This window comes from Lysinibacillus mangiferihumi (assembly GCF_003049665.1).
Classification (GTDB): Bacteria; Bacillota; Bacilli; order Bacillales_A; family Planococcaceae; genus Lysinibacillus; species Lysinibacillus mangiferihumi.
This window is the reverse complement of sequence record NZ_PYWM01000021.1, coordinates 1-57239: the sequence shown is the minus strand read 5'-3', so window position 1 is coordinate 57239 and position 57239 is coordinate 1. Positions and strand designations below refer to the sequence as shown.

At 33.6% G+C, this 57239-nt stretch carries 75 protein-coding genes and 5 pseudogenes (1 of these 80 running past the window's edge); 13 read left to right on the top strand and 67 right to left on the bottom strand.

The features are described 5' to 3' along the window. The 13 genes from C9J37_RS18385 to C9J37_RS18340 form a co-directional block, all read right to left on the bottom strand. Positions 1–696, bottom strand: the 5' portion of a protein-coding gene (locus tag C9J37_RS18385) for a VirD4-like conjugal transfer protein, CD1115 family (protein WP_107896517.1). It extends 1515 nt beyond the left edge of the window; 696 of the gene's 2211 nt are visible here — the first part of the coding sequence; its start codon is at positions 694–696; the stop codon falls past the left edge of the window. A 55-nt stretch (positions 697–751) separates the two neighbouring features. Further along, positions 752–877: a hypothetical protein gene (locus C9J37_RS29450; RefSeq protein ID WP_268808030.1), complete on the bottom strand. Its 126-nt coding sequence runs from the start codon at positions 875–877 to the stop codon at positions 752–754. Positions 878–1014: 137 nt separating this feature from the next. After that, positions 1015–1353, bottom strand: coding sequence for a hypothetical protein (locus C9J37_RS18380; RefSeq protein ID WP_235617168.1), 339 nt, complete (start codon positions 1351–1353; stop codon positions 1015–1017). 40 nt (positions 1354–1393) lie between these two features. Next, entirely contained in the window at positions 1394–3253 is a 1860-nt protein-coding gene (locus C9J37_RS28775; protein WP_201262189.1) for a hypothetical protein, read from the bottom strand. A 60-nt stretch (positions 3254–3313) separates the two neighbouring features. After that, positions 3314–3739: a hypothetical protein gene (locus tag C9J37_RS18370; protein ID WP_107896516.1), complete on the bottom strand. Its 426-nt coding sequence runs from the start codon at positions 3737–3739 to the stop codon at positions 3314–3316. Positions 3740–3765: 26 nt separating this feature from the next. After that, a complete protein-coding gene (locus C9J37_RS18365; protein WP_107896515.1) occupies positions 3766–5166 on the bottom strand; it encodes a toprim domain-containing protein in 1401 nt (466 codons plus the stop codon). Next, positions 5153–6130 carry a hypothetical protein gene (locus C9J37_RS18360; protein ID WP_107896514.1) on the bottom strand — a complete coding sequence of 326 codons (978 nt, stop codon included), beginning with the start codon at positions 6128–6130 and terminating at the stop codon, positions 5153–5155. Before C9J37_RS18360 ends, C9J37_RS18365 begins: the two co-directional genes overlap by 14 nt. 33 nt (positions 6131–6163) lie before the next feature. Next, entirely contained in the window at positions 6164–6397 is a 234-nt protein-coding gene (locus tag C9J37_RS18355; protein WP_107896513.1) for a pilin, read from the bottom strand. A gap of 9 nt (positions 6398–6406) precedes the next feature. Continuing rightward, on the bottom strand, positions 6407–6607 hold the full coding sequence (locus C9J37_RS18350) for a hypothetical protein (protein ID WP_107896512.1): 201 nt from the start codon (positions 6605–6607) through the stop codon (positions 6407–6409). Positions 6608–6684: 77 nt separating this feature from the next. Beyond that, on the bottom strand, positions 6685–6846 hold the full coding sequence (locus tag C9J37_RS28390; protein WP_167397359.1) for a hypothetical protein: 162 nt from the start codon (positions 6844–6846) through the stop codon (positions 6685–6687). Positions 6847–6973: 127 nt separating this feature from the next. Beyond that, a complete protein-coding gene (locus C9J37_RS28385; protein WP_167397359.1) occupies positions 6974–7135 on the bottom strand; it encodes a hypothetical protein in 162 nt (53 codons plus the stop codon). 118 nt (positions 7136–7253) lie between these two features. Next, the gene (locus C9J37_RS18345) at positions 7254–7619 is read right to left on the bottom strand and encodes a hypothetical protein (protein WP_107896511.1); all 366 of its coding nucleotides are present in this window, start codon (positions 7617–7619) and stop codon (positions 7254–7256) included. 126 nt (positions 7620–7745) lie between these two features. Then, on the bottom strand, positions 7746–8630 hold the full coding sequence (locus C9J37_RS18340; protein ID WP_107896510.1) for a hypothetical protein: 885 nt from the start codon (positions 8628–8630) through the stop codon (positions 7746–7748). A gap of 608 nt (positions 8631–9238) precedes the next feature. Here C9J37_RS18340 and C9J37_RS29725 point away from each other — a divergent pair. From C9J37_RS29725 to C9J37_RS18325, 3 genes and pseudogenes are all read left to right on the top strand, one after another. Further along, positions 9239–9352: pseudogene (locus tag C9J37_RS29725) on the top strand (hypothetical protein); the annotation flags it as partial. Positions 9353–9367: 15 nt separating this feature from the next. Then, on the top strand, positions 9368–9538 hold the full coding sequence (locus tag C9J37_RS18330) for a hypothetical protein (RefSeq protein ID WP_235617167.1): 171 nt from the start codon (positions 9368–9370) through the stop codon (positions 9536–9538). A gap of 167 nt (positions 9539–9705) precedes the next feature. Beyond that, complete coding sequence (locus C9J37_RS18325; RefSeq protein WP_201262188.1) at positions 9706–10740, top strand: hypothetical protein; 1035 nt, start codon at positions 9706–9708, stop codon at positions 10738–10740. A 298-nt stretch (positions 10741–11038) separates the two neighbouring features. Here the strand turns inward: C9J37_RS18325 and C9J37_RS18320 are convergent, their stop codons facing one another. After that, positions 11039–11593 carry a recombinase family protein gene (locus C9J37_RS18320; protein ID WP_107896508.1) on the bottom strand — a complete coding sequence of 185 codons (555 nt, stop codon included), beginning with the start codon at positions 11591–11593 and terminating at the stop codon, positions 11039–11041. Between the two features lie 320 nt (positions 11594–11913). On the opposite strand from C9J37_RS18320, the gene C9J37_RS18315 reads away from it, so the two are divergent. The 3 genes from C9J37_RS18315 to C9J37_RS18305 all read left to right on the top strand — a co-directional run bounded on the left by C9J37_RS18315 (position 11914) and on the right by C9J37_RS18305 (position 14109). Further along, positions 11914–12468 (top strand): GNAT family N-acetyltransferase, encoded by a 555-nt coding sequence (locus tag C9J37_RS18315; RefSeq protein ID WP_107896507.1) that lies wholly within the window; start codon positions 11914–11916, stop codon positions 12466–12468. Between the two features lie 335 nt (positions 12469–12803). After that, positions 12804–13322, top strand: coding sequence for a sigma-70 family RNA polymerase sigma factor (locus C9J37_RS18310; protein WP_107896506.1), 519 nt, complete (start codon positions 12804–12806; stop codon positions 13320–13322). Continuing rightward, positions 13315–14109, top strand: a complete 795-nt coding sequence (locus tag C9J37_RS18305; protein ID WP_107896505.1) for a hypothetical protein — start codon at positions 13315–13317, stop codon at positions 14107–14109. The genes C9J37_RS18310 and C9J37_RS18305 overlap by 8 nt, the downstream gene beginning before the upstream one ends. A gap of 537 nt (positions 14110–14646) precedes the next feature. On the opposite strand, the gene C9J37_RS18300 is transcribed toward C9J37_RS18305, so the two are convergent. After that, positions 14647–15432: a hypothetical protein gene (locus C9J37_RS18300; protein ID WP_235617166.1), complete on the bottom strand. Its 786-nt coding sequence runs from the start codon at positions 15430–15432 to the stop codon at positions 14647–14649. A gap of 220 nt (positions 15433–15652) precedes the next feature. Between C9J37_RS18300 and istA the strand changes: the two are divergent. Both istA and C9J37_RS18290 read left to right on the top strand, forming a co-directional pair. Beyond that, positions 15653–16792 (top strand): annotated as a pseudogene (gene istA, locus C9J37_RS18295) (IS21 family transposase); the annotation flags it as partial. Then, positions 16783–16973 (top strand): annotated as a pseudogene (locus C9J37_RS18290) (DDE-type integrase/transposase/recombinase); the annotation flags it as partial. The pseudogenes istA and C9J37_RS18290, both read left to right, overlap by 10 nt. A 98-nt stretch (positions 16974–17071) precedes the next feature. On the opposite strand, the gene C9J37_RS18285 reads toward C9J37_RS18290, so the two are convergent. From C9J37_RS18285 to C9J37_RS28375, 47 genes and pseudogenes are all read right to left on the bottom strand, one after another. Then, complete coding sequence (locus tag C9J37_RS18285) at positions 17072–18343, bottom strand: MFS transporter (protein ID WP_107896504.1); 1272 nt, start codon at positions 18341–18343, stop codon at positions 17072–17074. Positions 18344–18379: 36 nt separating this feature from the next. After that, positions 18380–19660 carry an ATP-grasp domain-containing protein gene (locus C9J37_RS18280; RefSeq protein ID WP_107896503.1) on the bottom strand — a complete coding sequence of 427 codons (1281 nt, stop codon included), beginning with the start codon at positions 19658–19660 and terminating at the stop codon, positions 18380–18382. Between the two features lie 34 nt (positions 19661–19694). Continuing rightward, the gene (locus tag C9J37_RS18275) at positions 19695–21242 is read right to left on the bottom strand and encodes an ABC transporter substrate-binding protein (protein WP_107896502.1); all 1548 of its coding nucleotides are present in this window, start codon (positions 21240–21242) and stop codon (positions 19695–19697) included. Between the two features lie 31 nt (positions 21243–21273). After that, entirely contained in the window at positions 21274–22548 is a 1275-nt protein-coding gene (locus C9J37_RS18270) for an ATP-grasp domain-containing protein (protein ID WP_107896501.1), read from the bottom strand. Next, positions 22545–23849 (bottom strand): GNAT family N-acetyltransferase, encoded by a 1305-nt coding sequence (locus C9J37_RS18265; protein WP_107896500.1) that lies wholly within the window; start codon positions 23847–23849, stop codon positions 22545–22547. The genes C9J37_RS18270 and C9J37_RS18265 overlap by 4 nt, the downstream gene beginning before the upstream one ends. 23 nt (positions 23850–23872) lie before the next feature. After that, positions 23873–24682: a PhzF family phenazine biosynthesis protein gene (locus tag C9J37_RS18260; RefSeq protein ID WP_167397358.1), complete on the bottom strand. Its 810-nt coding sequence runs from the start codon at positions 24680–24682 to the stop codon at positions 23873–23875. 33 nt (positions 24683–24715) lie between these two features. Then, positions 24716–26041 (bottom strand): aspartate aminotransferase family protein, encoded by a 1326-nt coding sequence (locus C9J37_RS18255; RefSeq protein WP_107896498.1) that lies wholly within the window; start codon positions 26039–26041, stop codon positions 24716–24718. Next, positions 26038–26793 (bottom strand): creatininase family protein, encoded by a 756-nt coding sequence (locus C9J37_RS18250; RefSeq protein ID WP_107896497.1) that lies wholly within the window; start codon positions 26791–26793, stop codon positions 26038–26040. The genes C9J37_RS18255 and C9J37_RS18250 overlap by 4 nt, the downstream gene beginning before the upstream one ends. Before the next feature lie 22 nt (positions 26794–26815). Continuing rightward, positions 26816–27565: an SDR family NAD(P)-dependent oxidoreductase gene (locus tag C9J37_RS18245; RefSeq protein WP_107896496.1), complete on the bottom strand. Its 750-nt coding sequence runs from the start codon at positions 27563–27565 to the stop codon at positions 26816–26818. Further along, complete coding sequence (gene aroA, locus C9J37_RS18240; RefSeq protein ID WP_107896495.1) at positions 27565–28944, bottom strand: 3-phosphoshikimate 1-carboxyvinyltransferase; 1380 nt, start codon at positions 28942–28944, stop codon at positions 27565–27567. Before aroA ends, C9J37_RS18245 begins: the two co-directional genes overlap by 1 nt. A gap of 26 nt (positions 28945–28970) precedes the next feature. Beyond that, positions 28971–30176, bottom strand: a complete 1206-nt coding sequence (locus tag C9J37_RS18235; protein ID WP_167397357.1) for a Coenzyme F420 hydrogenase/dehydrogenase, beta subunit C-terminal domain — start codon at positions 30174–30176, stop codon at positions 28971–28973. A 5-nt stretch (positions 30177–30181) separates the two neighbouring features. Further along, positions 30182–30835, bottom strand: a complete 654-nt coding sequence (locus C9J37_RS18230) for a DinB family protein (RefSeq protein WP_107896493.1) — start codon at positions 30833–30835, stop codon at positions 30182–30184. Positions 30836–31503: 668 nt separating this feature from the next. Then, the gene (locus tag C9J37_RS18225; RefSeq protein WP_107896492.1) at positions 31504–31731 is read right to left on the bottom strand and encodes a hypothetical protein; all 228 of its coding nucleotides are present in this window, start codon (positions 31729–31731) and stop codon (positions 31504–31506) included. Between the two features lie 20 nt (positions 31732–31751). Then, the gene (locus tag C9J37_RS18220; RefSeq protein ID WP_107896491.1) at positions 31752–31949 is read right to left on the bottom strand and encodes a hypothetical protein; all 198 of its coding nucleotides are present in this window, start codon (positions 31947–31949) and stop codon (positions 31752–31754) included. Positions 31950–32060: 111 nt separating this feature from the next. Next, positions 32061–32936 carry a helix-turn-helix domain-containing protein gene (locus C9J37_RS18215; RefSeq protein ID WP_167397356.1) on the bottom strand — a complete coding sequence of 292 codons (876 nt, stop codon included), beginning with the start codon at positions 32934–32936 and terminating at the stop codon, positions 32061–32063. A 93-nt stretch (positions 32937–33029) separates the two neighbouring features. Then, a pseudogene (locus tag C9J37_RS18210) lies at positions 33030–33737 on the bottom strand (IS6 family transposase). Positions 33738–33969: 232 nt separating this feature from the next. After that, a pseudogene (locus C9J37_RS18205) lies at positions 33970–34209 on the bottom strand (GNAT family N-acetyltransferase); the annotation flags it as partial. Positions 34210–34454: 245 nt separating this feature from the next. Beyond that, a complete protein-coding gene (locus tag C9J37_RS18200; protein ID WP_107896489.1) occupies positions 34455–34874 on the bottom strand; it encodes a DUF8837 domain-containing protein in 420 nt (139 codons plus the stop codon). Positions 34875–34889: 15 nt separating this feature from the next. Further along, entirely contained in the window at positions 34890–35453 is a 564-nt protein-coding gene (locus C9J37_RS18195; RefSeq protein WP_235617165.1) for a hypothetical protein, read from the bottom strand. Positions 35454–36263: 810 nt separating this feature from the next. After that, a complete protein-coding gene (locus C9J37_RS18190; RefSeq protein ID WP_107896487.1) occupies positions 36264–37316 on the bottom strand; it encodes a hypothetical protein in 1053 nt (350 codons plus the stop codon). Between the two features lie 139 nt (positions 37317–37455). Next, positions 37456–37773 carry a hypothetical protein gene (locus tag C9J37_RS18185; protein ID WP_107896486.1) on the bottom strand — a complete coding sequence of 106 codons (318 nt, stop codon included), beginning with the start codon at positions 37771–37773 and terminating at the stop codon, positions 37456–37458. A 201-nt stretch (positions 37774–37974) separates the two neighbouring features. Beyond that, entirely contained in the window at positions 37975–38160 is a 186-nt protein-coding gene (locus C9J37_RS29055) for a hypothetical protein (protein ID WP_235617164.1), read from the bottom strand. A gap of 4 nt (positions 38161–38164) precedes the next feature. Next, positions 38165–38587: a hypothetical protein gene (locus C9J37_RS18175; protein WP_107896485.1), complete on the bottom strand. Its 423-nt coding sequence runs from the start codon at positions 38585–38587 to the stop codon at positions 38165–38167. A gap of 119 nt (positions 38588–38706) precedes the next feature. Continuing rightward, the gene (locus C9J37_RS18170; RefSeq protein WP_107896484.1) at positions 38707–38958 is read right to left on the bottom strand and encodes a hypothetical protein; all 252 of its coding nucleotides are present in this window, start codon (positions 38956–38958) and stop codon (positions 38707–38709) included. Between the two features lie 47 nt (positions 38959–39005). Then, on the bottom strand, positions 39006–39368 hold the full coding sequence (locus C9J37_RS18165; RefSeq protein WP_235617163.1) for a bactofilin family protein: 363 nt from the start codon (positions 39366–39368) through the stop codon (positions 39006–39008). Positions 39369–39393: 25 nt separating this feature from the next. Beyond that, positions 39394–39891 (bottom strand): hypothetical protein, encoded by a 498-nt coding sequence (locus tag C9J37_RS18160; protein ID WP_107896483.1) that lies wholly within the window; start codon positions 39889–39891, stop codon positions 39394–39396. 95 nt (positions 39892–39986) lie between these two features. Next, positions 39987–40295 carry a hypothetical protein gene (locus C9J37_RS18155; RefSeq protein ID WP_107896482.1) on the bottom strand — a complete coding sequence of 103 codons (309 nt, stop codon included), beginning with the start codon at positions 40293–40295 and terminating at the stop codon, positions 39987–39989. Between the two features lie 48 nt (positions 40296–40343). Beyond that, complete coding sequence (locus tag C9J37_RS29445; protein ID WP_268808029.1) at positions 40344–40466, bottom strand: hypothetical protein; 123 nt, start codon at positions 40464–40466, stop codon at positions 40344–40346. 40 nt (positions 40467–40506) lie between these two features. Then, positions 40507–40686 carry a hypothetical protein gene (locus C9J37_RS18150; protein ID WP_107896481.1) on the bottom strand — a complete coding sequence of 60 codons (180 nt, stop codon included), beginning with the start codon at positions 40684–40686 and terminating at the stop codon, positions 40507–40509. 27 nt (positions 40687–40713) lie between these two features. Then, the gene (locus C9J37_RS18145) at positions 40714–40887 is read right to left on the bottom strand and encodes a DNA strand exchange inhibitor protein (protein WP_235617162.1); all 174 of its coding nucleotides are present in this window, start codon (positions 40885–40887) and stop codon (positions 40714–40716) included. A gap of 16 nt (positions 40888–40903) precedes the next feature. Continuing rightward, entirely contained in the window at positions 40904–41722 is an 819-nt protein-coding gene (locus C9J37_RS18140) for a DNA adenine methylase (protein WP_235617161.1), read from the bottom strand. A gap of 100 nt (positions 41723–41822) precedes the next feature. Continuing rightward, on the bottom strand, positions 41823–42023 hold the full coding sequence (locus tag C9J37_RS18135; protein ID WP_107896479.1) for a hypothetical protein: 201 nt from the start codon (positions 42021–42023) through the stop codon (positions 41823–41825). A gap of 283 nt (positions 42024–42306) precedes the next feature. Next, on the bottom strand, positions 42307–42558 hold the full coding sequence (locus C9J37_RS18130) for a hypothetical protein (RefSeq protein ID WP_235617160.1): 252 nt from the start codon (positions 42556–42558) through the stop codon (positions 42307–42309). Positions 42559–42723: 165 nt separating this feature from the next. Continuing rightward, positions 42724–43062: a hypothetical protein gene (locus C9J37_RS18125; protein WP_107896478.1), complete on the bottom strand. Its 339-nt coding sequence runs from the start codon at positions 43060–43062 to the stop codon at positions 42724–42726. Between the two features lie 84 nt (positions 43063–43146). Further along, entirely contained in the window at positions 43147–43386 is a 240-nt protein-coding gene (locus C9J37_RS18120; protein ID WP_107896477.1) for a hypothetical protein, read from the bottom strand. 71 nt (positions 43387–43457) lie between these two features. Further along, positions 43458–44063, bottom strand: coding sequence for a DUF5052 family protein (locus C9J37_RS18115; RefSeq protein WP_107896476.1), 606 nt, complete (start codon positions 44061–44063; stop codon positions 43458–43460). A gap of 12 nt (positions 44064–44075) precedes the next feature. Beyond that, positions 44076–44381 carry a hypothetical protein gene (locus tag C9J37_RS18110; RefSeq protein ID WP_107896475.1) on the bottom strand — a complete coding sequence of 102 codons (306 nt, stop codon included), beginning with the start codon at positions 44379–44381 and terminating at the stop codon, positions 44076–44078. Between the two features lie 75 nt (positions 44382–44456). Then, positions 44457–44954 (bottom strand): hypothetical protein, encoded by a 498-nt coding sequence (locus C9J37_RS18105; protein WP_107896474.1) that lies wholly within the window; start codon positions 44952–44954, stop codon positions 44457–44459. Positions 44955–44976: 22 nt separating this feature from the next. Beyond that, positions 44977–45306 carry a hypothetical protein gene (locus C9J37_RS18100; RefSeq protein WP_107896473.1) on the bottom strand — a complete coding sequence of 110 codons (330 nt, stop codon included), beginning with the start codon at positions 45304–45306 and terminating at the stop codon, positions 44977–44979. A gap of 18 nt (positions 45307–45324) precedes the next feature. Then, a complete protein-coding gene (locus C9J37_RS18095) occupies positions 45325–45693 on the bottom strand; it encodes a hypothetical protein (protein ID WP_107896472.1) in 369 nt (122 codons plus the stop codon). A 14-nt stretch (positions 45694–45707) separates the two neighbouring features. Beyond that, positions 45708–46145, bottom strand: coding sequence for an ArpU family phage packaging/lysis transcriptional regulator (locus C9J37_RS18090; RefSeq protein ID WP_107896471.1), 438 nt, complete (start codon positions 46143–46145; stop codon positions 45708–45710). A gap of 95 nt (positions 46146–46240) precedes the next feature. Next, positions 46241–46462, bottom strand: a complete 222-nt coding sequence (locus C9J37_RS18085; RefSeq protein ID WP_107896470.1) for a hypothetical protein — start codon at positions 46460–46462, stop codon at positions 46241–46243. Between the two features lie 107 nt (positions 46463–46569). Then, positions 46570–46725, bottom strand: a complete 156-nt coding sequence (locus tag C9J37_RS28380) for a DUF6906 family protein (protein WP_167397355.1) — start codon at positions 46723–46725, stop codon at positions 46570–46572. Positions 46726–46739: 14 nt separating this feature from the next. Continuing rightward, positions 46740–47012 carry a hypothetical protein gene (locus C9J37_RS18080; protein WP_107896469.1) on the bottom strand — a complete coding sequence of 91 codons (273 nt, stop codon included), beginning with the start codon at positions 47010–47012 and terminating at the stop codon, positions 46740–46742. Then, positions 46999–47607 (bottom strand): Rha family transcriptional regulator, encoded by a 609-nt coding sequence (locus tag C9J37_RS18075; protein WP_167397354.1) that lies wholly within the window; start codon positions 47605–47607, stop codon positions 46999–47001. The genes C9J37_RS18080 and C9J37_RS18075 overlap by 14 nt, the downstream gene beginning before the upstream one ends. A 15-nt stretch (positions 47608–47622) precedes the next feature. Beyond that, positions 47623–48000: a hypothetical protein gene (locus C9J37_RS18070; protein WP_107896467.1), complete on the bottom strand. Its 378-nt coding sequence runs from the start codon at positions 47998–48000 to the stop codon at positions 47623–47625. Between the two features lie 68 nt (positions 48001–48068). After that, positions 48069–48236, bottom strand: a complete 168-nt coding sequence (locus tag C9J37_RS28375) for a hypothetical protein (protein WP_167397353.1) — start codon at positions 48234–48236, stop codon at positions 48069–48071. 153 nt (positions 48237–48389) lie between these two features. Between C9J37_RS28375 and C9J37_RS18065 the strand changes: the two genes are divergently transcribed. Both C9J37_RS18065 and C9J37_RS18060 read left to right on the top strand, forming a co-directional pair. After that, positions 48390–48734: a helix-turn-helix transcriptional regulator gene (locus tag C9J37_RS18065; RefSeq protein ID WP_107896466.1), complete on the top strand. Its 345-nt coding sequence runs from the start codon at positions 48390–48392 to the stop codon at positions 48732–48734. 315 nt (positions 48735–49049) lie between these two features. Beyond that, entirely contained in the window at positions 49050–49388 is a 339-nt protein-coding gene (locus C9J37_RS18060; RefSeq protein WP_107896465.1) for a helix-turn-helix domain-containing protein, read from the top strand. Between the two features lie 156 nt (positions 49389–49544). Here C9J37_RS18060 and C9J37_RS28370 read toward each other — a convergent pair whose 3' ends face one another. Next, positions 49545–49700, bottom strand: coding sequence for a hypothetical protein (locus C9J37_RS28370; protein WP_167397352.1), 156 nt, complete (start codon positions 49698–49700; stop codon positions 49545–49547). Between the two features lie 991 nt (positions 49701–50691). Here C9J37_RS28370 and C9J37_RS29050 point away from each other — a divergent pair. Further along, positions 50692–50937, top strand: a complete 246-nt coding sequence (locus C9J37_RS29050) for a hypothetical protein (protein ID WP_235617159.1) — start codon at positions 50692–50694, stop codon at positions 50935–50937. Between the two features lie 556 nt (positions 50938–51493). Here C9J37_RS29050 and C9J37_RS18045 read toward each other — a convergent pair. Further along, complete coding sequence (locus tag C9J37_RS18045) at positions 51494–52042, bottom strand: hypothetical protein (protein WP_107896463.1); 549 nt, start codon at positions 52040–52042, stop codon at positions 51494–51496. Positions 52043–52314: 272 nt separating this feature from the next. Here C9J37_RS18045 and C9J37_RS18040 point away from each other — a divergent pair, with 272 nt between their 5' ends. Beyond that, positions 52315–52719 (top strand): hypothetical protein, encoded by a 405-nt coding sequence (locus tag C9J37_RS18040; protein ID WP_107896462.1) that lies wholly within the window; start codon positions 52315–52317, stop codon positions 52717–52719. A 158-nt stretch (positions 52720–52877) separates the two neighbouring features. Here C9J37_RS18040 and C9J37_RS18035 read toward each other — a convergent pair whose 3' ends face one another. Beyond that, a complete protein-coding gene (locus C9J37_RS18035; RefSeq protein ID WP_107896461.1) occupies positions 52878–53444 on the bottom strand; it encodes a recombinase family protein in 567 nt (188 codons plus the stop codon). 252 nt (positions 53445–53696) lie between these two features. Between C9J37_RS18035 and C9J37_RS18030 the strand changes: the two genes are divergently transcribed. Next, entirely contained in the window at positions 53697–54095 is a 399-nt protein-coding gene (locus C9J37_RS18030) for a hypothetical protein (protein WP_107896460.1), read from the top strand. A 140-nt stretch (positions 54096–54235) separates the two neighbouring features. Here the strand turns inward: C9J37_RS18030 and C9J37_RS18025 are convergent, their stop codons facing one another. Together C9J37_RS18025 and C9J37_RS28365 are read right to left on the bottom strand one after the other, a co-directional pair. Beyond that, positions 54236–55141: a coiled-coil domain-containing protein gene (locus C9J37_RS18025; protein WP_107896459.1), complete on the bottom strand. Its 906-nt coding sequence runs from the start codon at positions 55139–55141 to the stop codon at positions 54236–54238. Between the two features lie 1605 nt (positions 55142–56746). Continuing rightward, on the bottom strand, positions 56747–57239 hold a 493-nt coding region (locus C9J37_RS28365), incomplete at its 5' end, for a hypothetical protein (RefSeq protein WP_107896457.1).

The window sequence follows — 57239 nt, the reverse complement described above, 5'->3', positions numbered from 1 at the left end:
TTGCAATGGATTAAAACCCATGCCCATGTACTGTTGAATCAAGTTAAATACATGAACTTCATAACCCCTAGCTATTAGCGTGTCATAACTAGCTGCTGCAAGCTCCCCTTTTGGATCATTCACAACTAACGAGGGCTTATTTTTAGCTCGGCTCAATACATCGATCATAGGAAATACAAAGGTTTCACCTTTACCTGACCTTGTAATCCCAATCACCATTGTATGAATGGGTCCCTCATCAATTAAAAGACGATACGGACGCCTTTTTTCCTGTAAAGCTGAAATAATCACGCCACCGTCACCGTCATATTCTTTGGTTGCTGCAGGTATAATCTTGTATTGCTTTTTTAATTCACGTACTTGTTCAAATTCACTTGTACCGTGCTGCCCTGTATTTAGATTCACAAAGTTCAGACGGATTCTATAAAGGAATTTCACAAATCCTATAGCACAAATAATCGCAAATCCTATATAAAAAGGCATCCAACTGGTTTGAAAATCAAAGACACTTAACCAATCCATCGAAAAAGATACACTCTTTGGATCTTCCTTGAATTGTTGAATCGATTCCAGTATGGATTGAAGGAATGCAAGTACAAAATTCGCAACAAAAAACATGACAAACCAATAAATGATGGAAAACAAAAGCAGCATTTTAGGTTGCGCCAAACGCTCTAAATATTTTGTCTCATACATCGTCCTTTCTCCTTTCTTTAAAATTCCAACAAAAAACACGTCCTAGATGTAGTTACTACATCCGAACGTGTTTGATTTCTTGTTCTTCTCCTTGTGGAGTTATATCTTTGTTATCCATATTTACATAAGCTACAAAAGCAACACATAGAAAAAACAAAAGTGTTAGTAGTCTCTTTTTCATCGGTTTTCCCACCTACATATATTGGAATTTTAATTCAGATAACGTTCAAGTGTCCCTTTTTAACTGTTTTGGTGATAATCTTCAACTACAATATCATCTATCCACTTTGTAGTAGTAGCCAGGTGAAACCTCTCCAACTATCGCTTCATAATGACGACTTTATCTTGAACGTCTAACCTTTTCTTACCACGCACATTTTGATAGTCATACTTATATCTAATGACAATTTCTTCGCCAAACTTGACAGTCCCTGGCTTTGAGAAAGTAATAGTGTATCCGTTTCTGTTTAATCGATCAGTTACTTGTGCAACTTTTTCTGATACGCCCCCCTCTTCTTTGACTAGCTCTGTAACCTCTTCCGTTACCTTCAGAAAAACATGTTGCTGAAAAGTATCAATAGAGATCATTAGTAGAAAAGGGAAAACCACAGCAACAAAAATCGCTGTGGCTAAAATGGCACCTTTTAGGTTAGACATACGAAATAGTTCACTCCTTTCTGTTCACTATGAAAGGTTATCAAAGATAATCAAAATTCAATTCATATTGATAGTAATTCTCATATATTCGAGAATCAGAGGAGGGTCTTATTACCTTTCCTTGATACTTATAAACACGAGTATCTATTTCAGGTCTTGTGACTATACCTGCATAATTCTGTATATACTCATAAATTTGTGTATCAACAGCTGGTTTTGTTACATATCCTTTATAGGCATACACTCGCGAATCTGATTCTGGTATTACAGCACTGTATTCTTGTGTATATTGATATGTTGCTTCTTTAGTTACTGTTCCGCTATAAGTTTGTTGCCATTTGACATAATCGAATATGAAGTCAAATATATACAAACGTCTAACAGAATATTTGTCGTAACCCCAATTTGAAAACCATGATACTACACTATTTTTCCAAACTCCAGGAACCTTATCATAGTAGATAGATGCCTCACCCATAGAATCTTTATAGTCTATATCACTCGCCCATCGCCAACTATTTGGAATTACTTCTGGATTAATATAATTAGAGAGTGCAGTACGTTTAAAAAAATCAACGAGACTCTCTCCTTCTATACGTTTTTCAAATTTCAAGTTTTCAAAATCGCCTATAGCTTGACTTGAGTCTGTCACATAGTGCATGACCGCATAAGGATCACTTGGTCGCCAATGTGTTACACTTTTAAATAGAAAACTAGATTCCCCGGTAGCCTCCAATATTCCTGTATAACCATCTTTAGAATACTGATAAGTCACTGGAACGGTATTTTTCTTGAAACTCCATTCAGATTCTTCTATTTTTACGGATACATTCTTGGTTTCTTTTTCTGTAACTACCTGTCGGATCGGATTACCTGTCTTATGCAGTGTTACTCCATCTTTTACTATGGTATTAGGAAATATATTTGTTTTATTTGTCAATGAATCAGTTATGATTTTTTCTGGAATATACTCCCCACTTATCACATAGGGTTCTAATGTCCCTGCATAACCATTCTGGTTGCATTCTTCAGCTGTAGCACCATCTATCCACTTGGTATCCGCAGGAATATATTCTCCTGCTATAACCTTCCTACTTGGGCCACCATTTTTCATCAAAATGCCACTATACCCATTCATAGCATAAACGATTGACCCAGGGAAGTTATTAGGCAATAGCGATGTTTTTACATCTGTAATTTGCTTACTATCAACAGGCAGTAGGCTTCCACTATGAAGGTATTGTTCTAATCTCCCTGTATAACCATCTTTATTGTAATCAGGTGATTCTTCTCCGGTAACAAATTTTGAATCAGTAGGTACATATACTCCACCTGTTTGAACAGTTCTAATGACTGCGCCTTTTGATACCTTAACGGTAACGTTCTCGCCATTAACAGAGACAATTTCAACATTCCCAGTATTTGAAGTAACATGTTGTAAATTTTTTAATCCTGGAATCCTAAATGTATATTCTCCATTAGAATTTAACGATTCAGATGTTGTCCCAGTATATGTTTTGATTGACGACACTGGTGGATTACTACCACCTTCTGCAACCATAGAACGCTTAGTAATCACTACTTTATTTTGTGTATCTAACGTTTGCTTGCCTCGTACATTTGGATATTCATACCTATAACGAATGACAACTTCTTCTCCAAACTGAACAAGGCCTGATTTTGAAAAGGTCACTGTGTAACCTTTGTTTTTTAATTTATTTGCTACCTGAATTACTTGATTAGAAACGCCACCTTCTTGCCTCACAAGATCTGCTACTTTTTCTGTTGTACTCAGATAAATACGCTGTTGAAAGGAATCTATTCCTAACATTAATAAGAAAGGAAACACTGCACCAACCCAAAGTGCCATAGCTAAAACTGCACCTTTTAGATTTGACATGTTAGTGATTCACCCCCATCCCTTTTTAAGTAAAAGGCACTCACCAAAATTGGCGAGTGCCTACTCCATTTCATTCAATGTTAAGTGTCGTTCGGCAGTTCCCTTCACTGTGCCATCTTTATCAATATATTGCGTTCGGTACTGAATGCCTCGAATATCTTTATCGATGGTTGTTGCATTCCTTGCAGCATCTACAAAAACGTAACTTACTTGAAGTTTATAGTTAAGGTTTTTTTGAGTTGTTGCTATTTCAGCAAGCAAATTTTCCAATAACTCATTTTTGTCTAAATACAAAGTATCCTGTTCTAGTTGACCCTGTTCATCAAGCTGTGTACGAATTGCACCTACATGAGCAGCTTCCAATGTAACTTCTGTTTCAGCCATTGTACGTGTAGATATATTTTGGATAGTTGCCCCATAGACAATAAAACCTATAAAAACTACGACTGCCAATGGCGGTATAAGCCACCTTAAAAAAATCGTCATGGGATAAAATTCTCCTTTCCTATGTCTTACCGGTCATATGGAACTTTCTGCATTAGATGTTCTTTTTTGAAAAATTGTTGCTCAACACATTTCTTGAAACACTTAGGATCATCCACTGAAAATTCTAATGGCGATAAGGCATCAGCAGGATATTCGAAAACTTTGTATTTCAAATCCATATTATTAAAAAAATCAATCAATTCTCTCGTTACTTCTTGGCCCTCAGTTGTATGTGGCATAGCCAAAATAAACGTTTTTTGTTGTAATTCCTTGGATAATAGTAACTTCATGATTGGTTCTTTAAAATCAACTTTTCCCTCTTCCTCTAAAACCAATGCACCACACTCTGGATGAGCACTTCGGAATGATAAGGCATCTAATCTAGAATCACATATAACTACATGCTGCATCGACTTCTTAATGTCAATGTAATTCCTGCTGTTTACTTCAAATTTCTTATCAAAAAACTGAAAATATCGATGGAACTTTTCTGTCTCTTTTACTAAAAAATCATTACCGTCTTTACAATTTTCAGGGTATATAAAAATTTGATAATCAACTTGTTCTTCTTCGAGACAACTACTTATTTCTTTTGCAGATTTATAGCCAGCAGCATCATCATCCATTGCAACAAGAAATCGTTTCTGACGTAATTTTTCCTTGTTGTCTTTGATGTAATTGCAAAGACTTTTGTATTTACGTGAACCAGTTAACGCCATAATCCCAACCTGTTCATCTACTTCACGAAATGATAGAGAGTCTAATATTGCCTCTCCAATCACAATAGTTTGTGATTCTTCAGGAATATCCACAAAAAAATCCCTCGCATCATTTGAGGGATTAACAATTAATTGGATTTCTTTAGGTTCAAGGTTCGGATTGATTGATGAACGTAATAATATTCTACCTACACGACCATCTTCCTCGAAAAGAGGTAATACAAGATTTCTTTGACACATCCAATCATTATCTGCATAATTTTTCGGTAATAGCCCATTCGCATAATCAAACATTAATTTTACGCCTTCTGGTTTCGAAAAATCAGCAATGAACGGTGTAGTTGTTGAGCGTGAAAGACCTCGATAGCCATTGTCCAATGTATCACTTTCTATATTGTGTAGAACATGATTAATTAACGATGTAAACTCATCCAATTGTTTAGCCTGTTTAACTGTAAGACCTTTACTTTTTTCTTTTTCAGTAGAATAAGAGATTTCAGTCTCTTTTTCCTCATATGTTAAAATAAAACGCTCACCGCAGGTATTTTCACGATTACATTGAATAAAATTCATATTGTTCTTATAAATAAACGCTTCCTGTTGCTGGCACTCTGGACAAGTACAAATAAAATATCGGCCTCGATCCTTTGCATTCAGTTCTGCCAACATCTCATTTATATCTTGATAAATTAATTTATTGTGGCTCATCCTCCTTCACCTCATCTCTTTGTAATTGCTGTTCAATATCTATCTTAAACTGTTGTAAAACTGGATTTAGAACAAGAGATTCAATCATTTCATCATTGGCTAATGCAAAGCCTTGTGTCAAAATAGCATCGTATTTTTCCTTTAAAGCAGAAGTAAACGTTAAATGTATCTCGTACGCTTCAGCAAAGCTGTTTTTTTCTACAAAAGTTGAAAACAGCGTCAGCTGTAAAGTTTGGTACAGTTTAAAATTAGGGCATAATGCATCGATGCGATGTTTTCCTACAGACTGAAAACTAGCTCCGGCATATTGAGTAAATGATTTAAAGATTGTCTCCTCTTGTAGCAGGGTATTTACTTTTTCCTCTAACAACTTTTGTTGTTGAAGAAAATCTTTTTCTGCACCGTCTAGATTTTTTCCAGCATCATATATTACCTTTTCCAACGCAGTTTTTATTGCTGCCATCATTTGCTCTAATTCCGAATAAAAACCTGTTTTAACAAGTGGCTGCATAGTTCCATATATTTGATTCAATTGTGAAGTATCTAAACAAATTGGAAATGGTGCAAAGGTAGAAATACCAAAGAGTTGATCATAGCGAGTCACAAATGTTACAAATTCTTTATTGATGAACAGCTGCTTTTCTTCCTCAACATAACCCTTTAAAGTATTGACATACTTATGGCGCATGTCCTCTTCCCAACTATCGAATGTTAGAATTGTATGTTCTAATTGCTTTTGGAGACTTTCTTTTTTGTCAAAATGGACTTGGCTAATGACTAAACATTGTCCATCAAGCCAAAATTCAAAAGACTTAGTGGAGGCTTCTCTTTTTTCTTTTATAAGTCTGTCTCGAATCCTATCAATAATTTCCTCAGCTTCGGTAAAAAAATAATTTCGCTCTTCGTCAATCTCTCTAAAGTAATCACCGTCATCCTTGAAACGAATCAAAACTTTTCGTAACACATCACATTCTCCTTCCTCACCAAAGCATTTAGATTAGAACCCTGATACTTTTCCTGTCATCCAAGCAACAAAAGACGCAGCTAGATAAACAATGGCAAATCCGATGAATACATTCATTAGCCAAGATTGTGCACTTTCCTTCTTTTGCGGATCTTTAGCAAACATCCAGACTAGTCCAATAAAAATTAAGACCAAGCCAGCTACTGCAGGAGCAAATTTCTGTACGTCAGTTGCAATATTATTAATAAGCGTAATGGCATTATCCATGTTGAATCCCTACCTTTCTTTATCTTTAGCCAATGAAGCGATGCTCCCTTTATTCTTTATATTGAAATCCAATACACATGCCTGATGTTGTTGATGTAACCATTCAAAATAAGACAATTCTTGTGCCGCAAATATTTCTTTTACTAACGATTCCATTTCAACAAAACCGTCTGGTTTAGCCTTTAGACGCTTTCTATCTGTTTGTGTCAATTCTTACTCTCCTCCCATAAAAAAAAGCAGAAGATTAATATCTTCTGCTCCCTAAATTCAACAAAGAATATTCTTTGTTAAATACCTAATCCGCTAAATACGTTGTCTACCATCTTCGTCCAGCCTGCTCCGATTTTTGCCATTAACGGATCTATAATGCCCGTTGAGAATGCTACCATACTACCGAATAGAACCAGTACGATGATAACTAACGTAATCTCTGCTTTGTAGTTATTCAAATTTTTCACCTCCTTTTAATGGCATAAAAAAAAAGAGTGCACAACGCCCTCTTCTGAGTTCATCCTATTTAGTTCCGGCCATGTCCTAAGCTGCCTGTCGAACTTTAAAAGAAAGTAATATGGTTATTTAAATGCCTAGCCCACTGAACACGTTGTCTACCATCTTTGTCCAGCCTGCTCCGATTTTTGCCATTAACGGATCTATAATGCCCGTTGAGAATGCTACCATACTACCGAATAGAACCAGTACGATGATAACTAACGTAATCTCTGCTTTGTAGTTATTCAAATTTTTCACCTCCTTTTAAGGCAATAAAAAAAGAGGTTAGCAGCCTCTTTTGAGTTCGCAATATTTATTTGTGTGTGGGCCAAAAGATAAGGACTCACCATTTCTGGCGAATCCTAATTTAACGCTCCAAGTCGCATAATTTAGTTACCTTTTTAGAAGGCTCTTTTTCTTTCTGCTGTTGTTCATATACAGATTGGTAGTTTAAAAACTTCTGATAATCTTCAGGGACGTTTTCCTTCAAAATATTTAGAAGGTTTTCATTTCCCCACTCAACAGTATTCGATGATAAACCGTAATTCTCCTGAATAACAAATGCTTCTTCATAAGGATCTAGTTCGTTGGGTGAAGCACCAAATTCAGATTTTAATACTTGAATAAATTCTGGATCTTTCAAAAAGGCACGTTGAATGTAACAGTCGATATATAATTGATCGCTTGGTACAATCATTTCATCATGTAACCTTTCACGTAGTTCATCATTCATTTATTCCACTAATATGGCTAAATCTAAATGTTTTCCATTCACTAGAACAGCTTGTGAACCCATGAATTACATATCCCCCTCCCATTTTTGATACGAAAAAAGGAATCCCCCATTTTTGGTGAATCCCTATCGTTCAAGTTCCAGAGCAGCCATAGCTTTATTACTTTTTCTATCAAGTTGTACAGGTTCATGTTCATATAATTTCTGATCAATCGCTGTAGAAAAATCCTTTAAGTGTTCATTCATATTGATAATGGCCTGTTTCACAGTGTTTTTAGCTGATTCTTTTACTTCTGTGATACCATCTCGAACATTATTCAGTAATCCGTTTGCATTGTCCTTCAGTTTTTGTTTGGTTACTGTAGTACGTTCAATGATACTGTCTTTAAAATGTTGACTATGGTCCTTCAGTTGCTTCTTCATCTCCACTAAATAGTGACCGAATGATTTTTTATTCTGCAACTCATTGGATTTAAGTAAACTTGCCATGCTTTCTTCGATGCGTGTAAAATGATCATTTAACATTTGTTCAAGCTCTTGTTTGGATAGGAACGCTTTCTCCTTTTCATCACCAACCACATATGTTTCAATCGTCTGCATCAACTCTGAACCATGCTTCGCCATTTCATCTTCTAGGTTGTCTGTTAATGTATCTCTTCCGTATATCCGTTTCTGATACTGTAACCACATGCTTTCATCTGTTAGTTCTTGATTAAGTCCTTCAAATGAAAAACCATGTTCCTTAGCAAGAGCCTTTGCATAATTTTCAGCGCGTCCATACTGCTTATATGCCTTTAATAGAAAAGGTTGATACTCTTCTCTACCATTATGTCCTTTATAGTGAACACCAGCATCCACATGCCACTTTCCAGCATCACCATACATGAAAATTTTAATGTTTGGCTTATTCCCATATGCTTCTTTTCTACTTTCTACATAGGATAATACGTCTGAAATTTGTACAGGCTCAGCACCATAACCATAAATCTGTTGTTTAGTAAGGTCCTTCATTTTCTATTCACCTCCTTTTCACTAAAAGTAGATCAGAAGAGAAAAGGACCTTCCCTATAGAGGAAAGATCCTGATTTATCATAGATGTAGTTGCTTATTTGTAATATCCTAATCTTCTGATACTAATACTTTAGCACAGTTTTTCGCAAAAAAAGTCCAAGAAAAGTCCAGAAAAAGTCCAAGAAAAGTCCAAGAAAAGTCCAGAAAAAGTCCAATAACCTAATGTGATCAAAGGATCACCGTAAAGGCAGAATTTTCTTTGGTCAAAAACAAACTTCAGTATTGGCCGGCTTGTGTGCTGCAGAGATACCAGCTTGATTGATGCGTTCAGAAGGAACAAGTTTATCAGCTAGGTACCTAGTGTTTTTGGTGGTCCATAAAAAGGCTTCAGCTTTTGACTAGATCGGATGCTGCAGAGGTACCTGGCTTTTACGATGAGCGCATAAGAAACAATCTTTTTCAGTTGCGTACTTGATGTTAAATGAGAGGTGTAAACTTTTTTAAAATTCCAGTTGTTATTTTACGTGGATTTTTACCTTTATTATTGAAAGCCGGTTTTCAAAAAAAAATAAAGGTGGAATTTTAAATGAGCGTAAAAAGAAAAAGTAGTCACTTTAAATATGGCTAAAATTCTTCAAAAGAAATTGGAAGCTAAAGGGGCTACTGTTTACATGTCTCGTGCCACAGATAGAGATTTTGAAGAGTTGGAATTTTCGTCATGAGGGGGTATTTGACGTATGGAAGGACTAATTCAAGCGATTTCAACCGTAGGATTTCCTATAGTGGCGTTTTTGTTGATTTTTTGGAAGTTTGATAAATCTCTTGGACTTTTAACCGAAGCTGTTAATAACAATACAACTGCTATTCAATTATTGCTTCAAAAAGAGAATAAAGACAAAAATAAATGACCCTTCATTAATGAACAGTTCGCCTTAAGGTGAACTGTTTTCTTCCAATTTCAATTGGTTTTTAATAAAAAAATAGTGTTCCTAGTAATATCTGTTTCTCGATAAATAATAATTAATGGATTTAAAGTGGAATTAAGTATAAATTTATTAGTAAAGGCGGTGTTTAAGTGAATTATGAAACTAAAATGAAGCAAAGACCTCATGTAGTAATTCTAGGAGCAGGCGCAAGTTGTGCTGCTATACCAAATGGGGATAAGTATGGTAAGAAAATATCTGCAATGAGTGGATTTATAGAAAGGTTAGGGCTTGGACATATCCTTAACAAAGTTTCTATTCATACACAATCAGATAACCTTGAAGATATTTATATGGAATTAGATGAACGTAGCGCAACTGAACCTATGTGTCTCGAGGTGAAATCTGAATTAGAAGTAATTATTAATAAATTTATGAGTGACTATAAGCTACCAAGCGAACCCACTATTTATGATTTTCTAATACTAAGTCTTACCCAAAAAGATCTAATCGCCACATTTAACTGGGACCCTCTTCTAGTTCAAGCTTTTCAACGTGCTCTTTCATATACTAAAAATCTTCCTAATCTTGTTTTTTTACATGGAAACGTTGCTGTGGGTTACTGTGAAGAAGATAATGCTATAGGTTATATTGGAAGTAAATGTAAGTGTAACAAACCACTTAAACCAATAAAATTATTATATCCAGTTAAGCAAAAGGATTATAACAGTGATATTGCTATCCAAAAATCATGGAAAAGTTTAAACAATGCTCTCGAGAAAGCATATATGGTTACTATTTTTGGATATAGTGCTCCAGCAAGCGATATTGCTGCAATTGAAATGATGAAACAAGCATGGGGTTCAATTGATACACGAAGCTTAGAGGAAATTGAAATAATTGATATTAGAGATGAAGATGATGTTTTGGATTCATGGAATAATTTCATTCATACTCATCATTACAAATATGCTACTAATTTTTTTGATACCACATTAGGGATGTTTCCAAGACGAACATGTGAAGCAACATTTGATAGGACAATGAATTGCGAGTGGCTTGATTCAACAAAAGGTTTTAGGGAGAATATGAGTTTTGAAGATATAGATATCGCCATTAAAGAACTACTTATTGACGAAATCTCAAAAAAAGGCACAATCGAGATACTTAATAATCCATACAAATAACGTTCCCACATGTAAGTTTGGAAATACTTTAAAAAGCCACGAATGTGAACTGCACCCCAATTGTTAGACAAAATCTAACAAATTGGAGGTGCAGTTTTTCTATGGACATTGTTTTTACCTCTTTTTATACCAGATGAATTGTTTTTACTTTTATCGTTTATTCTTCATTATAAAATGTGAATAAATGATTTGCTTTCAATATAGATTCACCATTAGCAATATGCCTTTTGTTCAACATTAGATTCGAAGCCTATTAAGAAAATATTCATTTTGCATAGACAGCAACCACCCTTCTGGTTTACTGTTTTTCTAAATAGCGATAAATCGTCGTGCGAGAAACACCCCATTTTTCCGCAACATCTTTAATCGGTGTCCCACTTTCAATTAAAGCTTTCATCATTTCAATATCTTTTGGTCCATACTTCTCTGGACGCCCACCAAGTCGCCCACGAGCTTTTGCAGCTGCTCGTCCAGCAGCCGATCGTTCTTCAATAAGATTACGCTCAAATTCCGCAAACGCTGCGAACAAGTGAAACATTAATTGTCCTGTTGCATTACTTTTGTCCATTGTTAAATTTTCTTGAAGACTATGAAAGCCTACACCTCGTTCATTTAAGTTGTTCACAATTTGAATCAAGTCTTGCATGTTGCGTCCTAATCGGTCCAAACGCCAAACAACAATTGTATCGCCTTCACGTACATATTGAAGTGCTTCCTCTAAACCTGGTCTTTGTTTTTTTGCCCCACTCATTTTATCGTGAAAAATTTTTGTACAGCCATGTTGCGTTAACGCATCTGTTTGTAAATCCAAATTTTGCAATCCTGTCGATACACGTGCATATCCAATTAACACCAGTTATCACTCTTTCTCATTTTTACTCTGATTTCATTGTAACATAAGATGGAAATGAGTAGGTTATTGAACATAGAATATTGAACAGGGTTTTATTACATTCAAGACATTATAAAACTCCCTTTTCTAATCAAAAGTTAGCGTGTTCAGAAAAGGACGAGTTTTGGAACAAATAATAATATGTGTGCTTTTTTAACTTTATTCAGCAATCGGGCCAGATTGTTGAATAACATCTCTTGGATAATAGGTATTTATGTTAAAATATGGTATACTTTATAAATTATAAAATACTATTTTCATTTAAAAGAGGCATATAAAAAATGGAAAATAAAATACTGCCGAAAGTTATACTAAGAGAATTAACTCTTGATGACGTGGAAGACCGATATCAATGGTGTTTAGATAAAGAAATAACAAAACACTTAAATATACCAGATAAATATCCACCATTTAGCAGAGAAGAAACTCAAAACTGGATTAAGATGTGTATTGATAAAACAAATGGGTATGAACAAAAAGCGATAGTAACTGAACAAGGAAAACATATAGGGTGGGTTGATTTGAAGAACATTGATAAATCAAATAAACACGCTGAATTAGGCATAGCAATAGGTAATAAATACTTTTTGGGTAAAGGATATGGATTATCTGCAATGAAAGAAATGCTTTTATGGGGCTTTAATGAATTAGAACTTAATAAAATTTGGCTAAGAGTAGAAGTTGATAATGTAAATGCGATTAAATCATACAAACGAATAGGTTATGTTGAAGAAGGAATTTTAAGACAAGATCGCTTAAGGAATGGTGAGTTTGTTGATCGTTTAAGAATGAGTATTCTTAAAGATGAGTTCTTTAAAAATTTGGACCTTAATTGAATTTGAATCTTCAACAATCGGACGCTTTTCCGGAGTAACGATACAAGCCCAATTTCTCAATTTTAATGCGAGAAATTGGGCTTATTTATGTTTACTTATAGTGCAAAATAACGCTTAAAATAAGCGCAAATTACCTCCTAAAGTGACAAATCTAAGAAAGCGATTGATTTAGGAAGAAGTATATGAAGCATTCTAAAGAATACACTTTCACTTAGAACAATAATAACAGGTTTTATTCCAAGCCAATGCTTTTAGGTTTGGAATTTTATTTTTTAAAAATAAAAATTAGATTTTCATGCTTTTCAATTCGTCTAATATGTAGAAAGGAGATGCTTATGAACCCACTAGAGGATGAAAGATTTCAATCTATTGTCAATGAAAATAATGATTATTTACTTAAGCTAAGCTATCTTTACGTGAAAGATTGGAATACTGCTGAGGATATTGTACAAGAGGTATTTATTAAATATTGGGTTAAGTCGGAGCAATTTCAAGCTCAAGCAAGTTTGAGAACGTACTTAACGCGAATGGCAATTAATCGATGTAAGGATTATTTGAAAAGCTGGCGATACAGGACACAAACATTAACCAATATTTTTACAGATATTATACGAAACAAAAATCAACTTATTCTACAAGATGAAAAATTGATTGTGGCAGAAGCGATCTTATCGTTGCCTATTAAATTTCGAGAAGTCATTATTCTGTATTACTATAATGAACTAACTATACAGAAAATCTCCAATATCTTAAATACGTCAGAAAGTACGATTAACTATCGATTAAAAAAAGCGAGGGAACGATTGAAGGATCTGCTATCTACTCAACAATGGGAGGTGCTTTTAAATGAATGAAATCAAACGACAATTAAAAATGAAAATCGGTGATACAACGCAGCAACAGAGAAATGTTGTTCATAAAATTCAACTACAAAATCCAACTTATTCAAAAAAGAGTAAACCATTGTTCCCTGCTATAGTAAGTATAGCTGTTTTCGCAGCCACACTTATTTTTGTTTTTTCTATGATTAGTGAAAAAAGTAAGCCTATTACTTCAGCAAACCTTCCTGACTCAATTCCAATGATTGATCCATCAAATGGTGAAGTTATAGAACTTGATTATCAAGAGTATAGTGTTTTCTTGAATTATATATTAGAAAATAAATATGGCAAACAGGAAGATGTATTATCGACTTTAAAATATAAACCCATAAAAAATGAATTTTCATCATCATATCTAGTAACATTTGATTGCGGAAAAGCTGTTTGTGCTAGTGCGTATCTTACTTTAGATAGTCAAACGAGTACAATGGCTCCTTTAGGAGAAGGTATTATTACAAGTGAACTCATCTATTCTCCAAATCAAGATAATGTCATGTTTTTACTTTCAAATAGTGAAAAAACAAAACAACGAATTGTCGTAATTAATTTTGATTCAAATGGTGAATCTAGAATTCCAACTCTATATCATGAGTATTTTAGTTACTATAATTGGCCCATAACTAATATTGAATGGATTACTAATAAAAAAATAAGTGTGACAGTTGCTGATATAGATGATAATACGAAAGAATTAATAGAACAATGGACTCAAGGAACGGAAAAATCTACAAAAGGAATTGAAATCACATTACCCTATTGAAAATTTCATTAGTTCGTTTATAGGAGCAATTATTTTATAATATCTTAGCTTTTTCACTAACGGGTACTTTGGTTCAATAACGATTTTCAACAATCGGGCGCTTTTCCGGAGCAACAATAAAAGCCCAATTTCTTAATTTTAATGCGAGAAATTGGGCTTTTTTATATTTACTTATAGTGCAAAATAACACTTGAAATAAGCGCAATTTACCTCCTAAAGTGACATTATCTTTTGTGGTGTTGCCGTTTTGTGCATTGCATTATTCGGCATTTACAATGATTTCTTTGCACCTCGTATCGGTCTTATCGGTACTGGCAATTACCATTGGACAACGTAGATTAATTATGAGTGGTAAGATAATTTTAGTTATTTATGAAGATAGATAAAGTACCAAACACCACTTTGGTGACTGAACGATAAAAGCGTCCTCAAACGACGCTTTGGGGAGGTTTTTTATTCGACTAACGAAGCAAAGTGTTGAAGAAGATTGATTATTTAATATAACAGCCTTATCAAGTAACTTGATAAGGCAAAGGTTCACTTTTTTTTAGATTTTTCATGTTCATTTCTTTGTTTTTGCTGTAACCAATAATCTGGTGGTTCATACTCAATTAAAGAATAATCAAGTTCAGCTCCATCCGTTGCTAATTGAACTAATAAATACTTCTCTATATTACTTGGGTTTATATCACCTGTTTTAATGCTAATAACATCAACTCCATTTCGTTTAGGTGTTCCAACAACAACAACTTGATTACCTTTTGTATAAACATCTGTGATATTTGTTTGAAATACAACTATATACAGGTCAAGGTCTGTTTCATTTATTTCAGTAGGAAAAGCTATACCCACATTCTGCTGGAAATTTAATTCAGCAGAAATTCCAATGGCGTAAAAAGGAAATATGCGGTGTTGAGCATAATGGATTCTAGAGGGAACGTAACTCCATCTCCCACCCCAATATGTGCTATGCCATTGTTCTTCGTATATTGGTCTAATATAGTCTGGCTCCCTTACTATTACATTGAATGGAATTTTTGTTCCTTCTTTTATTGCTACTGGAATGGGAAGGTCATCAGTAGGAAAATGCTGATCTGCCCCTTTTTCAAAGGGAAAGGGTGAATCAAGAATAGTGGTGGGTTTAGGTGGTTCGAGGCTATCTAAACGTTGTTCTAATTCCTGAATTTGTTTGTGTTTACTTTGATCACTATTCGTTTGCGAAAAGGGTAACTCAATCGAGTTTGCATTTATGGACTTACTGTAAACAAACAAGTTTAAAATAATTGAAAAACAAATAATATAACTAATCTTAGTCTTTAACATATTTTAGTCACCTCACCATATTATCTGTTTTTATGAGGATGTTATGCGTAAGATTAGTCGTTCAACGGGTGCATAGTGCATTAAGGATTTATATCGTATACATAAATAAACCTAATAACGTTCCCAAATTACAAATGATAATGTAAATATGCACACTTTTGCTTGAATAACTATGTACAGAATTGATTTTCTTTTTCATACTAATCTAGAGGTGATTAGTATGCACATGGCGCTAAATGTTGAAATGGATTTGGAAATCAAGAGTCTTTCAGACTTACCAAAAATTTAAACAACTAATGGAGCAGTTAAAAATGAAAATTAATAAGAGTCAATTAGCTAGGGAATTAGACGTAGATCGTAGAACGATTGATCACTATTTGGATGGTTTTATTCCTAAAAGGACGCGTAATAAGCCATCGAAAATAGATGAACACTATCAAATAATCGCAGCTCTTCTTTCTGAAGATTCCACGCAGAAGTTCTATTATCGTCGAGTGCTCTGGCAATATTTAAAAGACAATCATGAACTGGATTGTTCAGCATCTGCCTTTAGAGCATATATTGCGCGAACACCTGAATTTAAGGCGTATTTTGAGGAAGATAAACGAATTGTCTCCCCTAAAGGAGCAGCACGTTTCGAAACACCGCCTGGAAAACAAGCGCAATTAGATTGGAAAGAGAGCATTTCATACGAAACAAAAGATGGTGAACAAGTTGAAGTGAACGTAGCAGTACTAATCCTTGCACAATCAAGATTACGTACATTCCATTTGAGTATATCGAAGTCGCAAAGTGTTCTACTTTCCTTCTTAACAGAAACATTTGAAGCGCTTGGTGATGTGCCTGCGGAATTAGTGACTGACAATATGAAAACCGTCATGGATGAGGCCCGAACAGAACACTTTCCAGGCAAAGTGAATACGAAATTTGCACAATTCGCAAAAGACTTTGGCTTTATAGTCCGGCCATGTATCACTGGGCGTCCACGTACAAAAGGAAAAGTAGAAACCACAATGAAAATATTAGATGAAATCCATGCGTATCAAGGTCTATTGACCTTAGAAGAACTGCATCAATTTGTTCAAGATTTATGTAATCGTATCAACCGTGAAATTCATCAAGGCACTGGGAAAATTCCGATTTTTGAATTTAAAAAAGAAAGGAATCACTTACTCCAGTTACCAACTAAAAAGTAAGAGATTCCTATCGCATCAAACATACGCTTGTAAAAGTCAATGCATCCAACATGATTTCCTACAGATTGAACCAGTATTCAGTATCTGCAAAGTATGAAGGTAAGAAAGTAGGGTTACAAGTATATGATGATCAAGTATGGATTTATTATAACACGGAGCTCATCGCAGGCAAGTTAAATATCTCAACAATATCGTGGAGCAGGATTATCTCTTTATTAAAAAACGAATTCGCTCGATGCTTGGATTAAAGTCCATACGGACTGCCAAACGAATTATTGCTGGTAGAGGCTATGCACATGATCAAAAAAGGAATTCATCCATCAACTGTTTGGGTTAGTTGCTTAGACCAGGGGTCACTGGAAATCATTCACTTTTTTATATTTTCTTCAAGTGTTTGCAACAGAACCCTTTAAAGCCTATGTCATATGACTTTGTTGCAACCTCTAAGGTTCAATAGTTATATTATTTTTTATAGGTTTTTTAAACATTTGTTTGCCAAAAATTATATTAGAACCTAAAAAAACAGTTATAATAAGATATATTAATAATACTAGCGAAGAGAAATTTAAGGCTGTTTGGATTCCTTGTCTCTCCATTGTATTAGCAATAATAGGTACAAATATTATAGAAATTAGTGACATAAACATATCTTGAAATAAAGCCGTTCTGCCAAGAAATTTATTTCCTACTCGTATTTGTAGGGAGCTATCTAAACATATCATTAAACTTGTAGTTGATATACCTATAACAAACATCAACAATCCAGCAAGAATTATATTACCATAACCTAATATAAAAATCGAAACTGTAGACACTAACAAACAAACATTAACAACTATATAAGTATAACTATTTAAATTACTTAATTTGGAAAGAATTAGTGATGCAAGAATAGCCCCTACTGTAAATCCACCATCTAATATTAAATATCCAATTTCTTTTCCTTGAAAAAATTCATTTAATGGAACAATTAATAAACTAAATATAGAGGCAATTAATAATCCACTACTGGATATTAATATATGGAAATATATACTTGGAGCTACTTTAAATGCCAAAAATAACTCTTTCCATTCTAATAAGGTATTTTTTATACTGAATACCCTATTTAATAATACTTTATTCTTAAGCGGTAAATCTCCTAGAAGAATCATCATAAGTGCCCCCAATAAAAACCATATCGCAATAGAAGTAAAAGCTATTTCCTGATTAGTTAATGCCAAAACAAGGGTTGCTAGACCTAATCCTATTAACTGGCCAACTTGCATAACTCCTACACGAAATGCATTGAATTGGCTGAGAAACTTCTGATTTACCAGTAATGGTGAAATTGCAAAGACGCTTGCACGATACGCAGGTCCCACTAACGACATAAATAAAGAAAGAAATATTACACTTGTAACACTACCCATTATTATAACAATAAGACCTGCTATAATTATTAGCAATCCCCTAGAAAGATTAATAATAATAGAAACCTTATTTGGATTTATACGATCAAGAATTCCCCCAGCAAAGAATTGTCCAGCTAAATCTATAATAAACCCGGAAACCAGCGTAAAGGCAAATGCCATTAATGAACCTGTTATATCATATATTAGAATACCAGTCAGCAAAGTAAGACCGCTAAGTCCTATATTAGTGAATAGCACATTTAATAATAAGTATTTAGATTTTCTATCTATGTGTTGTAATATAAAGCGCGTTAACGCCATCGGGTATCCTCCTATTAATTACAATGGTGCCTCTAATTATTTATTACTTATAGATATCTTCACTTTATCTGCTAAGTCTTTTGCTAAATTTATAGCTTTTACAGGAGTTTCGGCAGTAGTACGAATTGAACCTAATCGAGAATATGAGCTCTTAAGACCTTCTAGATACATACCAATTTCATAAGACGGTATAAATTCAACAACTCCTACAGTTTTAGTTATTTGGTCAATATTTTCTATACCACATAATTTGCCTTCTAATTCTGTGTTAATAAACCATATTGCTGCGCCTTTTTGAGTTTTCTTTCCCTTTTCAATCTCCTGTTTTAATCTATCATAAATAGAGTAACCCGCCGCCTGTTCCACAATATATTTCATCATATCAACGCCTAACGAATCTTTAATTAACAAAGGAATATCATCTCCAGCTAATCTAACATGCGTTTCAATAACACGAGGTCCCTTATCCGTTAACATAATCTCAGTATGAGTTACCCCAAATTTAATTTCTAATGCATCTAATACCTTAATAATATGATTCTCAATTTCCTTATAAGTGTTTAAATCTAATTCAGCTGGTACCATATGACCTATTTCCACTTTATTAAGCTCATGTTTATATTTTTCGACAATTGCAAGTATTAAATGTTGCCCATTTTCAGAAATTGCCTCTACACTATATTCCTTACCTTTTAAATAAGGTTCTACTATCAATGAAGATTGCTCTAATCGAGGAATTTTACTTTTGATTGAATAATCCATTTTCTCAAAAATTTCTTCTGATTCTTGAATTATTGAAACTCCAACACTAGCACGTCCTTTACTAGGCTTAACAATTAATGGGTATCCATATTTATTTCCAAATTCATTTATTTCTTCAGCATAGATAACCAATTTATTAGGGATATCTTCTACCCCTGTCATCCGTAAACGATTTCGCATTTGAAACTTATTGTGAACCCATTCAACTGTGGAAACACTATGATAATTTAACCCTAATGATTCACTTATGGCTGCTGCTTTATCTTGATCGATTTCTGCAAAAGAAACAACTGAATCAAAAGGATCAACCTTGTGAAGGGACCTAGCATATTCTATCCATTCTTGTATACTTGCTTCTTCTTTGATTATTAAAACCGTATTATTTTTTTCAATTTCATAAACAAAATTTAGTATAGAAGGCCGGCAAAAAACGGAAGTTCTAATATTTTTATCTACATTACGTAGCATAGGAACAAGGTCAGAACCCCCTCCAATAATTAAAACATGCTTACAATCCCCAAATAATGGTTCACTTGATTTTTCATTACGATTCATTATGAATAGATCCCCCTTTAGAGTTAAATTTTGATTAATCAATCCTCATTTTTACATGGCGTAAAACAGGTTCGCCAAAAATATCAATAACTCGATTCCCTAAAAATTCAAAGCGGTTTAAAGAAACCATGTGATACTGTATTCCGTACCATAACGGCAAAATAGGTAATTGATTAATAATTATATTCTCGGCTTCTTGATATTTTAACATTCGTTGTTCAGTGTCGAGAATTGAACGTGCCTCTTTTAAAGTAGCATCAAATTTAACATCAGAGAAATTAGAAAAATTGTCCATACCAATAGAATTTGAATGAAATAGAGAAAATAATACATTATCCGGACTTGGACAATCAATTGCCCAGGTCATTCTAAACATACCATCTATCCCATTTTGAAGTTTATTTAAAAATCCTCCCCAAGGTAAAGGTTTTAAATCAAGTTCGATTTTTATTTGTGCGAGCTGCTGTTTTATCTCATTAATCCATGATTCATGTCCTAAACCAGAGTTATAATAAAAAGGAACTTTTAAAGGTAGCTTCATACCCGCCTGTTCAAGTAAATTAAGAGCTTTATCCACATCTGGCTCACAAAGTAAAATATTTTCATTATTATTAATATCTTCTTCGTGATTAGATTTTATATTTGGTGGAATTATACTAGTTGCTAAAGGACGAGTACCAGAAAACACCTTGTCAATTATATTTTTACGTTTCGTTCCCAATGCTATTGCTTGTCTAACTAATTTATTATTAAAAGGAGGGATATTATTAGGAAATCCAATATATTGCATTAATGCACATTGAGTACTACGGAAATTATCTCCATAAGACATTGCTTCATTCAAACATGTAGGCGGTACTTTGGTAATATCTAATTTTCCTTCCTTCCAATCTGAATATGCATCATTAATATCCTCGTAAATACGGAATTCTATTTCATCTAAATATCCCTTTCCCCCATCTATAAATGCTTCATTACCTTCATAATACTTATCAAAACGTTTTAAACGAACATATTTATTATGTGCCCAAGGTTCAGCCAACATATATGGGCCTGTAGAAATAACATTATCTTTAAATTTCTCAGGATTTGATTCGACTAACTCTTTAGGTACAGCAGCTATACAATGGTGTCCAAAAAGGGCCGGAACTTCCGCAAAAGGTTCACTCATAGACACTAATAACTCAAATGTTCCTATTGCTTTCAAACCACTCATTTGATTTGATATACCGGAACGAACTTCATCAAACCCTTTTATACTGCTTAAATGATACGAAAGTTCTGAATTTTGAGAAGGGCTTACTAATCGATTCCATGAATAAATATAATCTTCAGCAGTAACATTTCTACCATGATGAAAGAAAACATTTTCACGTAAAAATAAACGTATAGTATATCCATCATCCTCTACTTGCCATGATTTAGCCGCCGCTGGTTTAGCTTCTCCGGTATCGGGAGTGAAATCTATTAATGGATCGCTCAAAAATCGTAATACTAATGCACCATCATGTTCGGATCCATAACAAGGATCGATGGAAGTTGGCTCACCCATAAATACACTTATTGCATTCTTTTTATCCATTTCTTTCAACCTTTCTATAATAAATTATTTATTACTTAAAGCTAAATAAGCTAAGATTTATTAGTCTAGTACCTAGTGCTAAAATTTCTTCTTTATTATCTGAAACTGCTAATACTCTAAGTAAATTACTTCCCGTACCAATTTTCCAATCAGGTTTCATTCCAACTGAATACACTATCACAGCCTCTCTTACACTTTCCATAGCCAATAATTCATCCAGATTAGGCACTTTCTCTAATTCAATGTCTAATGCTGGAGGCTGAGGAGTGAAAAATCCACAATATGATTTAAAATCTGGCTTTTTCTTTGAAAGAGGCATACCAACAGCAACTTTAGCTAATTCATTTATAATATTATAGTCAGCAGAATAAGATAACATCTCTGTAATTCCACCGCCAACACGGCCATTGACCTCTATTATTCTAGGACCCTCTTTTGTCAATTTAATTTCAGTATGTACAGCCCCGACTTCTATACCAAGCGCACGGATAGCAAGCTCTGCTTCCTTATATAAATTTTCAACTTGAAAATCAGATAAAATAGTCGGCATAATGTCACCCGTTTCACGAAAAGGAAATGCTAATGGTAATTTATCAGTAACAGTTAGATGTACTATCTCTCCATTTGACACTATAGATTCAACGCTAACATGATCTCCATAACGGTCATCACCATGCCAATTAAACCCGGGTATCTTTTCTTCCAATAAAAAATTAGGTACGGCTTGTATACGAGCATCAGTTTTATATAAATCTATTGCTGTATAATAAATTTCTTCTAATTCTTCTATTGATTGAACTTCATAAGTAGATAAACTACCAATTCCGATTAATGGCTTTAATACTGCTGGAAATCCAACCTCTTTTGCTGCAGCTTTCAAGTCTGGATAATCTAATATTTTATATACTTTTGGAATAACCAATCCGCCATGAGATAAAGCAGTACGCTGGTGCTCCTTATTATATAAACATTTTTGAACCCAGGTGGGATTTGATGGCAAATTTAATTTTCTAGCTACTTCATTTACATCATGAACAATTCTTTCACTAAAAGCGAGCAACCCTTCTGCATTAAATAAATTAGAAATTTCTTCAAGTTCTTCTTTAAGATTTAAACGATTTTCAATTATATATACTTGCACTCTTTCTCCCAAAAAGTTTAATCTTTCTTCTAAAACAACTGAATTTTCAGATACAACCAAGGCTACCCCTACTTCAAACTCATCTGAAAGCATGGGCAAATATACAGATGGTGCAGGACCTCCAGGTGCATCGACTATTAAAAGGCGATTACGAGTATTTCTCATAAATAATACCTACCTATTTTTGTATTTTTGGGTTTAGAAACCATTTCGTGAAAGTGATTTAGTTGTTGTTTTTCACTAAAAGATAAAAGCTCTGAAATTTCCTCCAATATAGCATTATTCCTTATTTTAGTATTAAAAGATATATATGCACCTAACTCTACTAATTCACAACCTCGTCTTACTTTTGCTTCATAAGAAGATAATCCATAATAGATTTGATTAATTCCCTCATTTATCGCGTATTTTATGGGTTCATAAAAACACAAATTAGGATAGCAAAACGCATTAACTAACTTTTCGTAATCAAATCCTGATAAGTGAGCATACATTTTATTATCTTGTCTAAAAAATAGAACAAATCCTACAATTTCATCTTTAAGTATGGCATTAAATACTACAATACTATCGTCCAAATAGTCTTTCATAATCTGAAAGCTTTTGCTTAATTTTTCAGGATCGCCTCCATGACCATATTTAGAACGTAATGATAATTGCAATTTAATTAAATCTTCAGAAAGTGCTTGCGCTCCACATAAAACCTCAACTTTTAATCCAGAACTTTTAAACTCCTTTATTTCCCTTCTAATTTTATTCCTTCTCTTATCGTTAAAATTCATTAAGTATTCATCAAATGATAACCAAGGGATTGATAAAACTGAATCAGCTCCTACAGTCAATTTACAATATCCTTCTGGGAGGTGTTCATTAATATCACCATATATATGTTCAGGTATATAACACAATCCATGAATTTTACTGTCAATATGTTCGGCTAAAATGTTAAAGAAATACATTAAAGCCTTTAAAACACTTTTCCTTTCGTTAGTTGCGATATCAGGATTAATTAAAATACCACAATATGAATTAGGTATGGCAGCTATTAAAGAAGGATATAAATTTTCATTTTCTAACTTTATTTGATACTCCTTTAATGCTTGCAGCTGTTGTAAATTCAAAAAATCTAAATTTCCAAAGTTTCCTCCTTTAGTGAAACTACGTGGAAGATTATAAAACAATAATCCTTTAGAATCTGTGACAATCTGGCAAGGAATTATTCCCATCAAATTATTATTCTCATCTTCGATTACAAGGTATAATAAATGTGTATCTAATGTGTTTTCTATATAAGACAACCATTGAATAGAAGACCAAAATTGTTCTGGAAACATCTTTTTCAAATCAACAGAGGAGATTTCTCTGATTCTCTTATAGCTTCTACCTATAAATCCGTTTATTTCTATTTTTTTTGATATAAATGATTCTAATTTTATTAATAATTCATCATTTTTTCTATTCTCCATCTATTTTCCTTTCACGTTAGATTTTATAAAATTAATCCTTCTATTAGTACATCCACCTTAGAACCTATTAAATTTTGGTTATTCTCAACATCATTTTTCAGGTAGATACACCCTCTACTTGAAGAATCTATATGCCCTTGATCTACTCGTATGTTATTAGATAGACCAAAAGAAAAAAGTTGATTATATCCCAACAGGCCTAATGCTGCACCACCCGTGGCAGCATCTTCATTGCCTGCTAATGACGTAGTGAATACCCTTAATAAAACATTTGATTGGTCCTTTTTCACAAATAAAACAATTCCATTTATACCCATACGTTGGCATATATTCATAACTAAAGAAGGTTTCAAGTGAACAATATACAGATTTTCCTCCGAGTTTATCGGAATATAAAGTCTCTTTCGACCATTACCTCCAACCCCAAGCATTCCACCTAATATATTTTTAGATATACTTAACTCATTCAAAACGTCATAATTATAATAAGGTGAAATCTCGCCAGGAGTTTGTTCAATCCACCAAATGTCATCCCCTTGTGTGAATACAGAGATTAATCCTGTAGCTCCTTCAAATTCGAAACGTTCGAGATTTTTAGATTGTATTTTTTGTACTGCTCCCGTAGCTAGCAAAGTCTGCGTACAAAATTCCAACTCTTCATATGGAGAATATGTTCTATGTTTCATTGAATTTTCTTTCCAAATAAATGCTGTATCTGGCAACTGTAATCTAGTAGCCATTTTTTTACTGGCAATATCTCCTATATCCTTTTCTAACTGAACAACTCCTGTTAGATTTCCTGAAATACCTTCGTTATAAAATACACGTGCCATCCAGAAACTACTCATAAATTAGCCTCTTTTCCTTTACGAAATTGACTCAAGGTAAAGCATTTTCTTAACAGCTAAAATAAAACGATCGCAGATCATATCTACATCATCAGGAGTTAAAGTAAGTGGTGGGGTAATTTTAATAACATTATTAAAAGTGCCTCCTAATAAACAAATGACGAATTGTTCTTTTAGGCAATCGTTTAGAACTCTAGCAATTCTCTCAGAATCAGCAGATGTATCTGCTTCAATATGAAGCCCCAACATTAGCCCTTTACCTGTAACAACAAAGTGAATTTTGCTTTCCTTCAAAAGCAGAGTATTTATTTCTTCTAACCTTTCCCTAAATTGTTCTCCTCTTTCTAAAGCATTCTGTGAAAGATTATCATCTACTATTATTTCAAGAACTTTAGAACCAGCTGCACATGCTACTGGATGACCTGAAAATGTACTAGTTTGTTTATATGCCGGCATTTTATTCATTAGATCAGAAGGGGCTGCTACTACAGAAATAGGTAACCCTCCACCTAACGATTTTCCCATTATTACGATATCCGGAATAATATCATCATGTTGGAAACCGAACATTTTCCCTGTTCTACCAAAACCTGTATATATTTCATCCATTATTAATAACATATCTTCATCGCTTGTTAATTTTCTAAGTGCTTTAAGAAAATTAGGTGGAGCAGCAGTCATTCCAGAAGAGCCTTGTATCGGTTCCACTATAATGCCTGCAACTTGATCTAGTGGGAAATCTGGATGCAAAATAAAGCGCTTAATCCACTTTAGATATTCATCCACAGAAGGCACATTATAACCATGTCTGCGTAAAGCATCATCTTCCGGAAAAGGTAGGCGAATAATATCAGCAGCATAATTTGTAACTTTGTCACGTAGCTTCGGATTTGCAGTTACAGCTAGGGAACCACCTGTTTTACCATGAAATCCACCTTGAAAGCTCAATACGGCCGATTTTCCCTTGACAAGGCGCGACAATTTTAATGCAGCCTCTACCGCCTCAGATCCAGTAACAGTAAATATAAATTTTGGATTTTTAAAAGGAAGTATATTGCATAACTTTTCCAAAAGTGTCGCTCGAGAACGAGTAGGAAATTGCCACCCTGTATGAGAAAGAGATTGAAGTTGTTTGATAATTTCTTCATTAACCTTTGAATTATTATATCCCACATTATGTACCCCTGACCCAGCGGTCAAATCTATATATTCTGTCCCTTCTTCAGTCCATACGCAAAAATTTAAACCTTTCTCCCAATCTAATTTAGTATCATTAGAAATTATTTCAGATGTGGAAGGGGATTCTAAATTTGAAACAATATCTATAATTTTCTTTTTTGTCACTTAGCTGTCCCCCAATTTAATTCTTCTATTAATTCATTAACACGCTTTATTAAAGCTTCTGCTATTTTTGAGCCTTTATCTTCATTAGCTATAGTAGGATCTCCAAATACACCTGTACTTCCATTATTTTTACTTATTATTTGTGGGTTATATGCTCTATGATCAAGATGAATATCATCCGAGATTATACCACCAATAACAGAAGCACCTTTTTCAATATTTTCTTTTATTACCATTTCAGGAAACCAATGGAGGAAAATCGATGTCAGCCCTTCACCTGCATGCATTTCATACTTAGATTCGCAAATATTTCGAAGGATATCGAGAACAAACTCTGCCCATTCAAGGACTACTACTTCCATTCCATATTCCTTAACTAATCGTTGAGAGGCTGTTATTAGGGACGGTTGATTCTCATCATGCCCATTAATTATCAAAATTCGTTGACAAATTCTCCTAGCCTTTTCTCCAATTTCAATAATTAAATTAGTGTACGTTTCTGCTGAAATACTAATCGTACCCGGCCAATCTTCAAACATAAAATTTACACCTACTGATGTAAAAGGTAGCTGTACAGCAGAATAGCGCTTTGTAATTTCTTGAGCAATCCTATTGGCTACAAAAAAATCAGCGCCAAGAGGTAAATGTGGTCCGTGTTGTTCAATACTTCCCGTTGCAATAATCATAAAATCTGGTTGGTTTGAATTTAAATCTACCCACGGAATATTTAATAAACTTTTATTATTTATCAAACTACAATCATCTCCTATTTATTTAGATAGGGGTCCGTCCACCATCTATAGTTACAACTTTTCCGGTTATATAAGTATTTTTTTCACTCCCTAAGAACTTTATGACTTCCGATACTTCTTCTACTTTCGCAAGTCGTCCTAAAGGAACCGTACTTGTATATTTTTCTATCTCATATGAATCATCCCCCCAGTCAGAATTTTCTATTTTTCCTGGGGCTACAGAATTCACTAATATACCCTCAGATGCAAATTCTGTAGCTAATGATTTTGTCAATCCAACTAAAGCTGATTTCGCTGCACAATAATGTATTCCCGCCGTTAAAGAGCCAGCCAAGCCAGCCACAGAAGAAATAATAACTATGCGTCCACCTTTACTTGCCAACATTTTCGGTAGAAAAGCTGAAATGCCGTAATATACTGCATTTAGATTAATATCCATTACTAATCTCCACTCTTCACCTTGTATATCTAAAGTATTTGGCCGTTTTCCATTTAATTTTGGTGAATAGCCTATTGCACTAACTAAAACTGCTATAGATCCAAATTCCTCAAACAAATTATTTGCTTCTTGTTTTAATTGTTTTTCATTAAGAGCGTCTACCTTTTTCGGATAACATTCTATTCCAAGATCTCGTAAAAACGTTGTAGCAGAATTTAATGCTTCTTCGTCCTTGTCTAATAAACTTATAGAATATCCATCTTTCCCAAAACACTTTGCTATACTTCTTCCAATAAACCCTGCTCCCCCTAAAATTACAACTGTTTTTTTCATCACTCCACCATCTCCATATAAATACTAGGACCTAATGAACTTGAATCATCATCTGTTGAAGCTAATCCTATAAGATTGAAAGCCTCTAAAAAACCTGGAAAAGAAACACGAACAGTATCCCAATTATAAATTTCTGTTTTTTTATTACAAAAGCTTGCAATAATCATAGCGACCATTGATATTCTATGATCATTAGGTACTTCTAAGTTCCCTGGGCTAGTAAATTCTCCTGGTGTAACTACTAATCCCCCCTCAATAGGATAAGCTTCTATGCCAAAGTTATTTAGTAATTCAATAGTTGTTATAATACGATTAGTATCTTTATTAGCTAATTCAAATGCATCTGTAATTACAGTTTCACCTTTAGCTGTAGCTGCAACTGCAGCAAGTATAGGTATTTCATCTATCATGCTCTGTACAAACACATCACCTGAAACTTTTACACCCGAAAGCTCACTTCCCGAACGGATAATTACTTCTCCTATCGGCTCTCCGCATAATTCACCTTGATTTATTATAGTTAAATCTGCTCCCATCCTCTGAAGAATTTCTAAGAATCCTGTTCGTGTTGGATTAAGATTAACTTTTTTTACTGTTAACTCTAAACCCGATGATTTTTGCATAGCCACTAAACCAATGAGAAATGCCGCTGACGATATGTCACCTGGTACAAAGATATCATGTGGTAATATTTTTTCAGGAGGAGTTAACTCAAGATAATCTCCTGTATCTATCAAATCAAGGTCAAAATATTTAAAAATTCGTTCTGTATGATCTCTTGCTTTAGTCTTTTTATAAATACGAGTCTTCTTATCTGCCAATAACGCTGCGTAAAGTAATGCAGATACCGCTTGTGCACTAGACACCTTAATTCGATGATGCATCCCATCTAGTCTAGACCCAGTAATTCCCACAGGGAGACATCCATAATTATTCAACCACTCAATTTGCGCCCCCATATCCTTTAAAGGTTCTACAACCCATTCCATAGGGCGATTACGTAACATTTTATTGCCATCAACCTTAAATCTCCCCTTTTGAGCACTAAGTAGTGAAATCATAATACGAGATGACGTAGCAGAATTCCCTAAATAAACAGTATTATTTGATGCTCTATAACCAAATTTACCTACACCAGTCACCAAAACATCATTATTATCAATTTCTATACCTACCCCCAATTTCTTAAGGGCGATTAAATTATTTACTGTATCTTCTGACCACAATATATCTGATATTCGACTAGTTCCTTCTGCTAAACTAGCTAAAAAAGTAGCACGTTGACTAATAGACTTATCTCCTGGGGGATGCCAATAAATGCTTTTACTTGATTCTTTAATCGGGGAAACTGTAATTTTATTCAACTCCAAAAAAATCATTCCTTCTTCATAATAAAATCTGAGTATTAAGTAATACGGTTAGACATCTTCGCAATTACTTCATCGTCTTCCCTTTCACCATCATTATCATTAAACAATACAGAAGAATCTGGTACTCCATTAGGATATTTTCTTTTATAACTTGCACTACGGAATCTTTTTCTCTGTAAACCTAAACTTTCTTCTGGATCAAATTTTGTTGGTTCTGCTACCAAGATTCCCATTAATATTCCTAGTTCAAGTAATCTCTGTCCAATTTCTGTTCTAGTTGCAACCATTGAAAATCTACTTGGAAGAATACCATACTGACTAGACGCATATATATTAGGATCTCCATCTGAAACAGATATATCAGCAACTCCAGACCACCAGTCCCTACAAGATAAACACCTGAATGTTTTGAATTTTTTGAATTCTTCAACTAATTCAAAAAAAGGTAATGAATTCGACTCATTATTTTTAGTATATACGGTAAACTCTCCTGGGTAGTCTCCATCACGATATCTAACATCAGAAACCTCATCTAAAGGAATGTTCAAAATATCAGTTATAAGATGTTCTGTCCCAGATAATTTAGTATTAGATGAACACCCTATCTCAATTGAAAATACAATTTTTTTCCCTAAGGCCTCTGTTTCCGGATTCCTCTGCATTTTCCTGATAGCCTGGATTTCACAAGCTAAGCCCACTACACCTACACTTTCATATCTTGTATCATTTAATAGATGTAAATTTGGGGCTATACAATATGTGGATTGGGCACATTTAATTATAGTTTCTTCGTCATTAGTCAATATTGCTTGGGGAATCCAAGGTTTCTCTTTATCACGATCAATAACTAGTGCTGCATCAATTAACCCAGAACGTAGTGCGGTAATTAATAAACCAGTTACGGCTCCACCAGCAGTAGCATGATTACGTACATTGGGATCTACAACTGAAACTAAATTAGTTTCATTTATAATTCCTGTCCAACGTTCAGTAGATGTTCTTGTACGTCCAAACAGTGATAACTCAGATGCAGGTACATCTGTTTCTTTACCTGGACATATATCTCTACAAAGATTACATGATCCACAAACCTCCGATAAAGATTTAGAATCTAAGTAAACATTAGGTATACTATTTTTATTTAATTGGATTATATTAGCAGGGCAAACAGCTACACATGCCCCACAACTAGTACAAAGATCATTATCTATAATTTCTTCTTTAAGTTGTAAATAAGTCAAATATATCAACTCCCTTTGTTAGTACAACTTTTATTACTATTGATAATAGCTAGATTTTCTTCCACATACCGAAGTGTTCTAGTTAACTGTCCTATATGATTTTCATCATGACCTGCTAGCACGCCTAACAATACACGCAATTGTTCATTGCCTCTATAATCTAAAAACCCCATTCTTTCCCATTCTTTTTCTTGTAAGGTTTCTAGTAAAGCTATTAAATTTAAACGCTCTTGTTTAAACCGATTAAAACAGGTCCAAATATCATTTATAGTAAACCATCTTTGCCAATCATCTGAATCATACCCCACTAACACTGGCGTTTCTTCGGTCAAAATACATCGAACCCTAATTGAATTACAAACCTCATTATCAGCTAAATGCCCAACAATCTGATGTATGGACCATTTATTAGGAGCAGGTTTAATATCATATCCCTCATTAGGACATTGTTCTAATAATCTCTCTATCTTTGGAATGGTAGAAGCTAGAGAATTTTTAATATTGAAACCAGGGACAGAACCTATCTTATAAGCTCCTATTTGTCCTGAAGTTGCCTCTTTAAAGGCAACTACTTGTTCTGCCCACATTTTTTCATCCTTAGTAAGCTCTTCTCCTGAAAAGAGCATCTCTAAGATATGATTAAATTTATAGTCTTCCAACTTTAAAGCACCTCGCTTATATTAAATAACCTATACTTTTCAATTATGTAAATAACCTACATTTTTCAATTATGATGTTTTTATTATTTTTTAAAAGGGGTTTCCACTTAAATAAATATAAGGATTCCTATATTTTATTTTTTTTAAAAAACATATATGTATAATTATGGGTAAGAAATGTTAATTTACAGAATAATTGAGGTGATTACAAAATGAAAAAATTACTATTTGTAAGTTTATTAGCAGCTTTTCTTATTACAGGTGATTTTATAGCCCTTCCTCTAGATTTACCTTATGAAATATAATAAGATTGCTTGGGTCATAAATATGCGCTAAGTATTGCACCTCCAAAAGTTAGATTTCAACTCTAGCTTTTGGAGGTTTTTCTACGGAAAATATAGTCGGGAAATTTAAATTTTACAGTTACGCAAGTATAATGGGCATTAATTTTTAACGTATTTTGACGTAAGAGGTAATTATCAGTTCAGTTGAATTTAAATATTAGTAGCTGATTGAGATAGGAAACTTTTATTAGGAGGTATAGAAACATATTGCTAGTATTTCGAAAGCAATTTCATTTCACATTTATTGAATATGGATTCGATTACTATTTGGGTATAGTAACCGAAAAGGATTTGTATCAAAGGAATGTATCCAAAACAACTTCTTCAAGTCAATTCACAGTTTAAAAGGTTGGTCACCACGCGTACAAGGGCGCCTTCGTAATCCGTAAATTCCGCCATACGATGACGCTTTTTCTTTTTGCGCTGTGCCGATTGTGCAGGTGAAATCAGCATTATGTTGGAATCTTCTACAGACATATGTATTAACGATCTTTTACGTGCAGTTGGATATTTTCTTTTAAACGAATCACCAAATCTTGGCCCTTTATTCACATAACAATTCACTTTATTAATCAAAAATAAGCTCGGTCTGCCACGAGGATAACACGCTTGTCCTCAAGTTTTTCGACAATCTCACCTAAACGTTTCGAAAGCGTTGAATAATCCACTGATTTCAAGCCTTGTGCAGGTGTGACATCCGTTGCGTTACGCAAGCTTCTCCTTTCAAATCGTGCACCCACTAAATAGCTAAAAGCGTTGGCACTTCGCATTTACGAGCGTATCCTCAAAGCCAAATTCAGCGAGAATCCCTGCGATTTCTTCCTATGAAATAAAGTTGAAGCAATGTAAAAATCGTAGAATCTTTTTATAGTAAAACTTAGTTAATCAACAGACGTGATATTTTTATTTTTTAGTATTTCAACATACAGTTCACGATTTAATAATTCAAAAAAGAATAACGATTTTTTGTAAAAATATACTATCAACTCTCGATTTTTACTTGTTTTTTCATGTGTCTGTGCAAGATAATAATAAAAATTTCCAATTAAAGACATATTTTCATAATTAATCGATTTAGTTATACCTAACTCTGAAAGTCTTATCGCTTCTCCATATTCCCCCATATCATATAGAGTTTTTACTTGATTATACAAAAACCTCAATTCAAAGATTTGCCTACTAGGCAGTCGGGTCTCTTCTACAGAATCAAAATCAATCTTCCTATAATAAAATAATGCCTTCGAATAATTTTTATTAATGGCATGTAAAAATGCTATTGAATTATAAATACGATATAATAAATATTCTCGATTTAAAATATTTGATGGGACATTACGAATTAACTGTAATATATTCCCTATAACCAAATCCAAAGATTCTTTTTTTATATAATATCTACTTAAAAAATATAACCATTTTAAATAAGCCTCTAACCACCTGTCCTCTATTTTATTTTGTAACTCTATTTTCACTATATTATGTATATCTACAAATTTTTGTCTAAGTGCTAAATCTTCTAGTTTCAGTATTAATCTTTTTTTATCTTCATAATCAGCATTATTTATAAATTCTGTGAAATAATCTAATGTTACTTGAAGCTTCGCTGCAATATCTACTAAAATATCAATTCCAGGCATTATAATACCTTTTTCAATCATACTAATAGTTGGTTGAGTACATATTCCTTCACTTAATTGTTTTTGTGTAATTTTTTTTTCTATTCTAATTCTACGTATCTCTTCTCCTATGGACTTCAAAATTAACACCTCGTTCTTATAGTTATAATTTGGTTCTGGTGCAAACACTTGAAGAAAATATAAAAAAGTGAATGATTTCCAGTGACCCCTGGTCTAAGCAACTAACCCAAACAGTTGATGGATGAATTCCTTTTGATTTTGGACGGACTTCTCCCCTTGGAGAGTTTGTCCTTTTTTGATCATGTGCATAGCCTCTATCCCAGCAATAATTCGTTTGGCAGTCCGTATAGACTTTAATCCAAGCATCGAGCGAATTCGTTTTTTAATAAAGCGATGATCCTGCTCCACGATATTGTTGAGATATTTAACTTACCTTAGTTGGATGCCTTCGGGTATCTGCTTTTCTTCTTTTAATTCTTGGATAGCAATGGGATAAGCTGGGTTCTTGTCTACTGTTATCACTCGAGGCTTAGAAACGTAAGAAAAAGCCAAGGCCTTCTTAAAAAAGCGCTTGGCTGCTTGTTTATCTCTTGATTCACTTAAATAAAAATCTATGGTATTCCCTTCTGAATCAACCGAACGATATAGATACATCCATTGACCTTTTACTTTGATATAGGTTTCATCGACTCTCTAGGAATCATTTGTTGGCTTAAGATGACGTCGAACTCTTTTATCTAATTCCGGTCCATATTGATGAACCCATCGCATAATGGTTGTGTGGGCCATTGCTAAGCCACGTTCTTCCATTATCTCAACTAAATTACGAAAGCTCAAGTTGTACCGCAGGTACCATCTCACTGTTAACAAAATGATTTCAGGTTGAAAGTGTTTCCGCTTGAATAGTTGTTCCTTTTCCATACTAATCACGTCCCTATTTAGAGTAATAGTGTTAATATACCCTTACTTTAGAGGTGAATTGCAGTTGTTTATATTTTTTGCACCAGAACCGTATAGAGGTGTATGGTAAAGGGCTTGTCATTCGTTGGTAAAGTTTTTGTCAAGGGATGGTAAAAAAGATGTCATTAATGTACATTTCAGTGGCAGTAATCCAAAGGGGTTAGAATTATAAACTTAACTCGAATATTTAAGTTTAAGATTTAGCTGACCATTCATTCTCTAGGATGCCGATTTCTATTAAATTCAAATATTTATCCCCATTTTTTCTAGCATCTCTTAGTATACCTTCTTGTTTAAAGCCTACTTTTTCATAGCATCTAATTGCAGAAGTATTAAAGTCAAATACACCTAGAGTAACTTTATGTAACTTAAGTTCTTCAAAGGCAAATTTTAATGCTGCTAACATTAATTGCGTACCATACCCCTTCCCTCTGCACCATTTATTTTAGATTGGAAGTCAGATACTCAAAAACCAATATTAAAATAAATTTTCTACATATCCTTACAAAATGGCTTTCCAAAATGAAAGTTTTGGGGATACAGAAAAACAATTTTCAACAATCTGGCGCTTTTATCATTACTTATAGCGCAAATTGCCAATTAACTAACTTCATCTATAATTCTAACCATTTGGTTAATAAAGTGTGTCAAGTTATTGAATAGCAAAGTACCATCAACTTAATAGCTAGCAGTATACGATACTGGCTTTACTCCAAAAAGAGAAGCATTAGTTCGGTTTTGAGCAGAGTCAAATCCATAATAAAAATCTATCCAATATGAGCCATAATCTGAACCTAATCCAGTATCAGTAAATGAACTTTTACTAATATTAGCACCGTCTAATGTTATTGATTCCGTAAGATTTATGGCAGTACCGAAAGGAATTATAGGAACGGTAGTACCATACTTTTTTTTCACTGCAACAGTGCTATATTGCACATTGTAAAATCCATAAGTGGCTCCATGTCCAGTTGTTGAACCTACATAAGCAGTGGCACTTTGCATTAAATGCTCATGTTTAGCAGCATTAGCTTCTGATGTAAAGCTAAATACCATTCCAAATAATAAGGTTCCCAAAACAAATAAAACCTTCTTCATTTTAACCATCTCCTTTTAATTTGATGAAACAAGGTGTTCTCCAGTTGTTACATTAAAATAAACTGCTACTGTATTTTTTAATTCTTTATTCCAACCTATTACTAACATTAAAGGGATTCCAGACTCAGGATCTTTTTTAATCATGAAATTATATCCTTTCGCCCAATCCTCACCAGGATGAATTCCGCCCAATTCGAGGGCTTTTTTAAGCAACTCTGGTGAATCATGCTTAATATCTTTTATTTGCATAAGTTCATTTTTAGGATAAGGAGATGAACTTTCTACAGTAAAATCACTAGCATCGTCAATTTTCCCTTTATGAATTGTTACCAAAAAGTACTTGTTCGTATCTGGTACTGCGAATGCAATATTCCAATACTTCCTTTTCCCATTAATTCCAATCCCTTTATCGTCCTTCTCATCTAAGTCAATATTAACCGCTGATAACAATTGAGCTTTATCGTTCCATTCTAACGCAGATGAAAATGCAAGTTTAATCGCTTCTAGTATTGATAGTTCTGTGCTATTTTCAGCATAAGTTTCAATTTTGCTACTGGTTTGTTGATTGGCATAATTCACATAGATTGCTGCTCCTACTAGTATGATGGAAGTGAAAAATAGTAAATAGACTAGACGTTTATTTATAAGATCACCCCTTATTAATTAGTTTTAGTAGATGTTAATATATTTGAACCTTTATTTACCTCTAATATTAATATATTTAAAGTGGCTTAAATATATTACATAAATTTCAAAATTGATTCGTGTAGATTAAGCAAACAGGTTACTGTGCTAAACTTCAGCAATGATTGTTTATAAAAACTCTCTTAACTTTTCCTTTATAGCCTTATAAAAAAGATAAGCATTATTTATAACTTAAAGATTTTCATTCTTTCCTTGATAGAAAGAAAAACATAACCAACTTCAACATCATCATCATCGATGAGGAAAGTATAATAGAAAAAAGATAGAGAAAAAACAGCGCATAGTAATCAATATAGTACTCATATATTAATAGAGAGCAATTACAATGCTGAAAAATCCAGTGATAGCAAGGCTTTTACGACTTATTATTTTCAGGAAATGGTTTATCACCTTAAAAAGACGAAATGAAATGATTCATTCACACAACCACTTCAATTATCCACGAAATAAGAAATTTCGAAATAAGTCATCCACATACCTAAATGGATTTCATTTTCAAAAGCCGACTATTCCACAGCTCGAATTGGATTGAAAAGCCATCAAAAAAGGTAGCTCCTGGACATTCTCCTGATGCTACCGACAATTTTTGTATTCCTCTAAACTTTTAAAACCATATATGGTAAAGACTCATATATAACTGCATGACAAATAGCCCTTTCTGAATACTTTTTTCAGAAAAGGCTCTTATTTAAACTGCTCTGGTACATCCCACTGTGCATTTTTGTATGAGCTGGCGATGAGATAGCGTAACGGCTGCTCCTCCTGCAAAATACGTTTTGTCTGAAGCCGTAAGGTCTTGCGGAAATACGCCCCTAGTGCTTGAATATTACCAGTTTGTCGTTCAATCTCTCGCACAGTTGTACTTAAAATGTCGGCCATGACAGCTTTCACCGTAGACATCGCGTTTTCATTCGACTCCACAGCATAATACATTGGCGTAATGACCTCTTGCTTACAAGCAAACTGCATGTCTTGTAAATCATCGTTTGTATAATTTACACTACTTGATTTTAATAGATATGACAATGTATGGTGTGAAGATGCCTGGAATTGGTCAAACTTCGCATCATGCTTTCTTTCTCTATAGACTGTATCTATAAACTTCAATTCGTACAAACCTTCTAGTTCTTGTTTGACCTGAATCAAACTATTCTTACCATAGAACACACGTTTCAGCCATTTATTAAACACTTGCTTAGACTGCTTATATTTATTGTATAACGTGATTTTCTTACGTTTTAACCATTTCCCTTTACGTTTAAGCTCCCTATAAAGACCATTTATAAGGTCAAGTAACCCTAATACCCCCCGTACATCACGTGCTTTAATAAAACCCCTTAAAAAGCCACTATTAAAAATAGCTTTTGGCACAAGGAAATAACCAGGTATCTTAGGATTTTTTGCAGTTGGCACATAAGCAGCCACTGCTGGCAATTGAATATATGTACGACCATTTATACGGTCAATATTTAATAAACCAATATCAAAAAGTCGATGATAACCGTTATGTATCGAGCTATATGGAAGATTACGTTTTTCACATTCTTCCTTTAAATTAAAATCTTGCTCCAAAATAAGCCCTACTTCATCACAAAGCGAACGTAATAATAAGTAAGTAACTAAAGAGGAAGCAGTCAATTTTTTCTTCGGTTCATGTACATACTCAAATTCATACTTGTTTAAACACTCTAATTCTTTGTCAAAAAACTGAATACCATCTACTACTTTTTCATTCATTTCCTGCTCCTCCTTTCTTAGTCATTTAAGTTATAAAGAAACTATTATGATATTCGTACAAAAATGTTACCCAATTGATCTACACATATCTGCAATCAACTCGTTATAAGAAAATATGTCAAATCGTTCAGATTGCAATCTACTCAACAAAATCAGCCAGCCTTCTATAAAAATTGGATATAGATTTATTCTGTATACGATACATGTACGTAATCACTAAAACTCCTATTGTAAATTGAATTATCCAATGCATTAATAGAAATCGTATTGGACTTTCTACTAATATTAAAACGATTGTAGGAATAAGCAGCATAACAATCTGTACTGAATAAAATTTGTTTCTAATTTCATTCATTTCATTTTTAATATTTGAAATAGCAAAATTTATTTCTTTCTGTTGCTCCTGTTGTTCAATTTTTTTTAATTCCTTTACAATGTCATTCGTAATATCATTCATTGAAATTTCTCCTTTCTATTTAGTATCAAACTGTATGATAAATTTAGTACAATGATCTTCTAAATCATAGCTATTCATAAAGTCTTTAGCGACCTGCTGATACTGGTTATTGCATTCTTCAATGGCCTTTTCATATTCGTTATATAATTCTTTTATTTCGGGAATAAATGTAGAATTTTGATGTTGGTAATACCCTAAACCTTATACAGCAGCTTTGACAAATATAGCTGCCACTTTCTGATCTAATTCAGAATTTCTCTTATGTAATATTTCAAGGAACTCAAACATTTTGTCATACGCTCGATTACCAAGCCATCCATCCATTCCATTATTCAGGACTTGATAGTCCATATACTCTAACAATTCAATTTCTTTTTTAGTTAACATACCGTTACTCTCCTTCTTTTTCTTCTTTTAATAAAGTACTAACATTAGAATCCGTTATAACTAAACTTTTATAAGGTCTTGTAAAGAAGTATTCTTTTTCATTCCATCTAATAATTGCACTACTAGCATAGATGGAGACCCATATATTGCTTACTTTTTGAATATTCATATTTGCAACCAACTCGTTATAACAAAATATGTCAAATTTTTCGGATTGCATTGTATATTTCATTATTAACGATCTAGGTTTTTCTTCCAAAATCGCACCTTCTATTTCTTTAATACATATATTCCCATGTAAAGGCGCTGCCTCTATATCATTCTTAAGAGGGGTAATACCAACACAAAAAAAGAATAGTCCACCTAAAGCGAGCAGAAATAAATATCCCCACCCGTTTATTGGTCCGCCTTGATAATCTGAAAACATTTTTAACACGTCCCATCATATGAGCTTTTAAATTTTCTATATTAATTACATTTTCGTATGCCATTGTCAGTCACCTTCTTGAACATTTTCTTTCGATTAAACCTGCAAAATGGCAGTAGTTATTTTTCAAATTGTCGATACATCTCCAATAGAATTTTTTCAAATTGTTTTTCTGTCAGTATTTGCTCTGCTATTCGTTTAAAGGTAGCTAATTCAAGCCACTCTTGATTTAACTGGTTAAAATCAAATTGCAATTTACCATAATTGTCGATAGCATCATAAGCCACTTTAAACGCTTCTTTTTGTTCATCTGTCCAATCAGCCCACGATAACCCAGCTCGAATTATTTCTTTAGCTCGCTGTGTCTCCATTCATAACACCTTCCATTCCATAGACAGCACATTTTCTTTCTATAAACTTATTTGTTTATACGAACACTACCGCCTGCATCTACATAACCTTTTACATCACCGCAAGTAACACTACCACCTGCATCCACATTGCCATCTACATTTCCTGTAATAGATACTGAACCACCAGCATCTATATAGCCCTGTACATTGCCAACTACATTTGCTGCACCGCTCACTTTCAAATTAGCTAAAACACCTTTGAATTCAACAGTGATGTGTCCCACAAGACCTTCTTCAACCAATTTCCCATCAACATAAACTTTATCGTTTATAACGGATATGTTATTACCTGTAACTGAAATTGATTTCCCATTTATAACCACTGTGCTACTTGAAGCTGTAGAATTATTCTTTTTAAAAAAATTCAATTTACATGTACCTCCTCTTCATTTTTCAACGATCTAATTTTGAAATGATTGAAAGGTTGAATAGATCCATCTGTTTCCAATCCTTCTGTGGTAATTCTTTTACAGCTTCCACTCCAAACTCTTTTATGTTTGTGAACCAATGAATGGGGTACCTGCCCCTTGCTTGTTTATTCGTGGAATCATCGTAAAAATAGCAATCTTGCATATTTGTATAACAACCATAAGTGGATCTAATAAAATATTTACCTAACGGAGCATTATAGCCTTCCTTTTTCCAAACCAGCTCTGCTTCGTATACTTTTCCTGATTCCAATACTGGCAGCACATATGGATTTTTTGGCTCGGGTGGCCAAGCATCTTCTTCAATGATGTCAAAACGACTCTTTTGATAGGTACCAAAATGAGAACCTGGGCGTGGAAAGCGACTAACATGATAGCTTGAGCCTCCAGCCGGATATAAATAGTAAATTTCATTGGCTCTAAGGTTTGTAGAGCTACTTGGATCAATACATTTCCCTCGCATTTCACGCTCCTCCTTTTTCATGCATCAATATAGGTGTTTTTCTATCCAATAAGCGTTTCTAATGCTCCAATTAATGGTGTTAAACAACCCAATTTTCAAATTCCCCATAATTCTTTTTCTATTTTCCGTTGTTTGTTCCACAAACGTTCTCGTTGCGTATTCAATTTTTGTACTTCTATAAGTTTGTCGATATTTTGAGTCTTTTTATATTCTTCTAGTGATTTTGTAACCTTAGAAAATATGTTATCGATCTCTTTTGATAAGTCAGCATGACGTTTATTAAGTATGCAATATTCTATAGAGTCAGTTTTTCCAGTTGGCAGATAAAATTCTATTTTCTTTAAATAATAAATCAGTTCTTCTTTAGTAAATTTTTTTAATGCTTCTTCGGATAACCGAGTCACACTTAATCCTCCCTTGCAATTAATAACTCATGTTGTGCAGTATTTGCTTTACTGGTTAGCTCGTATAACTTTACCTGCCCATGCACCAACTATTAGTACTAAAACAATAAGGGCTATTGTTGTTAATATAGGATTCATAATCATTAGCTCAATGATATTTTCTAACCTCAAATGTATCCCTCCGCAATTTCAAATTCACCATATGTACAAGCTATACGTTTGCTTTTGGATGTGTGTCGTGATCGCAATTTTTACAATGATAAGTACCATCTTCCCTTATCCAACAATCTGGATAACCACAATTACAAGTATCCCACTTGCAATCACACTGTGGTGCTTTTTCATCTGCTCCACAACCAATACACTTATTGTTTAATCCTAGCCTTTTCATGCAATTTCACTTCCTCCACATAATATTTCAAAAGCGATACCGTTCACGCATTAATTTAATTTCATCATTAATTTTTAGTAATAAGGCTTGTTCGCTTTTTTTGTCATTTTCAGAAATACCTTCACGTTTCAGATATTCCTGAAGTGCATGCTTGAGTGTCTTTAAATTTTTATACGATAACTTAGGAAATGATCCTCCCAATTTATATTCCTCCATTTCATCTCTGTACAATATCAAAAAAGCTTAACTGTTTATTCCGCTCAGTCACAGCTGGATTCAACCATAAAACTTCCTGCTTTGACGTAGCAGCGTCAGTTGTGGACATCTTCGTTAACCTGCTCCAACCTTGTAACAGGTCATTATATAAATCGTTATCGTAACCACTTAGCAATACGAAACCCTTATGTTTATTTAATGTGAGGAGTAATTCTTCATGCTCTGAATCTTTCATTTCATGAGCATAGTGACGTTTAGTTCGAGTTTCTAATAAATACGGTGGATCAGCATAGATTAAACAGTCCTTGCGGTTGTAACGTTCGATTAACGTCACTGCATCTTGGTTTTCGATTTGTGCCTTTTTTAGCCTATTCGTTGCTTCAAGAATCGCATGAGGAAGCCCTATCCAATCGGGTAAAGCATTCACTGTAACCGTATCTATATTGTGTCGCCAGCCTGTTCTATCAGACGTTTTACCGCCCCTCGCCATCCAACAGCGCACCAGAAATACTCGAGCACGTTCAAGTTCAGATAAATCACTTTCTAACAATTCGAAAGCCTGGTAATATTCTTGGCGCGAATATGGTGTAAGCTCTACTGCTCTAGCTAATGCTTCAGGTTGCTCACGAATGACCTTGAACAGATTGACAATGTTGCCGTCTAAATCATTTACTGTTTCTATGCGTGCAGCTGGTTTATTGAAAAGGACAGCACCACTCCCGAAGAACGGTTCAAGATACACCTCATGTTCGGGCATTTGTTTAACTATCCAGCTAGCCATATTCCATTTTGAACCTGCATAGTTTAAGATTCTCTTCAAATACTCACCACCCTACATATAATCTTTTTTCTTTATTTCAATTAATAACTCAATGAGGAACACTAATGCAGCTTAATGTTCCCTGTTCAGTTTTTAATCCTCATATTGTGCAGTAGCTGATGATTTCAATATCACTTTCATTTATATAATCATCTGCATCATAATACGGTGTTGTAGCTGTTATTTTTCCACTTTCGTGAAACTCACCTTCGTAAGACTTCCCTTCATGAAAAACTAAAACTGCTCGTCCGTTGTTATCCCAATAAATATTTCGAATTGGTCGAAATTTTATTGTTCCCATTCCCTTCACCCTTTCTAAAAAAATAGAAACTTTTTACTGTTCTATACGTAACTATTATTATCCAGATTGGAGGTAATGCAATGAGCTTTGGTACTTGGCTAGCTATTGCTGTCGCTCTATTTGCAGGAATATTCGCCGCAAATAGTAGAAAAAAGAAGAAGTAGTAGTTAAACTTATTTGAGATTAATTAATGTATATTAATCTCTTCTTTTCGTTTCTCTCACTTTGAAATACATGTGCATCACTCCGTCGTCCTTACTGCACAATTTCATTCGAATAAGCGCTAGTTAACGATTTCAATTTCGTCTGCACTTACATAGTCGTCTACATCGAAATATGGTGAATAACCTGTTACTTTACCATCTGAATGAAGCACACCGTCATATACTCGACCAGCTATAAAAACTCGTCTCATATGCCCCCAATCTTCCCAGTAGATGTTTTTCTTTGCCTTGAAACGAATGGGTTTATCTTTGCGCTTTTCATCACCTAAAACTCTGTCGTTTGCATGTGAATCCGTTTGATTTTGTGGCATTTCATTTGCTCCCTTCGTATTGAACATTTTTCATCTTTTGTTTAAATCTCTGAATCTGATTCATCTAATATTTTTAATGTCATTACAATTTTTTATATTTCCAGGAAGCTCTTGCCCTAGTCCAACCTTTTTACCTTCTGTACAAGTAAGCGCTAGTTAACGATTTCAATTAATCACTACCGAAGATAGCTTTTCACCTGTGAAATAAAATTTGATTAATCTAACTTCTCTATTCTCAATCTTTTTATAAACAACTGTTGATTCCCAAATGCCCTTTTCATCTAACCTACTAGTTTCATACCCTTCCCCAATCTCTTTTTGAATTAATGTTTTATCCTCGCCTACTTCAAAACTTTTTATTTTGTCAATTGAAGTTGAACCAATTGACGGATAATCGCTATACATTCTAAGTGGGTCTGGTGTAAAGAATAAATACCATCCCCCTGCAATCAACATAACGACAAATAGTACAATTATAAAAACCTGTTCCTTCCACAACATCATTTTTTAACACCTCCTATCCACTGATTTATAGAAACTCAATGAGGAACACTAATGTAGCTTAATGTTCCCTATCAGTTTTATAAATCAGTCACAAGAGGATGAACTGCCGCCGGAATCACTTGAATAACTGTTATAGTCTGAACTGTGTGAATCGCAACGCCCACTCGAATCGCTTGAAGCAATATTAACTGCGTTGATTGTGTTTAATGTGTTATCAACGTGACTTGCATTGGTTGTTTCCTGTATTGAACGATGTACCACTCTTTTATTTACTCTTTTATTCTCTTCACGCTTTCTTCGATTCTCAAAATACTGTTTTAACATGTAACATCCTCCTCAAAATAAGTATTAAAATAGTTTCAATCATCCTTGCACCATAAATATCTTCTAATAAATCACTGAAGTAACTCGGTATCATAAATCGTATAATCGCATCGATAGATTAAAAGAAATTTTCCGTCTATCAACAAGGCCGTTGATTTATCAATGTCTGTAGCAAAATAACTGACATCATCACCAGCAAAGGTCGCAAGTGGTTGTCCTGATTGACTTCGAATCAGCACAATTTTACTTTTTCCTACAGTCGCATTTTGAAGATCATTAACTAAGCGATTTAAAAAAGGGACAGACCTGTCAAAATTTTTAATATCAACCTTTTGGCTATACTCTTCAAATAAATTTGAAAGTCCTGATTCAAATGCTAATAAGCTACTGCCAACATGTAGCATTTGTTTCCCTCCAACCGTAATATTGAGAACAGATGACTTTTCAACTGTGTTTCCTTCTGAATCTTTGATAGCGAATTTACGATCAGCATTTACGCTAATGCTTTCTCCTTGTATACGATCAATTAACTGGCTATCTTCATCATAGGATTGAATCAACATAGTACGTCCGGCTAATTCTTCCTTTAAGTTCCCAACTTCATACTCTAAAAAGTTACAAGCTGATAATATGAATACTAAAACAGCAACAATTAAGATTTTTAATAGGTGTCTCATTTTATTTTTGCCTCATTTTCTGATATTAGTTTTAAATTCACGTTTGAAATTTTCCTCCCCCTGGTCAAACTGAAGTTCTTGTAATCGCATAATGTGCAGCTCTCCAGCGAAGTTGACCCTGTATTGATTTTTAGGTAGAACCTCCACTATCTTTCCAGGATTTTCAAACACACGTGGATGATATGCCTTTAAACACGTATAAGCTTCATCATCACTTTCCTGTGTAATAATGACACGCACCCTATCACCTACTGCAAAATTTAATACATCAAAAATTGTTACTTGTCCTAATGCTTCCATTTCTTCAAAATGCGTCATATTCGTATCTTTCCTCCCATACTCTAGATAAAATATGTAAAGCTCCTTTTGCGCTTTAAATTGAGAATGGATAAGTCATTGTATTTCATTAAGCATGCTTCTGAGTTCATTTTCTTCTTGGGTAAGAGCATCTCGTTCAAATTTGTAAAATCCCTCTAGTATGTCGACAAAAATTTCACCCACTCTATCATTCACAATGTTTAGACCATTCGATATACCCTTTTTAGTTAGTCCTCGCTTAACTCCAGTTTTCAGGTAGTCCAATTGAATTTTTAATGTTGACAATTCCGAACCATGTTTTTCAAAAGCGCTCTTTAAAAAGTCTAATTTCCGATTATTTTCTAGTTCTGACACTCGTATAATCGTCTGAAAATAATTAACTACAGATTTACTATCAAAGGGATCGATTAAATCCTTGTATTCTTTAAATAATTCGCTCCGTTTATTCCTTAAAATATCTATCTTAAGTTCAATAAAATCTAAAATTTCAATAAATCGTTCACCAAGCATTAGTAGTATCAAAAGTAGTGTCAAAGGTAAAAACACTAAAATTGTAAGTAATACCGATAACATAGTAATCTATCACCTGCTTTTTTCATTCATAGAGGGAATTTAATAAAATATAACGTGCCCTAAATTCAGAATGGATAAGTCTAAGTCTTTTTTGATCTTCAAATATCCGTAGCATTTTTTCTTGAAAGGTTAATACCCTAGGAAACAAGTTGGTTTGATTCTTTGGGGCTGGTAAAAATAATTGTAATTCTCTGCAACCTGTACTTGTTTTGCCACTGACAAAAACATCGAGGAATGTTTTTGTCATATGAAAGGCAGCACCTCTCCCCACTTTTCCAATGACAACAGCATTGTATTTCCTATCCGTAATATCTAAAAAACGTAATGGGCTGTTTGGATACTCTGTGTTCATTCGTTGATAACCTCCTTTTTATTTTGAAAATATTTCATTTTCTTCTTCAAAATAGTCAGTTTCATACATTCGATGCCATTTATCATTGAACTGAATTTCTAACACAGTAACACTAAACAAACTAAGGGAATTATCATAACTTTCTTGTATAGGAAGATTATCTAAAACCGTATTTTCCTCTAAGTCCCAATGGTTATACTCATAGGAACTAATGGCCATTTTGTAATAAACTTCATTGGCATCATCTACAAGAATTGCAAATGTCCCATTGTCTTGTTTTGCTAACTGAAGAAAGGTTACTGAAATCTTTTCCTCCTCTTCTGCACAACCACTTAGAAAAAATAATGTTGATAAGCCCAAGATGACTAACATTATTTTTATCTTCATATAACATCACCCTCTTATTCACTTTGGATCACGCTTTGGATTATGGAATCATCCGCAAGCTGAAGACCTAACCAATAGAGTGCTGATTTTTTTTCAATATAATAGGCAGAACGACTTAAATTTAGTTCAGGATAAACAAATTCATCTCCTTGATACTTGCCCTCAGCACTTCTGGATAAATATTTAAGCTGTATCAGCTTACGGTGTAACTCTGGTAAACTATTTAAGTTTGAATGAAAGGCCTCCACCCATTCAGCTGCGGCTGCTCTTTTGATTGCTGTCGATTCTGTAGAACTATGAAAATCATTAGAATGACTCGGCGTTTCTTTCCAACGACTGGTCATGCTTGGTAACTGGCTGGAATTAGCCTGTAATTCCATTTCAAAATATTTGGGCAAACATTTGTCGAGTACCCATGTAGTTAATTCTTTCTTATTTTTTTGATTAGCCATTTCAATAGTGACGACCCTCCTTAAAAAATAGAAATAAGTTGAGAACTAAAGACTTTATTGGTTTAGTTCTCAACTCCATATGTAGTACCTAGCCATTACCAACCTTTAAAACAAGCATCAAATAAGGATTGTCCATATTTTGATAAACTACTATGCTTGGCAGCTGCTGTTTGCTGTACTACAGTTGTTAAATCTCCATACTTCCTACGTTTTGATACAACAAAGCCAACTTTATGGACTATTCCGTCTGGAAATTGCATTGTCAGTAACGAAACGAGTGTACCCTTTTGTGATTTTGGTATTGATTCTGGTATCATTTGCAACTCTCCAAATCTTTTTAAAGTAAATATAAATAAAAACAACAAAATAAAATTATTAGAAAACTTAATATATCTAACAGCATTGGCTACACACCTTCCCATTTTTAAGGGGCAGGAATAACATGTGGCTCACCAGAACTTCGTTCGATTAGTACCCATTCAATATTTGTTTTTTTACTTAGTAACCACTCATTCGGGTTTAATCCTAATGAGTGGAGATAATTGCGTTGATAAACTGTTAGCTTTTTTCCATTCTTCATAAGACCACCCCTTCTTAATTTGCAATATTCAAAATCCGATTTATCTCACGTTTAGAAGCAAATCGCTTAACGTGTCGTACTTGTAATGTCACAATCCTTTGATCGTTTACACGTAAAGCTGTAAAACTTGAATCCGATATAAACTCTTCGACCCAATGCAACTCATTGTCATAACTAAAAATGAAATCGCCATGTTTTACTGGTGGCTGTGCTTGATTTACTTTTACTTCTAATGAAGAGAGAAATTGAAACAATGAATCTAAATGTTGGATACTAGCATTCAACATATTCCACCTCCTCGTTCACGTTCCGACTCACCAATTTTGGCGAGACCCAACCACAAATAAAAGCTAATGCTTCATCCATTGCATTACGTGGAATATCTTTATAGGACAACACCTGAAATTGTTGCTTCAGATCTTTATATAGAGCAGCAAAGTATTTTTTTCGGGAGTGAATCGACAAATTTGGATAGAGCAGTAATATCCGGTTTCTCACAGCAAGACGAATCATCTTTTGTTCTTTGGATAACAATGTCACTTGAAGGTCTGCCAGCAATCGATGTGTACGGTCAAATTCCTCTATGTATAATTCTTTAAATTGCATAGCTTTTTCACCTGTATATCCCATTGCTAATACTGCAAATCCATTAAATGTTAGTACATACATAGGCATTTTTCGGCCTTGTCCATTTACATATTCAGCCTCACCAAAATTAGCGAGACGAAAGGCATCTGAACATTTTAAACTGCGTATATCACGTAAAACCTTGTCATGCCCTTTTTGAAATACCTCTGCAATAATCCGACTATCTGTAAAAGCTTGATTATCATTCACAAAAACAATTCCACGTGGTCCTTCCAGTAATTGTTTTAAACTCAAAATCAATGCTCCTTTCTACTGATACACTCGCTCTTTATGTCTGCCATCTACATTCCACATTTCGATTCCATCTATTGTGACTTTATAATGTTCAGCAATCCAATCCTTATTGCTTTCGTCTATATACCAGGGCACCTGTTGCTCCTTTGTTGTAATGGCATTAAAAGCCTCTTTAGTGAGTAATACATGTCCAATATTGTTATCTTTATCTCTAGAAATACTTATAATGCCTAGTTTTATAGCATGAGTGTATAAATCCTGTTGTAGTCTCACAAATCGTGGATTAAGATCGAAAAAAAATACATCTTGATGTGTTCTAAAATAATCCTCAAATTCTTGCTGTACCTTTAAAACTCTTTGAATAAAGGCTTGAATTTCCTCTAATCTTTGCATTCAATTGTCCACCCTTCATATAAGAAGCACAGTTTACTAATAGGGCTATCAAATGTAGCCCTATTCAGTTAACATTCAACTAAATCTTCTTTAGGCTTTTCATATCGTTCGTTCTTTTTTACTGCATTTTCTGCTACAGCTGCAACTCGAACTAATGTAAGAAAATACTGCTGATTTTCAGTTGTCATTTGTTTTACGATACTAGCAATTTCGGAAGTTATAACTTCATTACGCATATTTACACCACCTTTTTAACTAAATTTGTGATATTTATGTTTTCATAATATCACAAATTTAGTCATATTTAAACAAAAAAAATTCTTTTGTAATAATTGAGCATTTACTTTATTTGTGATAAATTATAATTACAGAAAAGAGGTGAATCTAATTTGTATAACCGAATAAAAGAAATCAGAAACTCTTTAAAAATGAACCAAACCGAATTTGCTCAACATTTAGGATTGAGTCAATCAACTCTTGCTATGATTGAAGTTGGAAAACGTAAATTTAGTGACAAACATATTAAAATAATCTGTTCCACTTTTAACATCAATGAAAATTGGTTAAGAACTGGCGAAGGTGAAATGTTTAATTCTTCTCTTTACGAAAAGGAATTAATAGATGTTTTTGATAATCTTAATCCTGAAACACAACAATATTTAATTGTTATGGCCAAAGAGCTACTTAACACACAAAAGAAATTATTAAATCAAAAACATGAAGAGGTCGATTAATAATACAAGCAGAATGGTGAACTTAACTGTTCACCTTTTTTCTTGACCATTTTCTGTATACAAAAACGGTAATAAACTCAACACAAATACTTGTGTTTCTTCATCCAATGACTAATGAATAATATGTAATTGTCCAAACTTATTTTCCCTATTTTTTGAGTCAACAACTCAACACACCCCCTCTTTAAGTGTTATAGACACATATTACCATCTATTTTTTGAGTATACAACACATTTTAGTATTAAAGTTGTGTTGACTTCGTGTTTTTTGTGTTGTAAATTAAATTCATCTTAATTTATAAGGGGGGATTAAACTTGCACCAAAGGATCAAAGCTGTAAGAGAAAAATTAGGCTTATCTCAAAGAGCTTTTGGAGAAAAATTAGGGGTAAGTAGAGATGTAATTAGTAATCTCGAATACAATCGTGTCCAGCCACAAAATAAAAATCTATTAATTCGACATATCTGTACACAGTATTCAGTTAATGAAGAATGGTTACTTACAGGTAAGGGAGAGATGTTTTCTGAAGAGAATCATCCTAACACGAGGTTAGAAGAAGCAATGTGTATCTTTAAAGACTTAGAACCAGACTTCCAAAATTATGCTTTGGAACAAATAAAAAAACTATCCGAACTACAAAATAAAAAACCCTAAGAATTAATAAATAGGGCTATGAAAAGTAGCCCTATTAAAAAATAAGTAAACACTATTATTCAATCCACTGGAGCATTTCCCACAGTAAAAATTCCTTTTCCCTCACCTTCTTATGAATATACAATAACTAAATAACAATACTTTGTTTAATGCGCATTATTTTCTAAATATTTTATCTATCAGGAAATTATGTCTTGTTTGTCCGAATTGTAGTGCCTTTAATAAGGTTAATGCATACTCTTTTGTTTCTTCATCTAATGATTGAAACGCAATTTTAAACTCTTCAATTTTATTTCTTTCATGTTGTGTCATAAACGCAGCATACTCCTTTATTTGTAATTTTTTACACCATAATTGGGTTTTGTATGGTTTATTATGTTTTTTTATACACTAATAAACCATTAATGACAATATTCGACATATCGAGAATTATTGTATAATCAAACTAAAAATTTTGAAATTTAATTCATACGACTAGCTTCGACATATCAAGAAATTTTTTCCTTTATAGGTATTTCCTCTTGAAATTTTTGAATAAATTTTGTCGAAATATGTATAAAAAACGAGAGTAAAATCACGTAAAATTTTTCTTTACCATAGTAATCTTTTGTATCAATACAAAGTAAAAATAAGTAATAATTACCTATAAAATTCAATTTGTCGTTATAAACTATCATATTTAACTTCTAATTCATTTCAAAAAAAATAAACCAAAAGTAATGAAATACTAAAAACAGTTGCAAATATGCCTGACTTGATCGATGCAGTTCATAAGAAACCAATCTTCCAGCTGGGTACCTGGTGTTTTCGGTGGTCCATAAGCGACTTTTGACATTGGCCGGATCGGATGCTGGCTTGATCCATATGATTTAAGAAACTGCTTTATTACAAATAAAAACAGCCAAATCTCCAATTAAGGAAATCTGGCTGTAATAAACCTATTTTACATACGACAATCAAAAAGGAGATCGGCCACTCAAAGAAGAGCGCCTGCAGCAACTAGAAGAAACTTTAGCAGCACAAGGTATTTATCCTGGAGGGAAAGTCCATAGAGTGCTAGAAAAATTGATTTATGACCTTACATACAACGGAGTTATCAAAGTAAGTCGAGAACATTTAAGCAAAAAATTAGAGGTTGGTTTAAATACAATTTCAACAGCTTTTAAGTATATGGAGCAATCCAAGCTATTTATCCTTTCCAGAAACAAATCCGGGAAAACGAATAGTGGTTGTCGGGTCATTCTGGATGTGCAACATGTGAATTTTGAGAGCATTTTAAGAGAGGTTTATCATCTCACTGCCTATGAAATTGCAATACGTAAAAACAAACCGATTAGCCTTATTAAGTGCTATTATTCACAACAAAATCAACGATTTAACGGTTTCAAATTCATCTGCAGTATCAGAACAAGATAAAACTAGAAAAGTAGAATTGGTACCTACATGGTTTGCGACTCGTCATGAGCAAGAAGAAGAAGTAACCGAAGAAAAGAAAGCCTATTTTGCGCAGGAGCGTGAAAGAATATTGGCCATGTTAGGGAGTATTTAATCAAAAGAGGAACAGTTAAAACCGAACCTCTAGTTTGCTATGGATTTTCCTCCTAGAGGCATGGCAAAGTTAACAATTTTTATTCTAGTTATATGAAAAAAATCAATTTATAGGCCATTTACGTTTGTTTTAAGACGGTTATTTTATTTTTGCTTTATTTTTCACTTAATGCTCTAATTTAAAAGGGCTTAAAAAGCTCGAGGAAAGCTTAGAGAAATATACAGGATTTTATGCAAAGTGAAGAATAAACCAGATAAGTAAAAATACTGCTACATCAGCGTTTATGTTGCCTGTATAAAAAGGTATATAAAAAATGTTCATAAGAAAAACCACGAAACGTTGATTTAACAACATTCGGGGCTTTTTGATGTGTTTCCAAACTTTGATTTGGGAACGTTATTTTGAATGGGATTGTATAGCTTGAAAAATCCTCTCTTTTTAATTTTGTTATTAATTCTATTTCTTCGTCGGTTTTTCCAATTCAGTTAGAACTATTCTCTAAATGACGATGTTATACCACCACTTTAAGCAGAAGAAGATAGTTAAATCTCTGATTCTATGCAAAGAAATGAGATCTAATTTGTTCTATTCTAGAAGTCATATCTCCCATATTTGTGCTTATACTTACCGGGATTTGTTGCTGATATAAAGATCTTGCCTTTGCTTTAACAGCGTTGTTATTTCCAGCTTGTACCTTATCCGTTACTTTATTTTGTTTCAACGTAGAATTTACTATGTCATCAATAAAAATTTTAGCTGAGGACGAGATAGAACCTTTACTTGTTAAACCAATGCTATTTATTAGTTGCTTCTGTACAGTGGATAAATTACTATCCTTATCCAATTTAGTTTCAAGTAGATCTAGAAAACCATTCTCACTGTACAAGTCTAATATATTTGATTCTTTAGGATTTTTTAATAACGACTGTCTTTGTATATCAGATATTTTTTTTATATTGGAACTATTAAGAAGAGTATCTGTTAATACATTTTTGAAAGCAGTTTTTTGATCTTCTGATAAATTTAATTTTTTGTTTTCAGACAATTCTTGAAGGAGTTTTTGTGTGAAAAGTATATTTTCTGTAGATGGAAAATTTATATTCAATGTTATCAAGCTTCCTTTCTCGAGATATTCATATCTTCTTCTATGAATATTATCGTCAATTATTAGAGATATTCACCTATAAAATAGTTAATAACCAAAACAATAACTAATTTACCATTTATTTGCTTGATGCGATGTAGTATTATATAATTAAGGTTTTGTACAATTCCTTAAAAAAAACAAAAAGGAACTAGGTTTATGAAGAAGAGGTTTTCTGAAAAACTAGTTTTTTTACCAAAAAACACATAAAATTTCAGGGTGTGGAATGTGAGGTGGATTTTATAAACATTAATAATCTCAGTACATTTAATATTTTTACAAATAGCAAAATGAATAATGTTGTAGCTACTGTTCCAATAAAAACCTCTTTATTTGCAACAGTGTTTAATGATTTTTTGAAAGAAAAATCATTAGCAATAACTAATCCTAACGATTTGAAGTCTTCATTGGAATTACATCTTTTGGAGGACAAAGTTAATCAAACAGTTGAGCTTGAAAACAATTATTGCTCGCTATGTGGTTCTATGATTGAAGATGATGGTAGTTGTCCGTTATGTATTGTGCCTATATTTATAACTGGTAACAGCAACCAAACATTCCAAAATCAAAATGTTTCACAAGTAAATAATTCCTATGTAGAGTTTGGAAGTAGAGTACATCACTTTATTAGAAAGTAAAGAAACATCAATAAAATCACATGATACCAATTTAAAATTTGAAAAAAGCACCTATTTAGTTGAATGGGTGCTTTTTTGTGTCATTACAAAACATTATACATTTTGGGTTTACATAACAACCGAAAAAGGCAGTAATGACAAAGAACTAACCCTTGTCATTACTGCCTTTTATTTTCTTTTCGTTTTTTACTTTCTCGTTTTAAAGTACTGATAGAAATACCTGTGATCTCAGCTATTTGTTTAAATGAATGAGTATCTCGTAAACTTATCGCATGATCTAACTGTTTTTTAGTGTATTTACTTGGCCTGCCTTCACGGAATCCTGGTTGCTGTTTAGCAATAGCTTTTCCTTCCTGGGTACGTTCAACAATAAGATTCCTCTCCATTTCAGTTACAGCCAGTAACGTCTGTAAAAAGAAACGCCCCATTGTCGTATCTTCAAGCAATCCAACATTAAGCACATGTACTTTTACGCCTTTTGCGAATAACTGTTCAATGATTTCGATGCCTTCTTTAGTGTTACGAGCCAATCTATCCAATTTGGTTACAACAAGCTTGTCACCTTCTCTTAATGTAGACAGCAGCTCATTTAATTGAGGTCGATTTGTTTTTATTCCTGTGAATTTTTCTTTGTAAATAACAGTTGCTCCTTCATTCTCCAATGCTTGGAGTTGAACTTCTAATTCTTGTGATACAGTTGATACCCTCGCATAGCCGTAAATCATGGGAAAAACCCTCATTTCTATACCCTTTTTATGAACCTTGGTTATGACACCACTTGATACCTTGATATTACTGTACTAATTAAGAAGTATCAATACTATTAAGTTGTGACACTTTTCAAGGATAGTTTTCAGTTGGAATAATCCGTCGTAAAAATACATAAAATTCTATATTTTAATAAAATTTGTAAATGGTGAAAAAATATGATACATTGTAAAATGTAGTAAAAATAGTACATATTAGGAGAGAGAAAAATGAAGAAGATAACAACCATCTTGACAGCATTATTTACCCTATTTATTGTATTTGGGATTATGGGGAACGCATCAGCATCTGAGTTAGATCAAGAACTAAAGGAAGATTTTTCTTCCACTTTGTTCACAGAAACTTCAATTGAAGAACACGAACACGAACACGATTCTTTTGTACTAACTGGAGATGATAGTATAACTGAAGATGATAGTATAACTGAAGATGATAGTATAACTGAAGATCATCAACAAATTCTTTTTGCTAAGCCGTGTAACCATGTTGGTACTCTAAAAGTAACAAAAAATGTTGGTATCCATAGCGTATGTGGGGGGTTTTTATCCAAGGTATATTGTAAGCCATGTGGTCAATTTACAGGTAAAACCATCTGTCTATGTGGTTAACAAACTCTCATTACCACAGGAATAAAAGCAAATGGTAATTTGAAATAACAAAAATACAGGAGGTAATGAATACCTCCTGTACATAACAATTTGTCCTTTTGTATGTTTGTTAGTAAAAAATACTGCTTTATTAGTGAGTCCTATTTCTTTTTATTTTCAGTAGATATTACTGTTGCCTCTAACTTCGCTTCATAATTCCCGCGAATACGTTCACTCTCTGCATGCATTTCTGCGACTTTATCATTGTATTTGTCGTTTTGAGCTTGTAACTTCGCTTGATACTCACGTTCTACTTCTACAAGTGCCTTCTCACGCTCTAAATCCTTACGCTCCTGCATTATTTCAAGTTCGCGAGTATAGTTCAACTGTGCATTTTCTAAAGTCGTTTCTAATTCACGTACACGTTCATAGGCTTGCTGCTTCGCTTGTTTTAATTGATGGATTTGTTCCGTATATGCTGTTTGTTGTTCGTTTAACTGTTGTACGAGAGACGCCTTTTCAACTTCAAATGCTTTTTTTAAGGCCTCATTTTCGTCAGCATAGCCCTGATATTTTGTTACAAGCCCGCTTAATGTATCGTTCTTTTCTTTATATTCGTTAATCAACGCTTGGTTATTATCAATCGTATTTTGCATAGATACTAAAGTATTCTCTAACGTTAGTGCATGTTTGCTAGCCTCCTTATGTTGTTCTTCTAAGTCGCTAATACTCAACTTTAATGACCTGTTTTTCTCTTGCAATTCGGCAATGATGCCCTCTTTACTATCTAGTTTATCGCTTACTTCTTTCACTGCATGGTCTTTTAAATAGGTAGAACGGGCAACCATATTGCTAATTAGTGAGTAAATCCTTGTCGTGTGTACTTCTAATTCAGCAAGATCGTTTGAATAATCACTGGAGATTCCGTCCTTCAAGCTGTTTAATTCATATAAGGATATTACTTTTTCTAACCAATCTTTCCCTGTTAAACCGCTCATTTCGACTGTTGCTTTGGCTTTATCATAAACTTCCTCAGTTACTTTGACTCCAAATGTTTTATCCGCCATTTCTTCTCCTCCTTTTAGTTAACTTAAAATATCACTATTATCAATTGGTTAACTAGGTTAACTATAGTTAACTTACTTATTTATAGTATGCCTTTTTTCTTTCTTGAAAACAATGAGTAACCCCTCGAATTGGAATATTTTTGCGTTGATTCCCTTTTAGAACTTAAAGAATGTAGGGATGGAAGTCTACCACACCGTATACATTTATAAAAGTTGTTGAACTAGGTTGTATTTCAATAAAAAAGTTTCAATTTGAGTAAAGAAGGAATGCGTCTTCTTATATTCAGTTAACTTCTAAATATTTTATTTTCAATGGTTAACCTAGTTAACTAAGTTAACTTTGAAATTGAGTTGAGTTATTTACAATTGGCTAAAGGTGCATACATGCTTTATTTGAATGTCAAAAATGCACTTTCTGAAATCAAGTTGTATCCTAGTGAGCATGAATCGAAAAAATCCTTTTTGACGGTAATGAAACAAGAAAATACATGTAATCACCGGACGGCGTACAAACTTTTAATATTACGTCCGCTGTAATGGATCAGAGAACGAAGTTTGCTCGCGAAATTATAGGAGAAATTATGAACGCTTACCGAGGGTTCGGACGTATACAATTAATTTTCGTAACTGGCGGTGGTGCTAACTTGCTTATTAAGAGTAGGGATCGTTTATTTTGTGGAGAATAGCCAGTATGCAAATGTGCGTGATTTCTACAAAACCCTTTGCTCGTACCGAGCCATTAATAAATCATAAAATTAAATAAAGTAACTTAATCAAAATAATAAAAGTTACCTTTTCACACTCTTGCAAAGTTTTCAAAACTCCTTTTGTTTTTTGTTTATAATCCTCCTCTTTTGTTTTTATTTTTTTAATTACATAAAACGCAAAAAAACCGAATGTGCGATAACGCTCAATCAGTTTGAATTGGACACTAAACGTCCACCATATATATTTTTTACATAACAAAATACCGATAGGCTTTTTGCTCAATCAGTCACATTTAATAACTTGCTCCATATTTTTAATAAACCGCCATACACAACTACGCTTTTGGTAGTATCAATGTATTTATGCAGTGCATCATATCGTTGATTTTCGGCTATTGCTTACTCTGTCAAGGATTCCAGATGCATTTAATGCGTTTTAACGCTTCTATAACCATGCCTTCTTGCGATATATCCAACTGAATAGTGATGGCAAGTACACACAGCACTCTGGCATTAATCGAGCAATCTCACGTTATACCAATAGGCAGTGAAGGTGAGCATGAACAGCGAGAGTATGTAAAAAAGTAAAGTTTATCTGCTAGTATTATAGCATTTTTCGTTGGTTAAACCTAGCAAAAAATGCTACCGCACCAGCTACACCGGCTTGCTGTACTCGATTCCAAAAGGAAAGAATCCCTATTCCTTTTGGAATCTGCGTTATACGCTAAGGTTTTTTTATTTTAGGTAACCTTTTCGGAATATATAAAGTTACCTAAAATAAAAAACCATTATTTCTTTTACCGAAGAAACAATGGTTTTTGCCCTTGACATACCTTTGGGGAAAGATAGTGAACGATTTACTGTTCATAATCATTATGCATCTGAATTTCGATAAAATCTAATAAAATAAATCAATCGCCTGTTTAATAACTTTTATATTATCGCTATCTAACGACTGCATCACATCGGATAATTTAATGTCATCCTTATTGCTGTTGAATAACTGCAAACCAAACCTTATCATCACTCGCTCACTATGCGAAAGCACTTCCATGTCCTTGAACAACCCATCCATATCCACTTTCTTATCTTCACCGATGTTTTTGATAAGACAATCAGCTTTATAAGTCGCTCCTACTACATACGCTAAACAGCCATAATACAAGTCACTTGAAATACTCAGTTGGTTGAATACATTTAATATCTTCAACGATTGTTCTTTATGCAGATCGCTTTTAAAATACAATTCTCCTGCTGGGGGTTCCTCATTGTCCAATGCTTTAACAATCGTTTGGCGTAAAAAAAGCGAACGATTCCCTTTTGCTTTCTCATCTAATGCTGTCCAATCATCTTCCGTCAGTGTGAGAGAGACCTTTTTAGTAATACCAATA

Coding starts and splice junctions, on each gene's coding strand:
- C9J37_RS29450 (WP_268808030.1), bottom strand. CDS start 877: ATGAAAAAGAGACTACTAACACTTTTGTTTTTTCTATGTGTTGCTTTT.
- C9J37_RS18380 (WP_235617168.1), bottom strand. CDS start 1,353: ATGTCTAACCTAAAAGGTGCCATTTTAGCCACAGCGATTTTTGTTGCT.
- C9J37_RS28775 (WP_201262189.1), bottom strand. CDS start 3,253: ATGTCAAATCTAAAAGGTGCAGTTTTAGCTATGGCACTTTGGGTTGGT.
- C9J37_RS18370 (WP_107896516.1), bottom strand. CDS start 3,739: ATGACGATTTTTTTAAGGTGGCTTATACCGCCATTGGCAGTCGTAGTT.
- C9J37_RS18365 (WP_107896515.1), bottom strand. CDS start 5,166: ATGAGCCACAATAAATTAATTTATCAAGATATAAATGAGATGTTGGCA.
- C9J37_RS18355 (WP_107896513.1), bottom strand. CDS start 6,397: ATGGATAATGCCATTACGCTTATTAATAATATTGCAACTGACGTACAG.
- C9J37_RS18345 (WP_107896511.1), bottom strand. CDS start 7,619: ATGAATGATGAACTACGTGAAAGGTTACATGATGAAATGATTGTACCA.
- C9J37_RS18340 (WP_107896510.1), bottom strand. CDS start 8,630: ATGAAGGACCTTACTAAACAACAGATTTATGGTTATGGTGCTGAGCCT.
- C9J37_RS18330 (WP_235617167.1), top strand. CDS start 9,368: ATGGAAGGACTAATTCAAGCGATTTCAACCGTAGGATTTCCTATAGTG.
- C9J37_RS18315 (WP_107896507.1), top strand. CDS start 11,914: ATGGAAAATAAAATACTGCCGAAAGTTATACTAAGAGAATTAACTCTT.
- C9J37_RS18310 (WP_107896506.1), top strand. CDS start 12,804: ATGAACCCACTAGAGGATGAAAGATTTCAATCTATTGTCAATGAAAAT.
- C9J37_RS18305 (WP_107896505.1), top strand. CDS start 13,315: ATGAATGAAATCAAACGACAATTAAAAATGAAAATCGGTGATACAACG.
- C9J37_RS18300 (WP_235617166.1), bottom strand. CDS start 15,432: ATGTTAAAGACTAAGATTAGTTATATTATTTGTTTTTCAATTATTTTA.
- C9J37_RS18285 (WP_107896504.1), bottom strand. CDS start 18,343: ATGGCGTTAACGCGCTTTATATTACAACACATAGATAGAAAATCTAAA.
- C9J37_RS18280 (WP_107896503.1), bottom strand. CDS start 19,660: ATGAATCGTAATGAAAAATCAAGTGAACCATTATTTGGGGATTGTAAG.
- C9J37_RS18275 (WP_107896502.1), bottom strand. CDS start 21,242: ATGGATAAAAAGAATGCAATAAGTGTATTTATGGGTGAGCCAACTTCC.
- C9J37_RS18270 (WP_107896501.1), bottom strand. CDS start 22,548: ATGAGAAATACTCGTAATCGCCTTTTAATAGTCGATGCACCTGGAGGT.
- C9J37_RS18265 (WP_107896500.1), bottom strand. CDS start 23,849: ATGGAGAATAGAAAAAATGATGAATTATTAATAAAATTAGAATCATTT.
- C9J37_RS18260 (WP_167397358.1), bottom strand. CDS start 24,682: ATGGCACGTGTATTTTATAACGAAGGTATTTCAGGAAATCTAACAGGA.
- C9J37_RS18245 (WP_107896496.1), bottom strand. CDS start 27,565: ATGAAAAAAACAGTTGTAATTTTAGGGGGAGCAGGGTTTATTGGAAGA.
- aroA (WP_107896495.1), bottom strand. CDS start 28,944: ATGATTTTTTTGGAGTTGAATAAAATTACAGTTTCCCCGATTAAAGAA.
- C9J37_RS18220 (WP_107896491.1), bottom strand. CDS start 31,949: ATGCGAAGTGCCAACGCTTTTAGCTATTTAGTGGGTGCACGATTTGAA.
- C9J37_RS18200 (WP_107896489.1), bottom strand. CDS start 34,874: ATGAAGAAGGTTTTATTTGTTTTGGGAACCTTATTATTTGGAATGGTA.
- C9J37_RS18190 (WP_107896487.1), bottom strand. CDS start 37,316: ATGAATGAAAAAGTAGTAGATGGTATTCAGTTTTTTGACAAAGAATTA.
- C9J37_RS18185 (WP_107896486.1), bottom strand. CDS start 37,773: ATGAATGATATTACGAATGACATTGTAAAGGAATTAAAAAAAATTGAA.
- C9J37_RS29055 (WP_235617164.1), bottom strand. CDS start 38,160: ATGTTAACTAAAAAAGAAATTGAATTGTTAGAGTATATGGACTATCAA.
- C9J37_RS18175 (WP_107896485.1), bottom strand. CDS start 38,587: ATGTTTTCAGATTATCAAGGCGGACCAATAAACGGGTGGGGATATTTA.
- C9J37_RS18170 (WP_107896484.1), bottom strand. CDS start 38,958: ATGGAGACACAGCGAGCTAAAGAAATAATTCGAGCTGGGTTATCGTGG.
- C9J37_RS18160 (WP_107896483.1), bottom strand. CDS start 39,891: ATGCGAGGGAAATGTATTGATCCAAGTAGCTCTACAAACCTTAGAGCC.
- C9J37_RS18150 (WP_107896481.1), bottom strand. CDS start 40,686: ATGAAAAGGCTAGGATTAAACAATAAGTGTATTGGTTGTGGAGCAGAT.
- C9J37_RS18135 (WP_107896479.1), bottom strand. CDS start 42,023: ATGGGAACAATAAAATTTCGACCAATTCGAAATATTTATTGGGATAAC.
- C9J37_RS18130 (WP_235617160.1), bottom strand. CDS start 42,558: ATGCCACAAAATCAAACGGATTCACATGCAAACGACAGAGTTTTAGGT.
- C9J37_RS18125 (WP_107896478.1), bottom strand. CDS start 43,062: ATGATGTTGTGGAAGGAACAGGTTTTTATAATTGTACTATTTGTCGTT.
- C9J37_RS18120 (WP_107896477.1), bottom strand. CDS start 43,386: ATGTTAAAACAGTATTTTGAGAATCGAAGAAAGCGTGAAGAGAATAAA.
- C9J37_RS18115 (WP_107896476.1), bottom strand. CDS start 44,063: ATGAGACACCTATTAAAAATCTTAATTGTTGCTGTTTTAGTATTCATA.
- C9J37_RS18110 (WP_107896475.1), bottom strand. CDS start 44,381: ATGACGCATTTTGAAGAAATGGAAGCATTAGGACAAGTAACAATTTTT.
- C9J37_RS18105 (WP_107896474.1), bottom strand. CDS start 44,954: ATGTTATCGGTATTACTTACAATTTTAGTGTTTTTACCTTTGACACTA.
- C9J37_RS18100 (WP_107896473.1), bottom strand. CDS start 45,306: ATGAACACAGAGTATCCAAACAGCCCATTACGTTTTTTAGATATTACG.
- C9J37_RS18095 (WP_107896472.1), bottom strand. CDS start 45,693: ATGAAGATAAAAATAATGTTAGTCATCTTGGGCTTATCAACATTATTT.
- C9J37_RS18090 (WP_107896471.1), bottom strand. CDS start 46,145: ATGGCTAATCAAAAAAATAAGAAAGAATTAACTACATGGGTACTCGAC.
- C9J37_RS18085 (WP_107896470.1), bottom strand. CDS start 46,462: ATGATACCAGAATCAATACCAAAATCACAAAAGGGTACACTCGTTTCG.
- C9J37_RS28380 (WP_167397355.1), bottom strand. CDS start 46,725: ATGAAGAATGGAAAAAAGCTAACAGTTTATCAACGCAATTATCTCCAC.
- C9J37_RS18080 (WP_107896469.1), bottom strand. CDS start 47,012: ATGTTGAATGCTAGTATCCAACATTTAGATTCATTGTTTCAATTTCTC.
- C9J37_RS18070 (WP_107896467.1), bottom strand. CDS start 48,000: ATGCAAAGATTAGAGGAAATTCAAGCCTTTATTCAAAGAGTTTTAAAG.
- C9J37_RS28375 (WP_167397353.1), bottom strand. CDS start 48,236: ATGCGTAATGAAGTTATAACTTCCGAAATTGCTAGTATCGTAAAACAA.
- C9J37_RS28370 (WP_167397352.1), bottom strand. CDS start 49,700: ATGACACAACATGAAAGAAATAAAATTGAAGAGTTTAAAATTGCGTTT.
- C9J37_RS29050 (WP_235617159.1), top strand. CDS start 50,692: ATGAAATTGCAATACGTAAAAACAAACCGATTAGCCTTATTAAGTGCT.
- C9J37_RS18035 (WP_107896461.1), bottom strand. CDS start 53,444: ATGATTTACGGCTATGCGAGGGTATCAACTGTATCACAAGAATTAGAA.
- C9J37_RS18030 (WP_107896460.1), top strand. CDS start 53,697: ATGAAGAAGATAACAACCATCTTGACAGCATTATTTACCCTATTTATT.
- C9J37_RS18025 (WP_107896459.1), bottom strand. CDS start 55,141: ATGGCGGATAAAACATTTGGAGTCAAAGTAACTGAGGAAGTTTATGAT.